This is a genomic window from Galbibacter sp. (assembly GCF_048266365.1).
In the GTDB taxonomy this organism is placed as follows: domain Bacteria; phylum Bacteroidota; class Bacteroidia; order Flavobacteriales; family Flavobacteriaceae; genus Galbibacter.
Window position 1 is genome coordinate 1 of the sequence record NZ_JBLWZP010000005.1, and the last position, 57,671, is coordinate 57,671.

Here is a 57,671-nt window from a genome sequence, read left to right on the forward strand (position 1 = left end):
TCAATTTCATAGTACAAAGTTCATAAAAGTTGCTACATGATTACCAGTCAATAAAAAATAGTTATTAACAAAAAGGGGAGTACTGCTTTGTTCCCATCCATTAAAGATCAATGGGTTTGCGCAGTAAGTTTATGAATTTATTAAAAACAATGTAGTGGGACTTGGAAGCATCTACTAACCTATAACATCTCCATTGTGCATGTCAACAGTACGGAAAACAACAATATCGCATTCATAAGATGGATTGTAAATGAAAATTTTTGTATCATTGCATTACCAGTTAATGGTATTAAAGACTCGAAAGGGACACGCGAGTTCAAGGATGAGTTGCAGTTATATGCTGAATTCCGTAAGGAGAGAAACTATAGCGCTGCTGCATTTGAAGTTTAACCTTAGATGTCCGCAATTATTGCACCCCTAACTTAATACAAATGAATCATAAAATTGACCTAGCCTGTATTATTGATGATGATAAACTCTACGTAAAGATGTTATCCCGATTACTGGATATCAAAAAATTATGTAAAGAGTTTTTAGTCTTTGAAAATGGCAGTGAAGCCTTTACCTATTTCAAAGATATTTTCGAGCAACCTGAAAAAGAGAAAATACCACAAGTCATATTATTAGACCTTAACATGCCTGTAATGGATGGGTGGCAATTTCTAGAAGAGTTTGTGAAGATAAAATCAAAGATGGAGCGTCCCATTACACTTTATGTGGTGAGCTCCTCAATTAACCCAGATGACATTCAACGAGCAAAAGAATTCGAAGAAGTATCGGATTATTGGGTAAAACCCATTTCACTTGGTGAGCTCGAAGAGATGTTCGAAAAAGTGTAAAATGCGTAAATCTGAACTTCGTAAGTTATACAAAAATAAACGAGAAACGCTCACTGAGCAGCAGATAGAGCAATACAGTATCGCAATAGCCAACCAAACTTTAAAGGTTGATGGACTTTGGGATCACCAAAATTATCATATCTTTTTAAGCATCGACCGCCAAAAGGAGGTGAACACCGAATTTCTTTTAAGTGTATTACAGGGGAAAGACAAAAATGTATTACTTTCAAAAAGTAATTTCAAGCAGGGAACCCTCACACATTACTTACTTACCGATAGTACTATAATCAAGATTAACAAGTACGGCATACCAGAACCAGAACAAGGAATTCAAATGCCGGCCGACCAAGTAGAAGTTGTTTTTATCCCACTTCTCGCCTATGACCGCAAGGGAAATCGCATTGGGTACGGCAAAGGATTTTACGACAGATTTTTAGCAGAGTGCAGGTTAGACATCCTAAAGATCGGACTATCCTTTTATCCCGCAGAAGACGAAATCATCTCAGATATCAACACCGATGATATCCCTTTAGATTATTGTATTACTCCAGAAAACGTTTTTAAGTTTTAAGACTTATCATCCTGAGGGAAGGCCTTCTTGTTAAATACAAGCAACACCCCTACTCCTACGCTTATAGCAGTATCCGCAATATTGAAAACAGGTTCAAAGAATCGAAGTGACTTTCCACCCAACCAAGGCATCCATTCTGGCCAAACCGTATCGATAAGTGGAAAATACAGCATATCTACAACCTTACCGTGAAATAGACTACTGTATGGGGTTTCAGCGAACAATGTCGCCACCTGTGCATAGCTCTCGTCAAATATAAGTCCGTAGAACACAGAATCGATGATATTTCCTAGTGCACCGGCAAAAATTAAGGCTTGAGCCAAAATCAAGATTTTTGTACCTCGCGTTTGAATAGAGTTGTAAAGCCAATAACCGATTCCACAAATGGCTAGCAATCGAAATACGGTAAGCGCAAGCTTACCGGCTTCATCTGAAACAAATGGGATGATGTCACTGATTTTAGTTCCCCAAGCAGCACCTTCATTTTCTATAAATAAAATTTTAAACCAGCTAAAAACCTCTACATATTCACCCAATACGAAATTGGTTTTTATATAGATCTTAGAAATCTGGTCTATTAACAAAACCAGTATAATTATAAATGATGCTTTTTTTAATGACATGCTTATGGAAACTTAATTTAAAAGGCCATAAAAATAAGGATATTATTCTATTTTTCGACCCTAAATATTTATGACTCTTTTATTCGGCTAAAAAATTAATTATTCAGGGAAGCATCATAATCAACTGCCCTAAAATAAGAAAAACGCTTCTCGTCAAAGCGTTTTCCTTATTTACTGTTGTATATCTGATTTGTTACTTCCACCTATTGCATGTTCTTAGCTTCAATACTCAAGGTTGCGTGTGGCACCAATTTAAGACGTTCTTTATTGATCAACTTCCCTGTTACTCTACAAATACCATAGGTCTTATTTTCAATACGAACCAGGGCATTCTTAAGATCCCTAATAAATTTCTCTTGTCTTAATGCCAATTGAGTGTTCGCTTCTCTACTCATAGTTTCTGAACCTTCTTCGAAGGCTTTAAAGGTAGGGGAAGTATCGTCTGTACCGTTATTTCCGTCATTTTTATAAGCACTTTTCAGAAGCTCTAAATCCTGATAAGCTTTTTCTATCTTAGTTTCGATAAGTGCTCTAAATTCTGCTAAATCTTTATCAGAGTATCTTTCTTTTACATCTGTTTCCATCATACTAGTGTTTTTGAATAATTAACTTGGTGTTCACCTGATCAAAGGCAATTTCTGTACCCTCTTCTAGATGATCTTCAAAATACAGTTGTGCTGTCAGTGTTTCTGTTTTAATGTACGTCATATTGTCCGCTACAGCCTTTTCCACGAAACCGTCCTTTTGGAGCTTCACATCTATCTTATCTGTCACTTCAAACCCCGAGTCCTTACGTAAATTTTGAATTCTATTGACTAACTCTCTAGCAATACCTTCTTTACGTAGCTCTTCAGTAATAGTAACATCTAATGCTACAGTAATCGCACCAGAACTGGCTACTAACCAACCCTCAATGTCTTGCGATGAAATTTCAACCTCATCGATTCCTAAAGTTACATCTTTTCCGTTAATAACCATACTTATTTGGCCTAGGCGTTCGATTTCCTGGATGTCTGGCTGTTCTAATTTAGCTATTTCACTGGAAATCAACCTCATATCCTTTCCGAATCGGGGGCCTAACACCTTAAAATTAGGCTTGATTTGCTTGATTAAGATGCCCGAAGCATCATCGATCAAACTAATCTCTTTGACGTTAACTTCTGATTTAATGAGATCCTCAACTCCCTTAATTTCATCACGTTGCTGCTCGTCAAGTACCGGAATCATTACCTTTTGCAGCGGTTGACGTACTTTTATCATTTCCTTTTTACGCAAGGATAATACCAGCGATGATATCACTTGAGCCTTTTCCATTTTGCTTTCCAACGATTTATCAACAAAGTTGTCGACAAAAACCGGGAAATCAGCCAAGTGAACACTTTCAGCAGATTCCTTGCCTGTTACCGCAACTAAATCCTTGTACAATTGATCCATATAGAATGGCGCAATCGGTGCCGAAAGCTTAGCAACAGTCACCAAACAGTTGTATAACGTCTGATAAGCACTTATCTTGTCCTGTCCGTATTCACCCTTCCAAAAACGCCTTCTACTCAAGCGAACATACCAGTTGCTCAAGTTCTCTTGAACGAAATCAGAAATAGCTCTTGTGGCCCGTGTAGGTTCATAATCCTCTAAGGCCTGATCTACTTTTTGAATTAAAGAGTTCAATTCTGAAAGTATCCAACGATCAATTTCAGGTCGTTGTTCTAATGGGATATCCGCCTCTTGATAGCTGAATTTATCAATGTTAGCATACAAGCTAAAGAAGGAATAGGTGTTGTATAAGGTTCCAAAGAATTTACGTCGGACCTCAGCCACCCCTTCTGCATTAAACTTCAAGTTATCCCAAGGGTTAGCGTTAGAGATCATATACCAACGTGTTGCATCCGGACCAAACTCTTCTATGGTTTTAAAAGGATCCACGGCATTACCTAGACGCTTGGACATTTTCAGGCCATTCTTATCCAAGACTAGTCCATTGGACACTACATTCTTATAAGCTACAGAATCAAAAACCATGGTTCCTATGGCGTGAAGGGTATAAAACCATCCCCGTGTTTGATCCACTCCTTCTGCTATATAGTCAGCCGGAAAGGCTTCACCACTGTCGATCTTTTCCTTATTTTCGAAAGGGTAGTGCCATTGTGCATAAGGCATGGATCCTGAATCAAACCAAACGTCAATCAAATCAGCCTCTCTATACATTGGCTGACCGTTAGAAGAAACCAAAACGATTTTATCCACTATATTTTTGTGTAGATCCACCTTTTCATAGTTGTCCTCACTCATATCCCCTACAACGAACTCCTCAAAAATATCTCTATCCATCACACCGGCGTTAACAGCCTTAGCTATGGCGTCTTTTAATTCCTCAAGAGATCCGATGATCACCTCTTCCTTACCATCCTCAGTACGCCAGATTGGAAGTGGAATACCCCAGAATCTGGAACGTGATAAGTTCCAGTCATTGGCATTTTGCAACCAATTTCCGAATCTTCCCTCTCCTGTGGCTTTTGGCTTCCAATTGATTTCTTTATTTAATTCATACATGCGATCCTTCACTTGGGTCACTTTGATAAACCAAGAATCCAATGGGTAATACAGAACTGGTTTATCGGTACGCCAACAATGTGGATAACTGTGTACATATTTTTCGACCTTAAAGGCCTTGTTCTCTTCTTTTAATTTAATAGCGATTTCAACATCAACAGATCGCTCAGGTGCTTCAGCCTGGTCATAGTACTCGTTTTTCACGTACTTTCCTCCGATCTCCGGAAGATCAGCTCTAAACCTTCCTTGTAAATCAACAAGCGGTACTGCATTTCCGTTTTCGTCTAACACCAATAAAGGTGGCACCTCGGGTTTAGCCTCCTTGGCTACCTTAGCATCATCCGCACCAAAGGTAGGAGCGGTATGAACAATACCTGTACCATCTTCAGTAGTAACAAAATCTCCAGCGATCACTCTAAAGGCATGCTGAGGATTTTGGTATGGAAGCGCATAATTCAACAATTGCTCATAAGTTGCACCAACCATATCAGCACCCTTTCCTTCAGCTACTACTAAGTAAGGAATCTTTTTATCGCTTTCTTTATATTGCTCTAAAGTCTCCTGGTCATCAACTTGGGTGAATTTGCCGCTAAATTGCTTAGCCATTAAGGATTTAGCCAAGACCACACTAATAGGCTCAAAGGTGTACTGATTGTAGGTTTTCACAAGTACATAATCAATCTTTGCTCCAACGGTAAGTGCCGTGTTAGACGGCAAAGTCCAAGGTGTCGTTGTCCATGCTAAAAAATGAACGGGCCCATGTCCTTTTAAAAACTCAGGAAGACTATCTTCTTTTGCCTTAAACTGAGCGACTATTGTAGTATCGGTCACATCCTGATAGGTTCCAGGTTGGTTAAGCTCGTGCGAACTCAACCCTGTTCCAGCTTTTGGTGAATAAGGTTGGATGGTGTACCCCTTATACATTAGTCCTTTGTCGTAGATCTGTTTCAACAACCACCACACACTTTCCATATACTTGGATTTGTAGGTGATATATGGCTCTTCCATATCTACCCAGTACCCAATTTTTCGGGTCATGTCATTCCAGATATCTGTATAGCGCATAACAGCCGTTTTACAGGCTTTGTTATAGTCCTCTACAGAAATCTTTGTTCCAATATCTTCTTTGGTTATCCCGAGTTCCTTTTCTACTCCTAATTCTACGGGTAGACCATGGGTGTCCCAACCTGCCTTACGTTTTACCTGATAACCCTTTTGAGTTTTGTACCGACAGAAAATATCTTTAATCCCACGAGCCATAACGTGATGAATTCCAGGCAGACCATTAGCTGAAGGTGGACCTTCATAAAAAACAAACGGTTTGTTTTCATCTTTGCTACTGATGCTTTTCTCAAAAATATTTTCTTCTTCCCAGAACTTTAAAATTTCTTCTGCAGTTTTGGGTAAATTCAGTCCATTGTATTCTGTAAACTTCATTATAAAAGGGTTAGCTTGTCAATAACACCATGCGGATTATCGGCATAACATTAATATCTATTCTCAAACGCAAATCAATAAAAAAAGAATTGAATTTACGGTATTAAAGTTGGCAAAATTACTAAATTCCAACCAATTGAGGGCGATTTGAAAGTTCAAGTTTTAATTATATTTCCCACCTTATCCCTATTCGATTGATAAGCGATTGGTTCGATTAGAATTAAAACTTAAATTTCAGTTGAACAGAAAGGGATTTTTCGGGTACTGTAAGGGTTTGTGGGGCATCTGCATTTAGGTTTCCCAATGAAATTCCGAGCAATCGCACCGAGTTTTGAAGCTTTTCCTGATAGAGCAACTCTTTGGCAGTATCTAAGATCAAACTCTTGTCTGAAATGTAGAAATCCAACGTCTTACTTCTGGTCTGAAGGCTAAAATCACTGTACTTTATTTTTAGGGTAACCGTTTTTCCAGCCACTTTATTTTTTCGAAGTCTCTGTTCTAATTCTTTACTTAGGGGTTCAAGCCGCTCTAGCATGAACACCTCACTGCTGAGATTTTCACTAAAGGTACGTTCGGCACCTACTGTTTTCGGAACCCTATTAGGTTTCACAGGACTGTTGTGAATCCCACGCACCACATTATAATACAAAGTGCCACTTTTCCCAAAATGCTCTGTCAAAAATTCAATAGATTTTTTCTTGAGGTCTAAACCAGTAAAAACCCCTAACTGATACATTTTTTGGGCAGTTACTTTTCCAACTCCATAAAATTTACGAATATCTAAGTCTTCTAGAAATGGAATCACCTCATCGGGTTCCACTGTTTTTTGGCCGTTTGGTTTATGAAAATCACTTGCGATTTTAGCTACAAACTTATTGATCGATATTCCAGCAGAACACCGAAGACCTGTCTGCTTAAAAATACGTTCTCTAATTTCTGAAGCAATAAGCGTGGCAGAAGGGTTCCCTTTTTTATTTTCGGTAACATCCAAATAGGCCTCATCCAAAGATAGCGGCTCAACCAAATCAGTATAGTCATAAAACACTTCACGAATTTTCAAAGAAACTTCACGATACCGATCAAATCTTGGGGGAACAAAAATAAGTTCTCGACACAGCCGCTTTGCCATGGCGCCACTCATTGCAGAATGAACCCCAAATGCACGAGCCTCATAGCTGGCAGCAGATACAACTCCCCGTACCTCATTACCACCCACGGCCAGCGCTTTCCCTCTGAGCTCAGGAAAATCCAATTGCTCTACAGAAGCATAAAATGCATCCATATCCACATGAATAATCTTTCTGATCGGCAACTGGTTTTCCATGCTCAAATTTAAGACATATTCACTCTAGAAAAAAGAGTCCAATGTTAATCCTCTAAAGGCATATTTGTGCTCACGGCAATTCTATTCCAAGCGTTAATGGTCACTATGGCCATGACAAGCTGAGCAATTTCACTTTCACTAAAGAATTGCAGTGCTTTTTGATAGGTTTCACTTCGCAGTCCATGTTGGTGAATCAAAGTAACTTCCTCTGTCACTTCGATAGCTGTTTTTTCCTGATCTGTAAAGAGATCTGGAGCCTCTCTCCAAGCGCTTAATAGGAAAATACGTTGTTGGGTCTCTCCATGAGCAAGGGCGTCCTTTGTATGCATGTTGATACAATAAGCACAGCTGTTTATTTGTGAACTTCTGATTTTGATAAGTTCTTTTATGGTTTTGGAAATGTCTGTTTTTGCCAGATATGCTTCCAATCCAAGCATTGCTTTATAGGCTTGAGGTTCGAGGTTGTGAATGTTAATTCGTTTTTCCATGACTTTTAGATGTATTTGTTGATACAAAGATCAAAACCTATAACGACAAAAAACTTAAACCAGTTTAAGAACGGTGCTTACTTCGTATTTCACTTAGATATTCCGGCGTAAAACCTAAAAAAGAAGCCAACAAATACTGCGGAACACGTTGAACGAATTCCGGGTAATGCTGTTCAAAATGGAAGTACAACTCTTCCCGGCTAAACTCATACAGAAACCGAATTCTTCTTTCGGACGCCGCACAAGCCCTCTGATACACCATTCTAAAATAACGCTCCATGATGGGGTGGTCGAATAACAAGGCCTGTCTTTGATCATAACTAATTTGTAATACCGTTGAAGGTTCTACAGCTTGGACGTAAAATGAAGTTTTAACTTTATTTTCGAAGGCAAAGTTATCGGTCATCCACCACTGTTCCAAAGCAAATTCTGTAGTTTGCTCTACTCCATTATCCTTGAGAAAAAATTTGCGAATACAGCCCTGTTCTACAAAATAATGATAGGTGCAAAAGTCTCCCTCCTCCAAAAGGTTTTGCTTCTTTTTAAAAGTCACCCGGTCAAAATATCGCAGTACCTCCCCAATGGTTTTGTCATCTATAGTGATAAATTTCTCTAGGCTATTTTTAAAGATTAAAGACACTTTGCTGCTGGATTTAAGCACCTACTAAGGTACTTAAAATCTATTAAAAAAGTGAAAGTCATCTTGCGACTCTCCCTTTTTTAATAAAACTAATATGCAATCCATGTATTTATTTTGATAACGCATCATTAAGCACTGAACCAGCTTGTAACAAAGCAACTTTTGTTGCTGGCTCATCAGCTAGTGGGTTCAACAATCCAAAGTCATGAATCATTCCACTATAAGTGGTAATTGTGGTAGGCACACCTGCTTGGTCTAATTTTCTGCCGTAAGCTAAGCCTTCATCAAATAGGATGTCATTTTCTGCCAGTTGAATAAGTGCTGGCGGCAAACCTTGTAACTCTCCTAAACTCGCTTGTAATGGAGAGACATAAATATCCTTACGAGCACTTTCATCTGGCAAGTACAAATCCCACATCCATTTCATAAGTGAGGCTGTCAAGAATCGTCCTTCAGCATATAGGGTGTAAGAAGGTCTACTTAAGTCCGCATCAGTAACAGGCCATAACAATACTTGTTGTCGAATTTCTGGGCCTTTGTTGCTTTTGGCCAATAATGAGACTACGGTAGCCATGTTTCCACCAACACTGTTTCCTACCACGGCTAGTCTTTTACCATCAACTCCAACTTCACTTCCGTGTTTAGCAACCCAGGATGTGGCAGCGTAAGCTTGATGAATGGCTACTGGGAATTGCTCATCGGGTGTTGGTGTATAGTCGGGGAATACAGCGGCTGCTCCACTAGCGAGAACTAAATCTCTAACCAACCTTCTATGCGTAGGGTAGTCTCCTAAAACCCATCCTCCACCGTGGAAGAACATAAAAACTGGTATGTTTTCTTGTGCATCTATTGGTTTAACAATATGTATGGTCATGGTTTTACCCTGATGGGTAATGACCTTTTCTGATTCTTCAACTCCAGAATAATCAAACTTTACGGATGCTTGGGCACTTACCAATACGGCTCTGGCATCTTCTGGAGTCAAAGTTTCTAATGGCGTACCACCACTAGTGTTTAACACGCTTAAGAATTCTTGAACCCCTTTACTTACTTGGGGATCCTCTTGTCCTTTAAAAGGACGTGGCTCTACTTGTTGTGACATAACTGTTGTGTTTGTGGTTAATACGAATAATGTGATTAAAATATTTACGGTATTGTAGCGATTTCATATCTTTTTTTATTCCATTGGTTTATATTTGATTTTTCAGCTGGGCATGAAGGACAATGTCAAAACTGAATGCCTCGCTTACAGGACAAGTTTTTTCTGCTCCTTTAGCGATTCTTTGAAAAGTGATATCGTCTATTCCAGGAACAACGGCTTCAAGGTTTAATTCTGACAAAGTGATTTTACCTTCTTTTAAGGTAATGGCAGAACTGGTTTTAAGCTCGGTAACTTCATAACCTGCCTGGGTAAGATCTAAACTTAATTTCATCGTGAAACAACCGGCGTGCGCTGCAGCTAACAATTCTTCTGGATTGGTTCCTAAACCATCCTCGAATCGGCTGTTAAATGAATACTGTGTTTGACTAAGGACGGTACTGCCTGTAGTTAAATGTCCTTTGCCTTCTTTAATACTTCCATTCCAAACGGCATGTGCTTTTCGTTTCATATCTTTTGTTTTAAATAAATTAAACTATCATTTGATTTGGATATCACAAAGATATGTCAGCTATAGGTATCCAAAAATGGATATAACTCTATACTAATTGTACATTTTTACCTTCGTGGTACTTTTTACGGAAAACATTTGGCGCATATCCTACTTTCCTACTCATCAGGCAGTTGAAATAAGCTGGATCTTCATAACCTAAGACGTAGGCAGCCTCTTTGGCACTTAAACTCGTATAAACTAACAAGCGTTTTGCTTCTAGTAAAATATGTTCCTTGATCACCTCATTAAGTGATGGCAATTCAAACTTCTTAAACTTATGCGTCAATGTTTTTGGTGCATCACCTAGTAGTTCCACATAATCACCCACCAGATGATTCGATCGATAAAGAATTTCTACAAGATGACTAAACTTCCTAAAGATACAACTTCGTGATGGGACTCACGCTCTAGACCTCCAAGTTGTTGCTTTTTCCAAAGGCATGTAGCCCGTATAATGATTTGTTTAAGATAGATACGCAGCATCTCTTCTAGGATGGAAGCTGCAATTTCAAATTCTTCTAGCATATGCTCCAGCACAGACCTAATTATAAGATCCTCCCTTTCACCTAAGACTGTTTTTGGAATTTGATAAATGTTGTTGGACAACAATCCATCACATGCGGCTTCCCGATCGTGAATTTGTGTACAGTAAAAATCGCGATTGTAATAGATAAATTAGCCTTGATCAAACTCAAGATTATTCAACATTCGAGGAAATCAGACTGAAATGGTATACAGCCAAATGGCCGGTAATTGGATTAAAAAAGTCTTGTTGCCATACAGCAAAGATAAATAGTTAATCAACCCGAGGGGAATTATCCAACAAAAACGACGATAAACTTCAATGTGGCTGACTTGGGGGAAGTGCAGGCTTTTTTCACCGCTATATAAAGGCACAATTATATATAATAAGTATCTTTAAGGTTTAGAAAAACTGCGAGAGAATTATGAATAAAACAGCTATTATACTCGGGGCTACTGGTCTTACCGGGAATAGTTTACTCCTTCAACTTTTGGAAGATGACCGCTATTCGCGCATTGTTTTATTTTCAAGAAAAAGTACTGGTATACAGCATCCTAAAATCCATGAGTACTTCATAGATCTCTTTCAGCTAAGCAACTACAAATCTGTATTTAAAGCGGATGATGTGTTTTGCTGTATAGGCACAACCAAGGCAAAAACACCTAATAAGGACACCTACAAAGCCATAGACTATGGCATTCCGGTTAGTGCGGCTGAGTTGTGTAAAAAAAACAATATCCCAACTTTTATAGTGATTTCCTCCATGGGTTCCAATGAAAAAAGTAAGCTATTTTACAACAGAACGAAGGGGCTTATGGAACAAAAGGTGCTGAAGTTCGACATTAAAAAAACTCATATTTTACAGCCCTCACTCATTGAAGGTAATCGCAAGGAAAAAAGATTTGGAGAATGGATTTTTAAGCAACTCTCTAAAGCAATGCCTTTACTAAAAGTTGGCCCTTTAAAGAAATATCAACCTGTTTCAGAAAACAAAATAGCCAAAGCAATGGTTTACCTTGCCAACGCTGAGCATAAAGAGATACGAATAGATAATCTTACCATACACGAAATTGCAAATTCTTATGATTGAAATTGAACGCAAATTTTTAGTAACCTCCGATGCTTACAAAAAAGAGGCCATCAATAAAACCAAAATTGCTCAGGGCTACCTCAGCAAACACCCTGAGCGTAGCGTACGCATTCGTATTCGGGCAGAAAAGGCATATCTCACCATCAAAGGTGCCTCTAATGCCTCCGGAACCAGTAGATTTGAATGGGAAAAGGAAATTGAAATTGAAGAGGCTAAAAACCTATTATCACTTTGTGAAAGGCCGATTATTGATAAGTACCGCTATGAGGTGAGGTCCGGAAATCACCTGTTTGAGGTCGATGAATTCTTGGAAGAAAATGAGGGACTAGTCATTGCAGAAGTAGAGCTGAATTCCGAAGACGAAACCTATCTAAAACCCGAATGGCTTGGAGAAGAAGTAACAGGAGATCCTAAATATTACAATTCTCAACTCGCCAATGTGCCCTATTCAAAATGGCTTTAGAATAATTCCCTGTAAATAAAGAGCATGAACAACATTAGTAAAACAATCACTGCTTGCTGTCTCCTTGTCCTACTTTGCAGATGTCAAACTAAACAAGATTAAATTGAACATATATTGTTAGATGCCATCAACGAAACCCCTTCAACGGCAACAATAAAAGAAACATTAACCGATAATGGATTTAAAATCATCGATTATATTGATGACTAATCGGGAGATACCATTCTGATGCAGCAGTACTATATGCATTTTTAAAGTCGTCGGATATCAAGACCCTATCTCATAATGAATTGGATAGTTTGCAACAATTGCATCTTGCCTATTTATGTGAAATGTATCAAAAGGGCTATGCCAATATTTCAGGACCCTTTGAAGTTGATAGCGATATTCATGGAGTCACAATTTACAATGTCCCAACTATGGAGATGGCCGATAGCTTAGCTCGTGCAGACCCATGGTCAAAGCAGGCCAACTCAAAGTTGAAATCCATCCGTGGTGGGCCGCTTAAGGATTTCCACTTCGGTAGGACTACATAACATTTAAAGGATATCAGTTACTCCTCTTAAGAGGAGTAACTGATAATAGTGAATATTCAAATTAAAAATTATCAACTTCTTGATAAGCTTTAATCAGTGCCAGCTCTCCTTCTTTTCCCGGTTTAAAATTTCCGTGCTCCATTCCTAAAACACCCTCAAATCCTTTATCGTGGATGTACTTGAATATATTTTTATAATTGATTTCTCCTGTGGTGGGTTCTTTTCTTCCAGGATTATCCCCCATCTGAAAATAGGCGATTTCATCCCAACTCGCTTCAATGTTTGGAATGAGATTCCCTTCAGTAATTTGTTGATGATAGACATCGTAAAGAATTTTACAGGATGGTGAACCTACGGCTTTACAAATTTCGAAGGCTTGTGCTGATTTTTTTAGGAACAAACCAGGATGGTCTCTATAGTTTAGCGGTTCTAGAACCATGGTAATACCATGAGGCTCTATAATCGCAGCAGCTTGTTTTAGAGACTCCACTACATGAGCCGTCTGATAGCCATGATCTTGTCTTAGATCTACAAAACCTGGCACTACAGTCATCCACTTAGCATTTACCCTTTTGGCCACCTTTACTGAAGCTTCAATTTCTTTTAAAAACTCAGCACGCTTTTCTAAATTACCACTAGTGAGATTAGGCTCTGACCAGTATATTGTATGTGCTACGAACACACCCATGGTCATCTCTCTTTTCTCCATCACTTTAGCCATCGCATTTTGTTGTTCAACAGAGCGGTGTGGCATTCCATTATCTTCAAAGGCAGTAAACCCCTGATCCGCCATGAAATTTAATTGGTCAAGGACATCGTCCCCAGCCAAATTTTTGAACATCCCAATATGAGGCGCATATTTGAGCTTATAAGGATATTTCTCCGTCTTTTTTTCAGAAGTCTTAGAATAAGCAAAGGCTCCGACAGGTAATATCGAAGCCCCTAAACTGGTAGATAACGTATTTTTTATAAAGTTTCTTCTCTCCATTGTTTAAAGGATTTTTGGTAGAATAAAGGTGAAATATACAAAAAATCCTAATGTGGAAAAGAATTAAGAATTCCTGGAAATCTCTAAAATTTCAAATTTAAGAGTTCCATTGGGTACACTAATTTCTGCGATGTCCCCTACAGATTTCCCTAACAATCCTTTGCCTATTGGTGAACTCACCGATATTTTACCGGATTTTAAATCAGCTTCACTTTCTGCCACTAATTTATAGGTCATCTCCATCCCGTTGGTTTGATTTTTAATCTTAACCGTAGACAACACCAAAGCTTTGGAGGTATCCAATTGTGATTCATCTATAATACGGGCACTGGCCATAATTTCTTCTAACTTAGAAATTTTCATTTCTAAAAGTCCTTGAGCTTCCTTCGCGGCATCATATTCTGCATTTTCAGACAAATCCCCCTTATCCCTAGCCTCTGCAATTGCTTGAGAAGCCTTTGCTCGCTCGACACTTTTCAATTGATCTAATTCAGCTCTAAGCTTTTTGATCCCCTCTTCGGTGTAATAAGATACTTTACTCATAACTTCATCGTTTATAAATACAAAAAATCCTCCTTGTCCAAAGAGGATTTAAACAAATATACAAAATTTTAATCAAGAGTAAATTAATTGTAAATTGTTAACCTGAAATATTTACATGAAAAAATTCATATTCTTAACAGTCATTATATCCACATTACTCAGTTGTAGTAGTGATGAGTCTTTTGACAACAACCCTTATCTGGCAAGACCTAGCTTTAAGTATCAGATAAATTTAGAATTACCTAAATATGCCAACATTGGAAATCCTGGTTCTGCAATTTACGTCAACGAACCCTATGTTGGAATTTCAGGGGTATTCGTATACAATTTTGGAGGCGGAACATTTACAGCCTGGGAAGCTGCATGTCCAAATCACATCCCAAATGGTGATTGCCTCGCCATGAGCTTGAGTAGTCCAATTGTTACCTGTGGTTGTGATGACTATAAATACGATCTCTTAACAGGAAGCATCTTGACCAATCCGGATACAAAAGATGATAAAAAGTACTATACGCTACAACCCTACAATGTCTATTACAGCTCGGCAAGTAACAGCATTACTATTTCAAATTAAAGGCTCAAGAATTCCTTAAAACTCTTGAACCTATGTGTGTTATAATATAGCTTAAAACCGAATAGTTGCACCCACTAAAAAGTTTATTCCAGCCTGAGGATAATAGCCCGTACCATCTTTAGTGGTCACAGAGCCATCTTCATTATTAAGGTCATAGGTGTAATAAAATCCGTTAGAACTATAGGTAGCGTCAAAGATATTGTTGACCAAAGCATTTAGTGTGATCGATTCAATCAGCGCATCAGGTATAATGATGTACTGCAGGTTAAGATCATTGACAAAATAACTGTCCAATTTTGAATTTTCCGCGTCTGAGTTTCCTAAATATTGTGAGGACACATACTTGGATAGCAAGGATAACTGAATGTTATCTTTTGGCTTATAGGTAAAAGCATTACCGGCAACGACCTCCGGGGAATACGAAATATCTGTATTTCCAAGTTCTTGTACTTCTCCGTCCTCATGCGTATAAAAATCTAAATTTTTATTGGTACTCAATGCTACATTGGGCCTTATAATAAATTGATCCCCAAGATAGAACAAAGCATCCACCTCAAGACCTAACCTATAACTGTCTCCAACATTTTCACGCAAAGGCGCCCCTACATCATTGAGTTCTCCAGTGAGCACTAATTGATCTTTATAACGCATATAATAGGTGTTGGCATTGATACGTATCTTGGATGTGCTATAACGCCATCCCAACTCAAAATCATTGAGTGTTTCCGGCTTAGGATCTCCAGATTCGTAATCGTTCCTATTAGGTTCTCTATGCGCTCTGGCATAGGAGAAATAAAGATTTTGATTGGCGTTCAAGTCATAGGTAATCCCTGCCTTAGGGTTAAAAAAGTTAAAGTCATCATCAACTAAACCTGTTTCATCCCCATTGGCCTGATAACTCACATGACGATATTGAACATCTCCAAAGAGGCTCAGCTTATCAGTGGCCGAATAGGTAACTTTAGCATAGGTATTAAAGTCTGTTTTTTTAGAATTATCATCGTAATACCGATCTCCTTTTTCACTTTGGGAAGCGTATCTAGCCCATATAATATCTCCAAAATGGTCACCTTCATAATTATTCCAACCACCTCCTCCGATGAATTCAAGCTTCTGGCTATTATAGTTTACAGAAAAAGTAGTTCCATAAAAATGATTACTCAACCACCGTCGCCGAATCAAATCAGTTGTATTAATAGTAGTACCGGAATTTTCGATGGGCTCCAAATTATAATCCTCAAAAGCTTGGTCTTGTTTGTACTGTTCAAAAAAGCCTCTACCACGGGTATAGTGGAGAGCTAGGTTTGTGCTCCAAGCAGAACTCCATTGCTGATTCCAGTGAAACTGGAAATGATCTTGTTTATAATCATCGACCTCATTGTCGTAGTAATCTACTACAGCTCCATCTGGATTGTATATCGCTCCGGCACTGTTAAAGGTTCGCCCATATTGCTCCATTTGCCATTTCTCGATTCCATTCCAGGATTGGTAGGTAACCTGTTGACCTCCAAATAACAAGGCTTTTATCAGCGTATGCTCATTTTTAAATGCCGCTTGCAAGAAATAAGACTCCAGATCAGAAGATGCGCGATCAATATAACCATCAGATTTGATCTGAGAGAGTCGGCCTGAGATTTCAAAGTGATCGTTTAAAAGTCCACTGCTAAATTTTAGGTTTTCCTTATGGGTATTAAAACTACCCACCGATCCAGAAATCTCTGCATAAGCTTCCTTGGATATCCCGTCAGTTAGAATGTTTAAACTTGCCCCAAAAGCGGCTGCACCATTAGTTGATGTTCCAACACCACGCTGTAATTGCAAATTCTGAGTTGAGGAGGCAAAATCAGGCATATTCACCCAAAAAGTCCCCTGTGACTCCCCGTCATTATAGGGGATTCCATTAATGGTAATATTCACACGAGTCGCATCACTACCACGAACTCGAATCCCTGTATATCCTACACCTGCTCCTGCATCCGTAGTGGTAACCACCGAAGGAAGATAGTTCAAAAGCACAGGGATGTCCTGGCCCAGATTTCTGGATTCAATATCCTTGGCTGATAGATTGGAAAAAGTAACTGGAGTATTTGCGTTGGCCCGTACAGCCGATACCAATACCGCATCCAACAACACATCCCGCCGTGAAATTTGAACATTCAAAAGGGTGTCACTTTGTAGCATGATATGCTTTACGATGGGGTGTTCTCCAGAAAAATTAAATGAAAGCTGTTGCTCCCCTTCTGGGAGTTCTATTTGATAATAACCATTGCTACCAGTCAGTACACCCGCTCCACTTTCGAGGTGCACTACTGTTGCTGCTTCAACCCCATCTCCTTGGGGGTCGGTTAATCTACCGTGAACATTGTACTGCTGTCCTTGGGCTTGTAGCGCAAGGCACACCAAAATTAAAAAATTGAATAAAAACTTCATTCGTAATAATTTTACGAATAAAAGGGGTCATTATTCATCGTTCCTAAATAAATTGATTTCCTCCGAACTGAAAAGATTTACTTGAATTAGAATACTTACTTTCGTAATCCTAATACAAAATGGTAAAACTTTGTTTTCGGTTGTCCCTAAACAGCATTATCTGTTCTAGGTTCTATGGGTGTAATCTCAGCCTTTTATGTTGTCTTAAAAATTTGTTTGTATGCATACCAAACAAAATCTAGGACGTTACATAATAAAGCACCCCTTTGAGATGCGGCAAATGTACAAAATCACCCATATCTTTTACACTGAATTGATGAAAACTTTTTTGCCGACCTTTTGAACGCTTTGATTAACTTTAAACAATGGAAAAAAGTAAAAACAGACTTCCTCTGAAAGTCCTTCTCAGTTATCTTGCACTTGCTGCACTTGTAGTAATCGTAGGAATGATTGTTAGCAAGGAAATCAGTTCATTTACCAAAGCACAAAAAGACGACACTCAGGAAAAAAATAAGATTCTAAGAATCGGAAAACTCTTGACCCTTATGTACGAGAGTGAAAGTTTCGCTCGGGCGGCCATTCAATCCAATAACCAGACACCATATATTAATTTTTTATCTAAAAACGACTCTATCGCCATACAGATTGATTCCCTCAAACTCCTGATTAACGAGCCATATCAATCAAAACTATTAGACAGTGTAAATCTGCTGCTGAATCAAAAAATAAAAAACATCAACGAACTACGGGAGTTGCGTATCAATGATAAATCTGAAAAATCCTTGGACACTGCCATTGAGCGCTTGGCCAGTATTGAAGAAAAGTTAGGCCGTTTGACCTTAAAGGATTATGTAGAAGAGCCGGATAGTTTAGACCCAAAAACACGAGAGATCCTCCTCGAGATCAACAGTATATACAATAGGTATATCCCTAGGGATTCGAGCAATACCGTGGATCAGCACACCTTGGACTCTATTGTTTCCGCCTCAAGAGAGATGCTCCAAAATGTCAAAGAAAGTGCGGCTTCGCAAAAGACATCTTTAGATGCCAAGGAAAGGCAATTACTGAGAAACGATCTGAACACCTCTCAACAGTTACGTCAAATCCTAACGGCCTTCGAAAATGATTTTGTCGACAACACCCAATTGATAAATGCTGAGAGGGAAAAGGTATTACAACGCAGCATTAGAGTAATTACCATCGCGGCGGTTATCGGTGCTATTCTAGTTATTGTTTTTTCTATAATCATACTGAGAGATTCCTGGAGGAGTCAACGGTACAAGAAGCAAATCGAAGCGTCAAATGAACACAATAAATCCCTATTAAAAAGCAGGGAGCAACTGATCTCTATGGTCAGTCATGATTTAAGGACCCCTTTGAGCACTATTGTCGGTTATACCCAACTTCTCAAAGACTCCTTCCTGAGTGAAAAAGAATCTCATTATACGGATCGCATAAAGAATGCCTCCAAATACGTTTCCCAATTGGTAGAAGATCTCCTTGATTTTTCCAAACTAGAAGCAGGCAGAATTAAAATAGAAAAGATCATCTTCAACCTTCATACCCTGGTTAAGGAAACCGCTGAAAACATACAGTCTCTCTACCCAGATAAACCTATTGAATTGATCATTGATATTGATCCAAATATTGATCAACCCATAGTCGGAGATGCCTTTAGAATAAAGCAAATACTTTCAAATTTGGTTAGTAATGCTTATAAGTTTACCCAGCAGGGCAGCATTACCATCAGGGCGAGGATTCGACAAAATTCACAGAAAGAAAACATCTTAACCCTTTCAGTAATCGATACAGGGATTGGTATTGAGAAAAAAAAGCAAAGCATCATATTTGAAGAATTCACCCAAGCGGATAACGATACCGAGAAAAAATATGGCGGTAGTGGACTTGGGCTGACAATCTCAAAAAAATTAGCCAACCTCCTTGGCGCCAATCTGTTTTTAGAAAGCAAACCTGGGAAAGGGAGCACGTTCTCTTTGAGCTTCCCCGCCATTTATAGCAATCAAAAACTTCAGGATCCCGCAAAAGAAAATCAGCACAACAACATAGCCCATAATGCAATTGTCATCGATGATGATCTAGCATTACTACATTTGAACAAAGAAATTCTAGAACGGAATAACATCAAGGTTCACCCCTTTAGCAGTGGCAAGGAAGCCTTGGAAAATATCAATGCTATTTCTTATGATTTTATAATCACTGACATTCAACTACCGTCATTCAACGGATTCTTCTTTGCGGAAACCCTAAGATCTGAAAAAAAATACGAATATCAGGGTCAACCCATCATTGCCGTAACCGGAAGAAAGGATCTTGATAAGAGGAGTTATATAGAAGCTGGGTTTGCAGGCTTTTTATTCAAACCCTACCATCCCGATCAATTGCTACAAACTATTGATCAGGTATTGGATCAGAAGTCATCTTTAGAAACAGAAGAAGAGACCCCGAAACAAAGCCCTGAAAATAAAGAACATCAATTATTTAACCTAAGTGCTTTAACCTCCTTTTTGGAAGACGAATCCGCCGTAAAAAAAGTCTTGGAAGTGTTTACAGAAAACACCCATAAAGACATGAGGGCTCTCAAAAAGGCTATAGATAAAAAGGATTATAAAACTGTACGTGATTTAGGCCACAAAATGCAAACTATGTTTAAACAAATAGATGCCCAAACGGTGGTTCCATTGTTGCATTTTATGGAGCATTTTAAGGATGATCAGTCCCCTTTGGTTTTGGAAAATTACCAAGTACTCAAAAGAAATATAAAAATCACCTTTCAAGCTTTGGATGCCCATCTAAAAAACTAGGCATCGATTTCGTATTCCTTAATTTTATTGTATAAAGTCTTACGAGTGATATTCAACAATTTGGCTGCTCTGGATTTGTTATTATCCACCTCGTGTAGGGCATTGATGATGAGCTCTCGTTCGTTTTCTTTTCTTGAAAAGGACTTCTTCTCTGAAGTATGCGTCCCTGTAGGAGATTTGATTTCTGCTGGAAGTACATCCTTTTGAATAAGATCTCCTTGACTCAACAGAGCTGATCGCTTGATCACATTCAACATCTCTCTAAGGTTCCCAGGCCATTTGTACTGCTGAAATACACCAATCACCTCATCTGAGAATCCCAGTACATTTTTATTGAGTTGTTTGTTGGCGATATCTAAAAAGTGTTCTGCAAAAATCATCAAATCCTCCTTGCGTTCATCAAGGCTCGGAACTTGGATAGTAAATTCATTTAACCTGTGATAGAGGTCTTCCCTAAACTGTCCTTTTTCCACAGCTTTTAATAAATCCTCATTGGTCGCGGTAATCAACCGAATATCTACTTCAATTTCTTGATTACTACCAATAGGTTTTATTTTGCGCTCCTGAAGTGCTCTTAGGAGTTGTATTTGATTTTCATAAGATAGGTTTCCAACCTCATCTAGGAAGATTGTCCCGCCATTGGCAGCTTCAAAATGACCTGTTTTATTGGTTACGGCTCCCGTAAAAGATCCTTTGATGTGACCAAAGAATTCACTGGCAGCAATTTCCTTTGGAATAGCCCCGCAATCCACGGCAATAAAGCTAAAGTCCTTTCGTAAACTATCGTTGTGAATTTTTCTAGCCACCACCTCTTTACCGGTTCCGCTTTCTCCGATAATCAACACCGACATATCGGTTGGAGCTACCAATTTAATGTATTCATTAAGTTTATTAGAAGCGCTACTTATCCCAGCTACTCTTGTCTTTACAGGTCTTATAGAGCCTTTATCATCACTGTTCTTTACCTTGATCTCTGATGCCGTACTATCTTCCTTTTTCAGTGCGTTTCGAATCACGACTAAAACTTCATCTTGGTTAAAAGGCTTGGATATATAATCAAAGGCGCCCTTTTTCATGGCCTTTACCGCAGTAGACACCTCAGCATAGCCTGTCATTAAGATCACCGGCGTATCCGGATGCTGATTCTTCACCTTAGTAAGCACACTAATTCCGTCATCATCAGGCAATCTCAGATCCGTAAATACTAAATCGTAACTACTTCCTTTCAACTTTTTTTGAGCCTCTTCTGATGAATAGCTAGCCTCCACCTCAAAACCATTCTTCCTCAAGAATCGCTCCAACATGGCTGAAAAAGTAACATCATCTTCAATTAATAAGATCTTCGGCATTTGAATTCAAATTTTTACAAAAATAGGAAGTATTTGTCTTTAGGATTAGTGAAGATATCATAAAAAAGATGCCTCTACACTTATTTTGGCGTCTAACAGCATTTAATTGAACTTTAAAAAATCCTAAAGTTCAGACGCAAAAATATAAGAGACATCTCTTTTTAATTAAAATGATCACACTAGAACTTATCTAGTTTTCATCAGTCATATCATCAATTTCATCTTCAACTTCTTCAACACCCTGTTCGATTTTATCTCCTGCTTCATCAGCAGCTTCTTTCACCTGCTCTACGGGTGTTTTCTTCTCTTCTTTACAACTCATGGTAAAGGCAGTTACAGAAAATAGAACAGCCAGAATTAAAACGATTTTTTTCATGATTTAGTATTTAATTGGTTAGTAATTACCTCCTTGTTATTCTCCCAATCAATGAGATCACGAAAAGCACAAGAAAGACGAAAAATAAGATTTTTGCAATACCTGCCGCGGTCCCAGCAATTCCGCCGAATCCTAAAATACCCGCAACAATCGCTACAATAAGTAATATAATTGTCCAACGTAACATAATAAAAAGTGTTTTGGTTATATATTAATATACGAATTTCGTTAAGTTTTCTGACTTTTTTTAATAAATATTTAACTTTTTTCTAAAAATAGTACGTAGTTATCATGTTGCAGTAAAACCTAAAGGTTCTAACATAAATAAGGAGTTTGAACCAATTCCAGAAGTTTTAAAAATGAAACAAAAAAATAAAAAAGGCTTTCGAACAGTGTCCAGAAAGCCTTTTTTATATTTTTTTTAAACAAGGACTGTTATGCCGATGCCACTTCTGCATCAGGATGGATCTTTCTAACCAAGCCTTGTAGCACCTTTCCGGGACCTACTTCTGTAAAACTTTCCCCGCCGTCAGCTACCATTTCCTGAACACTTTGTGTCCATTTCACCGGGGCCGTAAGTTGTGCAATTAGATTTTTCTTAATCTCCTCTGGATCACTTACCGCGGTTGTGCTTACATTTTGATATACTGGGCAAATCGGTTGCGCAAAAGTAGTTTGCTCTATTGCAGCAGCCAATTCCTCTCTCGCTGGTTCCATTAAAGGTGAGTGAAACGCACCTCCGACAGGTAATACCAAAGCTCTACGCGCACCTTTTTCTTTCAATAATTCACAAGCTTGGTTTATAGCTTCCACTTCTCCGGAAATTACCAACTGACCTGGGCAGTTGTAATTTGCAGCTACCACTACACCATCAACCTCACTACAAGCTTGTTCAACAACAGCATCCTCTAACCCTAGAATAGCAGCCATTGTTCCCGGAGTAATCTCACAGGCAGCTTGCATAGCTAGTGCACGACGAGAAACCAATTTCAATCCGTCTTCAAAGCTCAATGTTTTATTGGCAACCAAAGCGGAAAGCTCTCCTAATGAATGTCCGGCAACCATATCTGGTTTAAAATTCTGCAGTGTTTTACTTAAAATTACAGAATGTAAAAATATAGCAGGCTGCGTAACTTTTGTTTGTTTAAGACCTTCTGCCGTACCGTTAAACATAATATCAGTAATGGAGAATCCTAATATTTCATTGGCCTGTTCAAATAAATCCTTCGCTAAGGCAGAACCTTCGTAAAGATCTTTTCCCATACCCACAAATTGCGCTCCCTGTCCAGGAAAAATAAATGCTTTCATCTGCGTTGTTTTTTAATTTAGTTTTAAGTATTTGGCACCCAACATTTACTGCTGATACTTTGTACTCCTAGGTTTTGAATCTCCAAAAGTAATAATAATATTTAGCCAAGGCCGAAGAATTCTTCAAACAATTTTTGAAAACCCTGACATAAACTACTCCATTTCTAAAGCCTTAATTAGACACCTAAAAGGACAAATGACAATGATTTACACTACCATTTGAATCTGAGAAATAAGTAGCGTCATTTGAAGTGAATTGTGGTTTAATCGCCATGGTTTTCATCACTTTCTTTGAACCAAGAGGCGTATTTCAGATAATTATTCGCAATGCGCTCAACCTCCTGCTTGCTAAGATTTTCATCAATGTCCTTTATTTTCTTTGCGGGAACCCCGGCATAGACACTCCCAGGTTCAATTTGAGTGTTTTGTGTCACCACTGCACCCGCAGCAATGATGGAGTTTTGTCCCACGACGCATCCATCCATAACAATGCTCCCCATTCCTATAAGTACATTATCCTCTATCGTACAACCATGGACTATAGCATTATGTCCAATAGATACATTATTTCCTATTTGGGTAGCAAAGCGCTGATAGGTGCAATGAATCACAGCTCCGTCTTGAACATTCACCTTATCACCTAATCTGATGGCGTTTACATCGCCACGAATTACGGCATTAAACCATACACTGCAATGATCCCCAATGATAACATCTCCAACAATTGTAGCGTTTTCGGCTATATAAATGTCCTTTCCAAATTCAGGATTCTTCCCGTTGATTGTTTTAATAATCATAAGCTTTGTTTTTAGCAAAGATACAGGGCTAAGACTAAAAAAGAATCAAAAAACGACCAACAACGAACAGCTTAACAATATTTCCTTCATAAGAATCAAATGGTTTTGTAATTTTGTACCTAAATCAATTGAAATGGAAAAGATTACAATCAAGATACAGCCTACCAACAGGCCTACTATTATAAAATTTGAAGCCGATGTCTTTTTAACTCGCAAACAAAATTACGAGTTTAAAAATGTGGATGAAGCAAAGAATTCTCCATTGGCTAAACAGTTATTTTATTTGCCATTCACCAAAACAGTATATATTTCCGGAAATTTTGTTGCCATAGAACGCTATGACATTGTAGAATGGCCAGAGGTACAAAACGAGGTAGCAGAACAAATTGAAAATTACTTAAATTCAGGAGAACCTGTAATCATAGAAGATGAAAACACACCTTCTAAAGTACCAGTTACAGTATACGCAGAAAGTACGCCTAATCCTGCAGCTTTGAAATTTGTCGCCAATAAAAAATTGGTGCTTCAAGCCAATGAATTTAAAAATATAGAAGAAGCTAAAAATTCGCCATTGGCTACCGGTTTATTTCATTTCCCTTTTGTCAAAGAAGTTTTTATCACTGATAACTACATTTCTATTCTAAAATACGACATTGCTGAATGGGAAGATGTAGCAGTTGAATTGCGCGAATACATCCGTAGTTTCATTGAAGAAGGAAAGGAAATAGTTACTAAAACCACAGCTCCTAAAGCAGTAGCAACTATGGCGACAACTGCTGCTACAGCAACAGCTGCAGCGGAAGATGGTGTAGATTTAGACGACATTTCTCAACAAATCGTAGACATTTTGGAAGAATATGTTAAGCCGGCCGTAGCCAGTGATGGTGGAAACATTCTTTTCCAATCCTATGACGAGGAAACTAAAACGGTAAATGTTATCCTTCAAGGTGCTTGTAGTGGCTGCCCTTCTTCTACCTTCACGTTGAAAAATGGTATTGAAAACATGTTGAAATCCATGATGGACAACAAGGTAAACCAAGTGGTCGCCGTCAATGGTTAGTTTATAGGAAATTAGACATACTCCAAAACAATAAAACAGTTTGGTTATAGACAGGTTCTCAGCTTCTATTTATCTTTGGATCATTCCAGATAAAGTCTATAACCAAACTTCTTTTTTACCCTTCTTTACATTCGTTGTATATTCTTATAGTCCTGATAGAACTCCTTAAACAAGGTCAACAAATTAATGGTGGCATCGATTAAATCTTTGGTTTCCAAAAGAAGACTGAAATATAATTTGGTGTTTTTTGGACTTGTCTCAGTACTTCGAATCCGTTCGACCTGTTTTTGAATCAGTCCAGAAACATCATCCAACAATACTTTTTTATCTACAATGATTTGATCTAAGTCTTTAAAGTCATTCGACTCAATATCTACTACAATACGCGTATACAAATCTTGCAATCGACCCTCAATGCGTTTCATATCACGAATTTGGTTGAATTTTAATTTTCGATGATTGTTATTCACATGAGCATAACTACTTTTTCTAATGTAACCTATGGATTGCACCATATCTTGTAAATAATCCAATATCAGAATGTAAAATTTACTAGCACTTACAGAGTTCTCATCCAATGATTTTACAAAATAGAAGATTTCACCCTTAAGTTCATCAACTTCAGATTCTAGCTTAGTAAACTGTTTTTTTGTCTTTCTGAGCTTGTTCAAATCCTGAAGCCCTAAATTATCAACCACAGTACTGTAAAGGGAACATATTTGCTTAATGACTCTGGAGATATTATCTGAGCTCTCGGCCATAATCTCATTAATAGTGATCAATGAGGTACGCTCCATCTTAAAATTCTCATGTTTAATTTTCTCCTTCTTCTTATAAGAGATATAACTTCGTGTGAGCAATATTGCAGTTGCTAATAATAAAATAACCACAGCAGTCAAACGGCCGTAATAAATTAATACAGCCAGTACCCCACTTGCTACAAAAGCTAGAAGCGCCGTGACAAACCACCCTCCTATGACGTTGAGAACTCCTGCAACTCTATACACAGCACTCTCCCGACCCCAAGCTCTATCAGCCAATGAAGACCCCATGGCAACCATAAAAGTTACGTAGGTTGTCGAGAGCGGTAGTTTTATGGTAGTGGCCCATGAAATTAAAATACTTGCTACCATTAAATTCACTGAGGCCCTAACCATATCGAAAGCACGCTCATTTCTAGAATTAGCTGTTATTACTTCTGGGATATCCAGTTTATTTTGAAATCGCTTATACAAACCCTTAGGTATCATAGCCCTCAGACCGTACCCAATATTTAAACTAGTCCTAACAATAATTCTAGAAAGAAAATTTGAATCAAATTTTTCAGTAACTGCACCACTTCGAGAAAGGTCAATTTCCGTTTGCATTACGGAACGTGCCTTTTTGGACCACCAGAGCGCAACTACCATAATGAATCCCGAGAGACCTAACAAATATGAAGGTGTGTTCACCCTGGTTGCAAGGGCTTCCATGGTGTAATCATTAGGGAGTGTACCATCCAGAAGATACGATGCCTCCCATAACTCATAGGATTGTAAAGCAGCTATTGGAACGCCTATAAAATTGACCAGATCATTACCTGCAAAAGCTAATGCTAAGGCGAATGTTCCCGCCAAGACAATAACTCTAAGGATGTTGATCTTAGTAAAGATCGCAAGCAAAAAGGAGACTATGGTGAAGAGCAGGAGCAAACTCAGAATAAGTAGCACTCCGTTCTGATCTGCGTATTCCATATACGATGCTGGAAAAATTGCTACACCTTTTAGTCCTTTAATCAAAATGAAGTAACTGATGGAGGTCAAAGCCACACCTCCAAAGATTGGTTCTACTAGCTTAAATTGCTTTTGAAATCCGGATGAGAACAGTAGTCTTGAAAACCACTGTACGATAGCACCTATGAAAAAGGCAAGCAAAACAGAGAGCAAAATACCTAGAACGATCTCAACGACTTTATCCCAATTAATGGATGATGACAAGGAAGTTAAGGTGTCATGGGCATTTAATATTTTGATGGCAGATATGGCCATAGAAGCTCCTAAAAGTTCAAAGACTATTGAGACTGTGGTAGAGGTAGGAAGTGCGAAAGAATTAAAAAGATCCAGCAACAATACATCAGTAATCATCACGGCTAAAAAGAGGATCATTATTTCATCGAAAGTAAACTGCCAGGGATTAAAAATCCCCTTACGAGCTACCTCCATCAAGCCAGAGGAGAAAACAGCTCCTACCGCGACACCCAAACTCGCAACTATCAAAATAGTCCTAAAGGATGCGGCCTTTGAACCCACCGCAGAATTAAGGAAATTAACGGCATCATTACTCACGCCTACCACAAGATCCACAATGGCTAAAAGAAATAAAGCCGCCAACATGAAAACATAGAATTGTTCCATAAATACAAAATAGCTAATTTGACAAAATTGCTACAAGAATTTATAATCACCGTTAAAATAAAGTTGTTAAACCATTATCAAGAAATTAAACCTTTTTGGAAATTAGACAAGGAATACCAAAACAAAGTCTTTTTTAGGGCCAATTCGGTAGGATAATTCAACGCAATACAGCCTTGAATTCTTAACAAGAATAGGCTACATCCTTAGATTTAAAAGCTAAAAATTGAGTAATATACTTAGGATTAAGCCTTTGATGTCATAATATTCAAAATTTTTATAGTATATTTAAGAGAATAATGAAATTAATCCTAAAACAAAACATCATGGCAGTATTAAAAGTAATAGAAGTATTGGCAAATTCTAGTAAAAGTTGGGAAGATGCTACCCGCAATGCCGTTAAAAAAGCATCATCCTCTGTAAAAAATATCAAATCCGTATATCTAAACGAGCAAAGCGTTACGATAAAGGATGGGGATGTCGATCAATATAGAGTAAATGTGAAAATCACTTTCGAGATTGACTAATCAAGTAAAGATTTATAATTTATACATTTTAAAATACAGCCGAATGTTAACATTCGGCTGTATTTTTATTAATCTTTTTTCTTTTCAATATTTTGAATTTACCTTTGAATGAATAACTCAAAATATAGTTTATGGACATAGAAAAATGGATAGAGTATTCCTATGATGTTGCCAAGGAATTTGCACCGAAAATTGTAGTGGCTTTAGTATTATGGATTATTGGAAACCTGATTTTTACAAGGCTTCTCAAAATCGCCAAACGTATAATGGAAAAAAGAAAATACGAGGTAAGCCTTCGTGGTTTTCTTTCCTCACTACTCTATTGGGCGTTTAAAATTATTCTAATTCTTGTGGTGCTCGGCACCTTGGGTGTTGAGACAACTTCTTTTGCAGCCATACTTGCTTCTGCCGGTTTAGCCGTTGGTTTGGCATTACAAGGTTCTTTAGCAAACTTTGCCGGAGGTGTACTTATCTTAATATTTAAACCCTTTAAGGTCGGAGACTTTATAGAAGCCCAAGGACTCTCAGGTACGGTCAAGGAAATTGGAATTATCAATACGACTTTAAACACTTTCGGAAATCAATTGGCTATTATTCCCAACGGAAAACTCTCTAATGAAAATATTGTTAACTACAGTGCAGAAGACATTCGTAGAGAAAATATAATTACAGGAATTGGTTACGATTCTGATATCAAAAAAGCGAAAGAAGTTCTACTTGATATCGCCAATTCTTTTGACAAGGTTATGAAGGATCCCGCTCCTGCGGTTATGGTTGTGGAGCTTGCTGACAGCTCCGTGAACCTCTCTTTGCGTTATTGGGCGACTAATGATAATTTCTGGGATTGCCGTTGGCACGTTCTAGAAACCATCAAGCATAGATTCGACCAGGAAGGGATCGAAATTCCATATCCTCATCAAGTTGAAATTCAAAAAGAGTCTTAAGGCTTAGCCTTAACACCAACAAAATCTTTTAGATAAAATGGTTCAAAGTAGGCGAGATTTTCAAAATCGCCTACTTTGTATTTTTCTGCAGCTATCACAGCCATTTCATTGGCTGATGGATAATGCACTTTTTCTTGAAAAATGGCATTCTGATGTTCAATCACCCCCTTACATTTGGCGGCACCATCACCTATAAAGTAAACTTTTGCATGATCCAAATACGCTGCAAAGGAGTTGGAGTCGATAATTTCTGCTTCAGTCGCCCTTAATTGATTATAACGGCTGTTATACACCGCCGAATACACCTCCATTCGCCTGGCATCAATCAGTGGTACGATATAGGACGTATCTTCATTTTCTAGTTGATATTGTCTTGCCAGTACCTCTAGTGTATCCACAGCAATGAGTGGCTTATCTAAAGCAAAACAAATTCCCTTTACCGTTGAAACACCAATGCGTAAACCTGTATAAGAACCCGGGCCCTTGCTCACTGAAATTGCATCCAGATCTGAAGTTTTCAATCCAGCAGTTTTAAGTGCCTCTATAATAAACAAATGTAAATTCTCGGCATGACTATAGCCTGCATCGTTTTGCTCCACCAGAGCAACCACCTTAGACTTATTACTTATGCTAACGGAACAGTTCGTGGTGGAAGTTTCAATATGTAATAGTATCGCCATACTGCAAAAGTAGCTGACTTTCTACCATTGTTCCAAAGGAATTCCATAATAAAACTGTAGGAGCTTTAAACGGAATATATAATTGTACTTGGCTTGAATCAAGCTAGCCTCAGCGTCATCTAATCTTGCTTGGGCTTGAGAGTAATCAAAACTGTTCATCAAACCAACATTATAACGTTCTTGTGCATATTGGTATGCAGTACGTCTTGCCTCTACGGTTTTGTCCGCAGCCTGATAACTTTTAAAGGATCCTTGTACATCAACATAAGCCTGACTTACATCAGTCTCCAATTGTAACTGATCTTGCTGCAGTTGTAACTTAGCACGCTCCACTAAAATTTTATTTCTTTTGATATTATTGCTGACATTGAATCCATTTAATATCGGGATATTGATCTGTACTCCATAGGATATTCCATCTTGAATCCATAACTGATCTACAAAGCCAATTTTTTCTCCAGGAATATATTGTCCAGTATTAGGATCCTGGAAACCAGGATAAGTCGCATTATCAGAATACCTGGTGTTGTATTGGAAAAATGCAGATAAGGTAGGATATCGTGCTCCTATTGAAATGTCGAGATCTTTTTCAGCCAAGTCTACCTTAGATTGCGAAACTTTAATACTATTCATCACCGTAGTGGCTTTATCATAAATCTCACTCAAAGGAACCTCCAAGATGGCATCATCTGGTATCATATACCCTTGATCGACTACATCAAAATTCTGGTAGTCTGTTATTTGCAACAATTGAGCAAGGCTAATTCTAGAAATCAAAACACTGTTGTCCGCCGCTACTATTTGTTGCTCTTGATTCGCAGCTGTAGCTTGAATCTCAAGTAAATCACCTTTTGGGAGCACTCCATTTTCCACAAGTTCATTGGTACGCTCTAGATCTTGTTGGGTAGACTTGTATTGTGCCTGGAAAACCTTCAGTGTCTCTCTGTTAGATAAAATCTGAAGATAAGCATTAGCCACTGCCAAGCGAATATCGTCTCTAATATCATCAGATTGATACTGAACCGATAAAGCATAGAGTTTTGCCCGATTCAATTGGTGAAAATTACGCAAACCATCAAATAAGGTCAAAGAAGATGAAATAGAAGGGGTAACATTAAAAAACTTTTGATTCACGAAACCATTGGTTGTTGGATCAATAGAATAACCAGTACTTGAAGAAGCAGACGCCTGAGCATTTATGCTGGGAATAAAGTTACCTATAGCATCCGATTTATCAATGATCGCATTCTCCATGTCAAGTTCTGCCTGCTGAATGGTAAGGTTGTGTTCTTCAGCATACCGAACACATTCCTCTAAGGTCCATAATTTTTTATCCTGTGCATGGCTAAAGGCCATGGCCAAAGTGGCTACTAATACTATTCTAAATTTCATAAATATTATCTTAGTTGTGTTTCACTTAAGAGTTATTTGTTTCTTTAGTGCTCTCCATAGGTTCTGTTTTATTCCAAACCTTGATCTTGTCAGATTCGGTTATTCCAGATAAGATCTCCACATTAATACCATCAGAAACTCCTAATTCCAAATCTCTTCGCTCATACTCGTTTTCGCCTACTTCTACTTCAACATAAGGTTTTTCAGTTTCCTTATCGAATTGTAACCAAGCTTCTTTGATGGCCAAAACATTCTCTTTCTTTTCAAGTATAATGGATGCGTTGGCACTATACCCGGCACGGATAAACACACTGTCAGGTATTTCAATATTTGCTTCTATGTTAAACTGTACAGCTCCTTGGTCCTCAACACCTTTTGGAGCGATAAATTTGAGTTTCGCATCGAATTCTTCAGATTGCATTGCACCTAATTTAATACTGATAGGCATTCCGATTTCCAACTTCTCTACTTCTGCCTCATCGACTTGTCCTTCAAAAATCATTTTAGACATGTCTGCAATAGTGGCAATGGAAGTTCCATCGTTAAAATTATTAGCCTCGATAACCTGATCCCCTTCCTTAACCGGAATTTCCAAAACAGTACCATTAACTGTGGCTCTAATATTTGTGTTCGCTGTCGTGGAACCACCTGCTGAACCTACTCGAATAATTTGATAATCATTCCTAGCGTTTTCCAACTCTTGTTTAGCTTGTTTGTATTGTAATTCGATGGCTAAAAAGTCCTGACTAGCAACCACACCCTTATCAAATAATGTTTTGTTTCTATCGTATTCTATCTGAGCATTACCAAGGGAAATCTCAGCATTTCTTACACGTCCTCTGGCACTTACAAGAGATTGTTCATTTGGAACTACTTTAATAGTCGCAATAAGATCTCCGGACTTCAATTGATCTCCTTCTTCTACTAGGATCTCTTCAATAATCCCAGAAATCTGTGGTTTAATAAGTACCTCGTCCTCAGGTATTACTTTTCCGGTAGCCAATACGCGATTGGTAATGGTTTCCTCTTTTGCAGCGGCCGTGTCAAAGGTGACTGCAGGCTTACTATTAGTTTTTAACACTCTGGCAACCGCATATAAAACTAAAAGAACTCCTATTGCGATTAAAACGTATTTAAAAATTTTCTTCATGGTTGTAGTTATTTATTCCTCTCTTAATGCTTCTATTGGTTTTATTTTGACGGCTCTATTTGCCGGTATTAATCCTATTAACATGCTCAGGCCGATCATTAGTACAAATGAAATCACGATCTGCCCGATACCCACGGTGGGATTGGTAAATGGAAATTCCGTAGAAGATCCAAACTTGTAATCCAGCAAGTGCAATAAAGCTACTGAAATCACAAATCCTATGAGCCCCGCAAAACTGGTTAAAACAATGGATTCTAGGATGATTTGTCTTTTAATTACCTTTGGTGTAGCTCCTAATGCACGGCGTACTCCTATTTCATTGGTTCGTTCCTTTACTGTTATCAGAAGGATATTACTCACAGCAATAACTCCAGCGAGTAAGGTAAAAATACCAACAAAGAAGGCGAAGCCCTGCAAGACCATCGTAAAGGCGTTAATTCCCTTAAAAATCTCTGATAAATCAAAGGATCCAAAGGCACGGATATCATCAGGATGTACTTTATATTTTTGTTTCAATAGTGTCTTAATTTTGGTCTCAGCAACAGATACTTGTTTATCTGCATCAACCAAAATTGCCATCCATCCAATTTTATCTCCAGTATTGAAGGCACGTTGAAAGGTTGAAAAAGGTACAAACACAGCATTTTCACCTTCAAAATTAATATTGTCATTCTTCTTGAAAATACCAATTACCGAGAAGTAGATTCCATTAATTTGTATGGTTTTTCCAATTGCTTTTTCTCCTTTTTTAAAAAGTAACTTATAAGTATCCACTCCAATGACACAGACCTTTTTAGCCTGATCCATATCATTTTGATTCAAAAATCGACCTTCGACTATTCGTTTTTTAGACACCTGGTCAATAGTTGGATAATCTCCATAGACGGAAGAACCGCTCGTTTGACCATTGCGCATTACAATAGACGATCCGCCAAAATCACCCAACTGAATTCTAGGAGATATCAGTTCCACTTCATCCACCTGTCGCTTGATCATCTCAACATCTTCCAAGGTGAAATCAATATGTCTGCCCCTCTCAAATCCACCATAAGCCATGGAAGTCGATTGACTCCACATAAACATACTATTGGCAGCAGTTCCTGCAAATATTTTATTAAACCCATTAGACATTCCAGTTGTAGCCCCAAGTAAAAGGATCAAAATGATGATCGCAAAAATCACACCTAGGGTAGTCAGAATGGTTCTGAGCATATTTTTGGTTAGTGTACTCAACACTTCACTCCAAAGATCTTTATCAAATAGTCCCATAATTAATCTGCTCTAAGTGCTACAATAGGTTTTACTCTCGCTGCCTTTACCGCTGGAATCAAGCCCGCCAGTAAGCCGGCCACAATCAGCACAATGGTTGAGGTAATCACTGTCACATTATCCACCGAAGGGTTCGAAAAGGCGGGTGCATCAACCAAAGGAGATATTAATGAAACCACTCCCATAGCGAAGAGCATTCCACCGAGCCCGGATATAGAGGTGATAATGACAGATTCCATCAGAACCAGTTTAATGACATCAAACGGCTTAGCTCCTAATGCTTTTCTTACTCCAATTTCCTTGGTGCGTTCCTTGATTATAAAAACCAAGATATTTCCTATACCTACGATTCCAGCGATCAGAATTAGCATTCCAATAGCGATACTAATCATGGACAACATCGTGGTAAAGTTTGCCACATCAGCAAAACCTTCTGCATAATTATTGATATAGATCGCGCCCTGATCTTCAGGGTCTATAATCAGTCGCCTCTTTAATGACTTTTCAAGAATATCCGAAAAGTTAATGGCTTCAGCATAATTGAACTCGGGATTGTAGGTCAATGAAATTCGATCTACATTAGTGGTATTACTATACAGCCGTTGAAAGGTCGTAATGGGTGCATACATATTTCTCTCTGAGCGTTCATTCCCATCATCAGAGAATACGCCAACAACTCTATACGATAAGCCATTTAAAACTAAATTCTTTCCGATAGGATCCTCTTCTTTGAATAATTCTTCAGCACACACAGTTCCAATAACTACCACTTTGGATGTGTTTACCATATCATTACCATTGATAAAACGACCTTTATCTATGGAGACTTTTTCAATAAATATATGCTCAGGATTGACCGCATTTACGGAATAGTTACCTCTTTCAGAAAGATATCGTGCGTCTACACTCTTGGAAAGACGTGGAGATATGTACTGGTAATAGCCAGGAAAACTACCTTTAATAAAATCTACATCTTCATTTTCCAATTGAATCCTTCGTCCTTTTTCAAAGCCGCCAAATGGTTTTGTAGTGGTACTCGGGAAGATAATTATGGAATTGGTGGCGTCATCCCCAAATTGCTTCATAAAGCCATTTTTCAGACCATCAACTGAAGCCAGGAGCAGCACCAAAATAAAAATACCCCAGGCTACCGAAAAGCCGGTAAGGAATGTCCGAAGCTTATTACTGCGAATACTGTGAAGTATTTCTGACCAAAGATCTCTACTAAACATGCTCGGAAGCTCTTACTTGGTTTACTAAAGTATCTTCAACGATAAGCCCATCTTTTAGATGTACGATACGTTTACACATATGAGCGATATCTTCTTCGTGAGTCACCACGAGAATGGTTTTTCCTTGATCGTTGATCTTTTGAATCAAATCCATAACCTCGTAGGAAGTTTTACTATCCAAAGCACCTGTTGGCTCATCTGCTAACATCACTTTGGGTTCAGCAGCAAGGGCTCTAGCAATTGCCACCCGTTGTTTTTGTCCCCCCGATAATTCACTGGGCAGATGATCTATCCAAGGTTCAAGTCCTACAGAAGCCAAGTGCTTTACTGCACGTCCCTTCCTCTCTTTCCTGTTAACTCCTTGATAGTATAAAGGCAAGGCGACATTTTCCCAGGCAGACTTATAATTAATAAGATTAAATGATTGAAAGATAAATCCCAGGAATTTATTGCGATAGTTTGCGGCCTTAGTTTCATTAAGGTCTTTAATAGGAACACCATCTAGTATATATTCTCCTTCATCCAAACTATCTAACATTCCTAAGATATTTAGTAAGGTAGATTTACCAGAACCAGATGAACCCATAATAGCTACAAGCTCTCCTTCCTTGACATTAAAATTTATCCCCTTTAGAACATGTAAGGAATTACTCCCCATGTGGTAAGACTTATGAAGGTCTTTTATTTCGATCATGATGGTTAGGTTTTCTATAGTTTTGGTTGAGATGTCTTCAATAAAAAAGACTTCTCGTGTTATAGATACACCTATAAGACCACCAAGTCCTTCTTTTGTTACATCAAAAATGTAAAATATTTGTTAAAAGGCAAGGGGATGCTTTAATTCTTCTTCAAAATGCAATAAAGCTAGTTGAAATTCAACGCGATAAGCTCCTGAATTACTTCATCCGCTTAAAGATAAAGAACCCAATTACAGCTAATAGAACATAGGGGACGGCCATCAAATACATAATACCATTATTCACTCCTCTAGCCAATTCCTCACCACCACCACTCTCCAAGGCTGCTCTACACATAGCACATTGGGCTGACATAAACTCGGGAACCAACAAAAGCAATAAAATAACATACAGCGTTCTAAACCTATTCATAATTTTTTTATTTTAAAACTAATTGACGTAATACGGTGAAATCATTAGATACACAACGACTCCACTAACAGCCACATACAACCATAATGGAAAGGTATACCTGGCGATCTTCGCATGTCTTTTATAATCCCCAAATAGTCCCCTAACAAAGGTAATCAGAACCAAAGGAATGATTACGATAGATAATAAAATATGTGAAATCAAAATAAAGAAATACACACTCCTAACCCATCCAGTTCCACCAAAGGGTGTAGAGTCTGAGGTCATGTGGTAGGCCACATACATCGCCAAAAAGGCAACGGATAATCCAATACAAGTTTTCATCAAGAGTTGATGTATCTTCATATTGCCAGACTTAATAGAAAAAAAAGCAGCAACTAATAATACGGCTGTACAACCATTAATAGTCGCGTAAATAGGAGGCAAAAAAGTCAAAGGCTCAGCATTTGGAATTTTCACCCCAAACAAAATAGCCACCAGCAATGGAATGGCAACTGAAAAAGCCACAATCCACTTCTTATATCGCTTCTCCGCACTTATCATCTCACTCATTACTCTTGGTTTAAAAGCAGTCTAACATCCTGTTCCAACATCTTAATTCCACTATCCGAAGTACCATCATAGTAAACAATTGGATTTCCGAAATTGTCTATGCGAGACCGTATATATCCTTTTTTATCGACCAAGGCAAAGAATCCGGAATGTTCAAATCCACCTTCGGCATTAGGATTAACACCCGCGTATAAATTAAAACCTGTATTGGCGAGCTTATAAATCGTTTTCAAATCCCCAGTCATCATGTTCCAATTCGGATTTCTAACCCCATACTTGTCAGCATAGGCTTTTAAAACCTCGGGTGTATCGTGACTAGGGTCTATGGTGAATGAAGCGATACCGAAATCTTTGGATTTCCTAAAGGCATTCTGAAGCTTGACCAAGTTGGAGTTCATCACTGGACAAATAGAAGGGCAACTGGTAAAGAAAAACTCCACCAAATACACCTTATCCTTATAGTTGTCATTTGATATGGTATCATTATTCTGGTTCACAAATTCAAAATGAGGAACCTTACCAATTTCCACCAAACTTTCACTTGAAGCAGTCTCCTTTCCTATGGCATGCCTGTCGAGATCCACCACAGTTCCATTCTGAATACGACTCACAATTTTAGGAACAAAATAGATCCCAAACACAAGGATCACAAAGCCAACTATTATGTAAGATTTATTTTTCACAATACACTAATTTCGTTTATTTAGAGTCTTTTTTGTTTGGCATTTTGAGATATGACTCTCTACTACTACCATTCCCATTCTTTCTTAGAGCAAGTCTATATTCTGCAAGCATCACCTTAACATCATCAACCATTTTGTGATGTAGGACAGCCACAGAGGTGGCATCATAACCATAAAGTGGTTCTTCAGTGTCTTTATCCTTCTTACGGCCTCTTAAGGCAGCAGCCTTATCTATAATAAATGCATAAGGGGTATATAAGGTTTCATCTAAGGTATAAGGAGAGTTTAAGCTATTAAACACCTCTTTGATAGTATCCTCCGACCCATAGACGAAATGCCAATTTGCAATATCAGTAAAACTTCCGAGCTCGTTACGTATGGTATCTACTTGCTTTCTTGCAGTCTCAGGGAGCAATACAATCATGTGAAAGTCCTTGAACCCATTAAATCGCTTATAAATCTTTTGATTTAAATTAAAAGCATTTAATTTATGGGAACCGATTTCACTTCCCAAAAAAGTGAGCACGGTGATTTGATCCTTAAACTGAACTTGGTTACCATTGTGATCCTCCAAATTCACCAATTCTGCTACCTGAGGGCTTAAAACTGGTAACCTTCCAAAGTTATTTACCCCTGAGGAGAAAAACAGATACACTGCTATGGGAAGAATTAACAATACACTAATAACAATATATTTCTTCATTTGGCGTCACTTCAATATCAATTCTACAAAAATAAAAAAGACGGTCTTAAACCGCCTTTAAAGTATTGTTAAAGTATTAGAAATCCCAGGCCTGAAAGCCATGCTTGAGGACCTCGTGGTTATAGTCACCCTCAACCAAAATGATAAAGATCAAATAGGGAATTAATATAATCAGCGGTAAGACCACACTCCACCTCATAGAAGCTGTCTCACCTTCCATGTGCATAAATGCCCAAGTAATATAATAGGCCTTAACGATGGTAAGTATGATAAATATCCAGTTAAGGATTTTCATCCCAAGAATATGTGACTCTAATGCATCAGGTCTTATAATCCCGAATGCTACCTCAACTATTGTGATGATAGAAAGTATGAAAAATACATACCAGATTCTTTTCGTATTTGATTCGTGTGCGTGTGTCATTTTAATAAATAATATTAATTATACAAGATAGAAGAAGGTAAATACAAAGACCCATACAAGGTCTACAAAGTGCCAGTAAAGACCAACCTTTTCTACCATTTCATAACTGTTTCTTCGCTCGTAAGTTCCTAAGATCACGTTGAAGAAAATCAAGATATTGATACAAATCCCGGTAAATACATGGAATCCGTGGAATCCAGTGATAAAAAAGAAATAATTCGCGAATAGTGGGTGACCGTACTCATTATGTACAAGGTTCGCTCCTTCAACGACAGCCACAGCCTTTTTCAAAGTTTCTGCAGTCTGCTGACGATCTAAGGTAACTTTACCAATACCCTCTTCGATACTTTTTTCTGTTCTTACTACAATATTAGGATTAGCTTCGAAACCTGCAATAACCTCTTCAAGAGATACTGATGTCAGTGTAGTTTCTGATTCATACCAGACTCCTTTATTAGCAGTGTGGGTTGCGCGCTCTCCATGTAATGGAACTGCAAAATCTCCAAGCGCAACACGCTCTCCGGTACTAGCATCGACAAATTGGAAAATTCGTCCAGAATTCGTTTCAACTGCTCCGTATTGCCCTTTAATGAAATTTTTCCACTCCCAAGCCTGCGAGCCAAGAAATATCAAACCACCAATAATGGTTAGTAGCATATAAAAGGTAACTTTCTTTTGTTTCATTTGGTGCCCAGCATCCACGGCAAGTACCATAGTTACTGAAGAGAAAATCAATATAAAAGTCATTAGAGCCACGTAATACATAGGTGCGTCTACACCATGTAAAAACGGAAAGTGATTAAACACTTCATCGGCAATTGGCCAGCTATCAATAAATTTGAAACGAGAAAAACCATAAGCGGATAAAAATCCTGAAAAAGTAAGTGCATCAGATAAGATAAAGAACCAGATCATCATCTTTCCGTAGCTGGCTCCCATCGGTTGATTTCCACCACTCCATACTTTTTCTTCAGAACCTGTTGTAACAGTAGCTTCCATAAATGTTAGAGTATTCTTAATATTTAAAAATTTGTCAAATTTACGTTTTTTCTTTATCTAAAGAAATAGAAAAATAGAATCAAATAAACCCATAAAAAGTCAAGAAAGTGCCAAAACATCGCACCTAACTCTAAACCAAGGGTTTGACCTGGTTTATATTTTTCTTTAAAATGATTATAAATTACTACCAATAACACGACTAAGCCTCCAAATAAATGCACTAAATGCGAGAAAATGATCGCATATAAGAAGGAGGTTGTGATTGTACTCTCACTTCCGGTAAAGTAAAAACCGGCTTCAATGAATTTAGAAAATCCTTGAAATTGCAAAATAACAAACACCAAGCCTAGCACAAATGTAGCTAATAAAAAAGAAGTAGCCTTACCTCGCTCACCCTTTTGAATAGCTTTTTTTGCTACAAAAAAAGCAATACTACTCAGTACGATTGCAATTGTACTATATAAAAATGCGATTGGAATGTCTATTTGAGAGACCCAATCCGGTCTGGATTTACTTACCACGTACGCACTTGTAAGCCCAGCAAACATCATCGCTACACTAATCATTCCGAACCAAAGCATCATCTTCTTTGCTCTAGCCGTCTTCATCTCAATACTCCCCTGGGTTAAATCCATCAACTTATAAATTTATCTATGACATATATAATTTGCATTAATGAAATATAGCTAACGCTAGCCAACATTAATGCTCTTGCCGATTTATCATCTCGTTTTCGATAAAGACGAAAGGCATATAACAGCATTATCACTCCTAATATAAATATAATCACTGCTGCAGGTATGGATAAGTGAAGCGAGCCCGTTAGTCCTGTTACAGGAAAAACAGAGGCCAATATCATCCATAAGGTGTACATGATAATTTGCAATGCCGTTGCCTTATCCCTTTTCCCTGTGGGAAGCATCTTGAATCCTGCCTTAGTGTATTGGTCATGCAGCTTCCATCCAATTGCCCAAAAGTGTGGGAATTGCCAAAAGAACTGTATCATAAACAATGTACCTGGCTCGATCCCAAAATTATTTGTAGCAGCAACCCAACCTAACATAAAGGGGATTGCTCCAGGAAAAGCACCAGCAAACACTGCTAATGGTGTAATTGTTTTTAAAGGTGTATAAACACAAGTGTAGAGAAATATAGAAATCGCTCCAAACATTGCGGTCTTAGGATTCAAGTAATAAAGGGTTGCAATTCCAAAAATCGCACAAGTCGACGCAATGGCTAAGGCCATATTTACAGGCATTCTACCAGAGGCAATAGGGCGGTTGGCCGTCCTTTGCATCTGCTTATCAAGATCTCGCTCTATGATTTGATTAAAAATATTTGAAGCACCAACGGTAAAGTAACCACCGATACCTAAAACAAGAAGCTCCTTTATACTGACAATATCAGCACCCAGAAGATAGCCCATAACTGATGAAAACACAACACTTAAAGTTAAACCAACTTTAGTGATCTGCTTAAAATCATCAACTATAAGCGCAAGTGAAAATGTTCTATTGGTTACTGTACTCAATGCCATTACAAATAAGTTCTACACATTTTAACAAACGTGAAACACCTTTATATGATTAATTCGGCTGCAAAGATAACGTACAAAAGAATTTTTTCCAATGATTTACTGCCCTAAGTGTGGAAATAAAAAAAGTCTGAATAGAAATCCAGACTTTTTTATATATAATATGATATTTAATAGCTTAGTTCAATTTGAAAACGATTGGATAAGCAAAGGTTACAGGAGTTGGTCTACCCCTTTGTTTTCCTGGGATCAACTTAGGCAATGTATTAATAATTCTACGTGCCTCCTTATCCAAACTCTTATCCGGAGCTCTAGTATTAAGAACAGTTACCGTACCATCCTTATTAATACGGAAGCTTACATAAACTCTTCCTTGAATTCCCATTTCTTGAGCAATTTCAGGATATTCAAATGTTTTCCTTACGTGTTTATCAAGATTCTCTTTGAAACAAGCAAATTGTTCAGCCTTCGGTACATTTTTACACTGTTCGAACATTGGTTTATCTTCAATAACAGCAAAAGGTACATCCACATCAACTGGAACTTCAACCTCTACAATCTCTTCAACCTCTACAATCTCTTCGTTCTGATCGGTTTCTGTTGATTCGATCACAGTTTCTTCTACTTCTTCCTCATCTTCAACAACCTGAATTATTTCAGGAGCTGCTGGTGGCGGTGGTGGCGGTGGTGTCTTTATTTGCTCAGTCATAGGGACGTCTTCTTCAAGCTGATCATCAACTTCCATTACATAATCAAATTTTTCAACCTTGTCATACTGCTTGTATTCAATGGCTGCCCACATAAGAGCGGAAGCCACAGCAAGACCAAGGGCGAAAAGCACCCCGCTGTAACGTCTTATATCGGCTTTTGGATTCTTCTTAAGTTCCATAATCTATATTATTTGTTTGCTAATTTAAATATTTATTTACTTATTTTCCAATTAAATCTATTTTTTTAACGCACTAACGTTAATTATTCATTCTTTTCAGCAATCCAAACCGGATAAGCAAAATAGCTGTTAGAATACCCGTTCCATTTGCAAGAACATCATTCATTTCGGCACTTCTTCCAAATGGCAGCATCAATTGTAATACCTCAATTATTATGCCATACACGAAAGAAAAAAGTGAAACTTTAAGCAATATACCTTTTAATCCGGGCTTATAAAAATATAAGAAACACAATATGGTATTTACGAAATAGAAAAAACCATGTGCTAATTTATCTGAAATTTTAAAAACAGGTTCTACATCCCTTACTATACCCGCAGGAATTAAACATGCCAAGGTTACTAAAAACAACCAAAGCACCGCCATGATAAGGAAATAAGATTTCTTAACCCGCAATAAGCGCTTTATAATCGGCATCACTTAATAGCTGATCTAATTCTGAAGGATCAGAAAATTTCAATTTAATCATCCAACCTTCCCCATAAGGATCTGTATTGACAAGTTCTGGCGCATCCTCTAAAGCCTCATTAAATTCAATAATTTCACCTGTTAATGGCAAAAATAAGTCAGATACTGTTTTTACTGCTTCAACCGTCCCGAAAACCTCTTCACGATCGAGAGTCTCATCAAGAGTATCTACCTCAACATAAACAATATCTCCTAATTCACTCTGGGCAAAGTCAGTAACTCCTATTGTTACAACATCCCCTTCTATTCTGATCCACTCGTGATCTTTGGTGTATTTCAATTCTGAAGGAATATTCATATCATTTTAATTATTAATTAGCTCGACAAATGTAATTCATTATCTTTTTGATTTCAAAGGGAAATACTGTTAATTTCCAAAATTGTACCTCAAAGTGAACCCAGTTCTTATGGTTGTTTGTGGAAATGCTGTAGATACTTTAAATTCAGAAAAGGCATGGTCGTAAAAGAAAAGAGCAGTCAAATTTTTCGAAAGGGCATAATCTGCGGTAAATTTTAGAGACCATATGTTTTGACCTGCGGTGATCTGATTGGTATTGATATCCAAGTTTCTAATCACCGTAATATTGTCTCTAAGAGAAACATCTGCTTTTAGATTCAAATCTCCACTCATAACACTCCTTCTACCACCTATATGGGTGACAAATTTAATATTCGGAATGCGATATCCAAGTCCAACTACATATTCATTACCAGACATCTCAGTAAGCAAATTATTGTCAAAGCTTAAAGAAAGTGCTCTATCTTTTCTCATTTCGGCCAAAATACTGAGTGAATTTGCCATCTCAAAGTCAACACGAATCAGTGGATTGAACTGTTCCACTAAGGTAGCGTTAGTAATGAGAATTGGGTTTTTAAAATTACCCGCTTGATCAAATTGTCCACCTTGACCATAATCCAAATTGGATCTGAAGCTGTTGATAGTGTAACTAGAGCGATAACCATGAGCTAGGGAGAATCTACGGAAATTATCCTTGAACCATCCAATCCTCATAAGTCCGGTATATTTTAAAGTCCAGTTTGGAACTGGTGTATTCCTAAAGATCGCTGTGCTGACTGAAGCCGCACTTTGACCCGTGTATGCTGAAACAAATGCGGGCAATAATACGGATTGATTTGTTGGACCATACCCTTGTGGATACTCCGTTGCATTTGGATTTATTGGAACACCAGCCAATCGCTGTGCGATGACAATTCTATTTTCACTAAACTTACTAAAGGTTTCAGACTGTGTTTCCTCAGACTGGTCAAATGCCGTACGTAGCATAAGACTGGATATGGAGAAATCACCGTATTTATTCTGAATCAAGGCGTTGTAGTCCAAAATGCCATCTGCGTTAAGATCTTCAATGGTATAATTCTCAGCGTAAGACTCTGAATACTGTCTGTCCGCGACCAGATCAATGGTCAGATCCTGAATCGGCTGAATATTCGCAGCGATATTTAATTGATTCGCCTTTCTGGACATATATTGATCGTTAAATTCCGGGAAGCTAGTCAGCCATCCTTTTTGAGCAGCTTCGTAGCGGATATCCGATTGACTTCCAAACACAAATCCCCAAGAAGGTTTAAGGGTTCCTATAAAACCAATTGACGGGGTGTATCCTGGTAGTACTTTACCTCGATTTTCGGAATAACTCACATTAATCCGTTTGACCATAGTAGCCAGGTCGATAAAGGTATTGTACATCCCATACTTTTTCTGCTTTGACTCTGTTGTTGAAGCTGCAGCATTAGGGTTAGCAATTGGGAGCGCTCCTCTGGAGTTGCTCGCTCCACCGCTTTTACGTTTCAATCCTAAACTAGCGTACAATTTATCCATGGTCAATGCCCCATTAAAATTATGAGTATTGGCGTTTTGAATGGTATTGAGTTGCTCTCCAGCAATTTCCGTCAATACATCACTCCCTCTTTGCCAGTCGAAGCTACCCGTATAGGCGTAGGTTGCTGACATAAAATCCAAGAAAGGAAACTTATCAAATGGAAGATCGTAATTCACCTGTAGTTGTTGGGCGTGACGATTCGGATCACCCACATCCCAGAAACCATCCCATATCGCTAGATCTCTATTGACCAGTTGTTCTCCATCTTCTCCCTGAGAAAAATAATTTTTTACAATACTGTTGTTTGAAGCCGTAAAGTTAAACTGCAAAGATTTGGTAAGATTGTAATTAATGGCGTATTGCCAGTCGAACATATAGTTGCGTTGTTGCACCTCTGGAAGCCCTAAAAAGTCCGAATCAATTCCCTCTTCAATAACCTGTCTAAACGATTGTCGATTTAAATTCCTATTGATGTTAGAGTTTAATGAAATACTGGTAGGCAATAAATTAAAGTTGAAGTCTTTTAACCAGCTCCAATACTTATCATTGAGCAAGGAGTCCGCATTTTTCAGAGGTGCTATATCTAAGGGCTTAAAGGAATGACTATAAACTATTCCCGCACGAACATGTTGATCTTCGAGATTTTCAATTTCGTAATCTCGGTGTTCCATTTGATTGTAGGCCAAGTTAAAAGTGAAGTTTTCAATATCATAAACCCTTGGTTTTTGTTCTTCTCCCCTGTTTTTTCTAACCCCGATAAAGTTAATACTTCTTCGCTTGGTGTAATCCTCTGCCTGATTTTGAATCGCGTCCTTTTGAGCAGAAGTTTCTGCCGCATCTATACGATCCTCTAATCTGAGGTCTTGATAAAGTGGATCGAATTCCGGAGTTATTAATTCTTCAGAAACACTGTAGTTCATCGGCAATTGTACGCCCCAGCCTTTGGGTAGCAATTGGCCTAAATTTACATTACTATTCAGGGCATATCCCCGTATATTTTCCAAACTTCGTTCTCCAGGCATTTGGTCAATACTACCAAAACCAGAAGTGCTCATATTTGCAGTGGTAGAAATATTAGCAAAATCCGCAATATTTAAATCCATGGCTGCAACTGCAGCCCAGCCTCCTTGGTTATCCAGTTCTGCAAGGCGTAACTCGTTAAACCACACCTCACCACTAACGTCGGCACCTGCACCGGTATTTGGGTTCTTCAACCCAACCATCAAAGCTCGAATATTTCCAAGGCTAGGATTACCTTTAATAGCCACTTTCATCTGACCAACCTCAAGCTTTTCGAATTCATCTATAGGATTTCCATTCTCATCGTAAAAGCTCGCCTGGTGAAGGGTTCCATCGGCAATTCCTTGCGCTTTAATTTTAGAAAGCAAGGACAACGGAAGGTCTATATTATTGATATTCGGCCAAATCGTAGCAGGGTCTGTAGTTTGCCCCGGAGTGATTTGTAAGGGAATCTCCACTTGATAGTAGTTTTGAGTAAAATCCGTTCCCAGACGTAAAAAGGCTACTAAATCCCCATCAGCAACAGGGATATCCTTATAGCGCTCAGCATGTATAAACATTTTAAGTCGCTTGTATTGACGCACATCGATGTCTACATTCTTAAAAACTCCTCTAGAATCCATAGGTTCCAAACCTTCTACCGCAAATGATAAGGATTGCTCATTTTGACGAATAATGGTATTGTTATTATTCAACTGTTCACGAACTACCCCGGGAGGCAATTTATATGGAATCGGTGTCCGTTGTTCATTCTCCTGTATATTGACTGTCTTTACGTCCACCACAGTATTATCATCGCCTGGGTCATTATCTACATCAGGTTGAAGGCTGTTGGAATAGAGCCTCCAATCTCCCCTAACAAGATCTAAGGTCGCAAAACGTAATACGACTTCTTTATCAAAACCAGAAAGATACATTCGCATAAAACTCATAGATCTCAAGATCGCTTGCTCATCAATATCCTCTCCAGTGTCATCATACTGGGCAATTGGCACTTTGAATTGAATCCAACGCACTCTGTAAGTATCCCTATTAGGAGCCTCGATCTCTACCTCCCGAATGTCGGTTACGAATTTATCGTTACGACTCAAACCAGGTTTTATATCAATTGAATACGATAAATAATTTTCCACCGTATTCATGGTAAGGTCTCTATCGATATCCTCCACATCGGGCAAGGTCGTAGAACCACGGTTATTATCTCCAACCTCTACAGGAGAGTTTCCTTCGGGGTTGTTATAATTTTTATACCGATTCGGTATACTTCCTGTAGCATCTAGATAAAATTGATAATCATCCAACGCTGGATCGGGCCCAGGGTTACTGTAAAAGTTAGCTTCCTCTTCATTAGTCAAGCCATCATATCCTACGTCTTGCCTAGTCCTATCACCTGCGTTTGCATTAAATGCATAGACCAGCGACTGGGTAGAAGGCACTTTTCCAAAATTGGTGGTATTGACAAGTGCGGGGTTTTGCTCTAGTGGCAAACCATTTTCATATTGTTTTCGACCGTCTTTTAAGATATCTTCACTAACCTTTCCGAGATTGAAAACCAGCTCACCTTCATCTCCTTGCAGTACTCCATCCTTATAATAAGGATCGAGCATCCAGAATTGAATATACTCTACGTTAGATTGTTCAAAGTTTGTACTGTTTATCGAGCGCATAATTCCTCCCCATCGCTCATCTGTTGGAAGGTCTTCAAAACTTTGGTTGTCGTTATAAGGCCCTTTTTCTTGTGGATAATATGCAATATCTAAAGTGGGTTGCACCAAAGTCTGACCTTGAGCAATATCCTGTTGTGGAAAAATTTCATCTATAAAAATACGGCGAGTTTCATTGGATGAAATGTCATCACTAGAAACACCTCCAGGGCGCTGAGAACTATAAAAGATAGGATCAATGGTGTACCAAGACAATTTCGCTCTGTTGTGCCTAGATCCAATATCGTCATTATTCAATTGACCCCCGAATTTCTCTGGCACTCTTGGCACACTTGCCAATGACCATGCTAAGGCTGATCGTATATCAATAAACGATTGTGCCCCTTCAAAGTCGTCTAAATAAGAGGTTATTTCTCCATCGAAATTAGCGCTTTTGGGTGCACCTGGTAATAAATAGGCAAACTCACCTCTAAGGGATAGATTAGAGGCAACATCAGTATCAATATTTGGTAATTTGTTCACCATTCTGGTTAAGAACGGGATCTCTGTGGAATAGGTTCCATTGAGTCCGAAAATGGTGTTGTTCACTGGTTCTACTCCGAAATTCGATTTTTGCGTCAAGGGTCTTTCATTCATGTTCAAAAAGGTACCTCCTAAGGAGAATTTCTCATTAAACTGATGTTCGACATGAATTCCAGAAAACCTTCTGGTTTGTTGGCCAAAGACTGCGTTATTCTCTACAGATACCTCAATTGGCGTGTTAGAGGCCCTAAGGCCAGGATCCAAAATCTGAACAGTTCCTGCTTGATAATTTACTGTATAATCAATACCCTCCTGTAACATACGCCCCCCGGCAGTCACACGTACAGAACCTCTCGGAACATTAAAGGCTCCAAGCGGAATACCTCCTGAGCTTTCTGACTTATACCTCCCTTTTAGCATAAATTTATTCTTTTCAGCATTTTCAAGAGAGGCGGACTTGGTAACCTTATACATGTTTCTGTACACGTATTTCTTCTGGTTGTCATTATTTGGGATATAACCCGTTTGATCATCATAATTTCCACCACCTCCAAGAACTTCATACAGATATTTTCCAAAAGGCTCCACCTTGGTAAACTTTATGATACCGTTTTGTGTGTCTACTGTAATCCCTGGTAGGAAATCAAAATAACCATCACCTCCATTTTGAGGATCGTTATAGGTGTTTAGTCGGTCAAAATTAAAGACATTTAGCAGTATTTTTTCTTCTAAACCTGCGGGCCAGGTGGCCTCATCAACTGGAGAAATATAGTTAATAGGAGAAGGGTCAGTATAGAGTATGTTAAGTTTAAATTCTTCTTGGGAAAGTTGAAATGCTGATGTCGAATAAAAGTTTTTCATCATCAAATCCCAAATAGGGTCTCTTACCTCGGTAATATTACTCTTAAGCATTTTTACCACTAGCGCCTGTGGATTAACCTGTGTTACAATCCCGTTGGACTCTTCAAATTCAGTGGCATTTATTCCGTCGTTTGCAAATTCTCCAACCTGATACACCGCACCTTGATAGGTATATTGATAGGCAACCGCCAAGACCTCATCATTACTAAGGCGTTGGTTTAAGGATATATAACCCAACTTTGGATCGAGTGTATATTCCCGATTAGGTTCCAGCTTACGAGCATTCTCCAGAATTGAATAATCGTAACCCTGATTTGGTGAGTAATTGGGTATATTAAACCCTTGTTGCACTGTTGCGATATCGCGAACTGCAGCTGTTAGAACAGAATTACCAGATTCTATTCCAAACGGATTAAAATCATTCGCCTGGTTAGAAGGCAGGGAATTCCCACTATTAAAAAAACCAGCGGGCGCCTGATCACTAATACGTGTGTTCACTGGATCGGGTTCCCCTAAATCCTGTAGGCCAACCAAATTTCTAACATTCTGTGTTCTCTGAGTCCTATTGGTTACCCAAACTTCGATACGTGTAATCTGAACTTGACTTCGTATATAAGGGTAATTCTCTAAAGCAGTATCATATTGGTCTCTAAAAAAGTGTGATAGAAAAAAGTGGCGGTCTTCATCATAATCCAGAGCCATGATTTCAAAGTCGTTAATGGTTCCTCCCCCTTGTGCCACAACATTTCTACTTTGTGAACGTTGTTCTGAATACACTCCAGTAATTGTGGTTCGTCCAAATTGCAGTGCCGTTTTAATTCCGAATAAACTCTGGGCACCACTTATAAGACTACTATTTATTGGCATACTCACATTACCCACCTCTATGCTTTGAATTATATTATCTTCGTCAGGTGTATACTCTAATTTGATCAAATTCTGAAAATCGAAGGTGGCTTCTGTATCGTAATTCGCATTGATGGAAAGTCGTTCTCCAACTTTACCCATCAAACTAAGTGAGATCCGCTGATCAAAATCAAACGAAATATTACTTCGGTTTCTGGGCGACAAGGCAGGATTGTCATTCTTTTGAAATCGCACCCCGAGATCCATTGCTACTGACCCTTGGGGAATAACCTCGATCGTGTTCCCTCCAAAGATGGTTTCAAAGAAATCAGAATTGACATAGAAATTAGGAAGGAGATTTTTCTGAGATTCCTCGTTAGCTCCTCTCCCGGAAATAGCATCAATTTTATCCTGAAAATAATTGTTCATCTGTTCCTTTAAGATGAGTTCTTGGTATTGTTCTGGAGATAAAATTACGGGGTACTTGATATCATACCCACCTACTGTTTGTGTGTAAATATAATTGTCCGTAACAGGATCGTAAGTGTATTTGGACGAAATGCTTTCGGGATCCTTAAGTTCTATACGACCTAAGGCCGCCCCAGTTTGCGTTGAATCCTGAGAAGTCTCAGGCACTTCTTGCGCATAGAGTGTATTGGTGCACAGCAATAGCATGAACACCAAGAGTACCCAATAAGGGTGTCTAATTAGTTTAGGGCCTAATTTAGTTTTCAAGTTGGTTATAGGTTTTTAAGCGCGTCTTTTATAATATCTTCGACACTTAAATCGGTTTTTTCTTTAACAATTTTCTCAACCACCTTCTCTGCTTGTTTACGAGAAAAACCTAATACTTCTAACGCTGTTAACGCTTCATCTTTATTAGTATTACTCGAACTTACAAAAACTTCGTCAATATCGTATATTTTTATGATCTTATCTTTCAAATCCAAAATTACGCGTTGAGCAGTCTTAACGCCAATTCCCTTAACAGATTGAATGGTTGAAACATCCTCAGTTGCAATAGCATCCCTGACTTCCACAGGATTTAAGGAACTTAACATGGTTCTAGCAGTGCTTGCACCTACTCCAGACACAGAAATCAGCAGTCGGAAAATTTCACGCTCTGCTTTATCGACAAAACCGTAAAGTGTATGTGAATCTTCCTTTACCAATAAATGGGTAAATAAGAGTATTTGCTCCTGAGAAGTAATCTTCGAGTAGGTATATAGTGATATATTGACCTGATAACCTACGCCATTACAATCAATCACTACATCGGTTGGATTTTTCTCTACTAATTTGCCTTTGAGCTGTGTAATCATTACTTAAATAAATGTTAATACTCCAAATGTAATTAAATTAAACCACATTTGGAGTATCGAACATATTAAGAACTTAATCTTAAAAACCCTTAGGCTTGTGATGCTTTCTGCTTTTTCTCTTTTTCCTGTGCATCAACTACTGCAACAGCTGTCATATTTACGATCTCTTCCACAGCAGCTCCTAATTGAAGAATATGAACTGGCTTGTTCATTCCCAATAAAATAGGTCCGATTGAATCCGCCTCGTACAATTCTTTCATCATTTTGTAGGTGATGTTTGCTGAATCCAAGTTTGGAAAAATTAAGGTGTTCACCTTGAGTCCTGCCAACTTAGAGAATGGGAATTTACTTTGTAACAATTCTCTATTGAGCGCAAAATCTGACTGCAGCTCCCCATCAACCAAAATTTCCGGATAATGCCGGTGCAAATAGGCAACAGCCTCTCCAACTTTATTGGCCCGAATGTCTTTCGAAGAACCAAAGTTCGCATACGACAACATGGCAATAACAGGCTCAACACCAAACATTCTTGCCGTAGTAGCGGTCATTTGCGCTATTTTAGCAAGTTCTTTCGCGGTAGGATCTATATTGATTGAAGTATCCGATAGAAACATTGGACCTCGCTGGGTAATCATAAGGTTCATTGCAGCGACCTTGCTTACACCAGGAGCTTTGCCGATGAGTTCCAACATAGGGCGAACAACAGTAGGATAAGACCTTGAGTAACCAGATATTAATCCATCTGCATCGCCTTCGTTAACCATCATTGCAGCAAAGTAGTTCCGCTCTCGCAATTTCGTCTGTGCATCATATAACGTTACACCATGGCGTTTTCTAGTAGCCCAATACTTTTCAGCATAGTGATCTTTTTTAGCAATACACTTTTCGTCTTTTGGATCTATAATTTCAATATCAGCCTCAAAGTCAATTTCCTTCATAAGCTCCAAAATCACCTCTCTTCTCCCTAGAAGGATTGGTTTGGCAATACCATCATCATGTACGATTTGAGCTGCTTTTAAAACATCCAAATGATCACCTTCGGCAAAGACAATCCTTTTAGGGTTTGTTTTAGCACGATTGTGCAACAGACGAACAATTTTATTGTCATTACCTAAACGTTGGAGTAGCTCATCTTCGTACTTCGACCAGTCTTCTATTGGTGCTTTAGCAACTCCACTTTCCATGGCAGCCCTAGCCACCGCTGGTGGTACTCTTGCAATTAAGCGAGGATCAAATGGTTTAGGTATAATGTAATCCCTGCCGAAGTTCAGTTTGGTTTCTCCATAAGCAATATTAACCTGCTCTGGAACTGCTTCTTTAGCTAAATCGGCCAAGGCTTTAACCGCGGCCATTTTCATCTCTTCATTGATTTTGGTCGCCCGTACATCTAACGCCCCTCGGAAGATAAAAGGAAATCCAAGCACATTATTCACCATGTTGGGATGATCTGAACGACCCGTAGCCATGATGATATCCTCTCTGGCATCCATAGCCAAATCATAGCTGATTTCAGGATTTGGATTTGCCATGGCAAAAACAATAGGATTTGGAGCCATTGCTTTTAACATCTCTACAGAGACAATATCAGCTATAGACAAACCTACGAATACATCACAATCCACCATCGCTTCTTCTAAGGTGTCAATTTTTCGATCGGTGGCAAACTCTAACTTCTCAGCTGACAATCCATCGCGATCTTTTCGAATCACGCCTTTACTATCCAACATCACAATGTTCTCTGATCTAGCACCGAAGGCTTTGTAAAGTCTTGTACAAGAAACAGCAGCAGCTCCTGCACCACTAATGACAATCTTTACGGATTCTATATTCTTTTCTGCAAGCTCTAAGGCATTCAACAGCGCAGCAGCAGAAATGATAGCTGTTCCATGCTGATCATCATGCATTACTGGAATATCCAGCTCCTCTTTTAATCTTCTCTCAATTTCAAAAGCTTCTGGAGCTTTGATATCCTCTAGGTTAATCCCTCCAAAGGTAGGTGCAATAGTTTTTACAGTTTCAACAAATCTATCGATATCCTTGGTGTCCAATTCAATATCGATACCATCGATATCTGAAAAGATTTTAAACAGCAAGGCCTTTCCTTCCATCACTGGTTTAGAGGCCTCTGGTCCAATATCACCTAAACCTAAAACTGCGGTTCCATTAGTAATTATAGCGACCAAATTCCCTTTGGTAGTATACTTATAAGCATTTTCTTTATCCTTGGCTATCTCAAGACAAGGCTCGGCAACACCAGGGGAATATGCCAAGGCTAAATCGCGTTGTGTTGAATAACGCTTTGTTGGAACAATCTTGATTTTCCCAGGCTGAGGCTTAGCATGATACACTAAAGCTTCTCTTCTACGGATATTTTTACTCATATGAATTTGTTTACTAGTCGAGTTCTAAAACAAACTTCGACCTTTGTTTTTTTCAGTAAGAACGAAGTACAAAGGTATGAGAATCTAACTTTTTATATCACCCCTTGAGCCAAATGTTTTTTTGATCCAAGTAGATTTATCATCAAAGCGCTAGAATCAAGGCTTCTGCTGTCATCAACCCATGTTTTACACATAATTTCAAAACTCATAATGGCCTCTCTTTGTTATGGCTAACACGCCGTTTACGAAGATGATAGATATGGATAATACAAAAAATGAGTCCTGAGATGACCAAAGGACCAGATTTCAATAATACACCATAAATCACATAAAAGAAACTTGAAATTAAATGCCAAAACCGAAATTCTCCCATTTCTTTTTTAGTCGCTGCAAAAAATCCAGCAGCGATGGCAATATACCCTAGTGTTTCAACGTAGATGTTCATTTTTTTTCATGTTCTCTAACACTCTTTGCTTATAATTACACTTATTTAGTTGTTGTTCGATCTTTAACAATTCATCTAGAAAATGGGGACTTCCCGCCATGATCTCCTTTATCACCTCTTCTCCTGGCAACCAATAACGCTCAAAACCTTCTATATGATCAAGTGCCTTTTTTGTCAATTTCAAATAGTATTTTCTTCTGTCCTTTTGATCAAGAGTACTACTGATATACCCCCTTTTTTTCATCTGGTTTACAATCTTTACTACCGCAGGATGTGAAAATTGTAGAGTTTCCGCCATTTCGGTAATCGTCATCCGCTCTCTTTCCTTTAATAGGTGAAAGATCAAGTTCCAGTTTGGTTCAATATCCAACCCTTCTGACTTGTATAAATCTTTTGTACTATACAGTAGCTCATCACTCAATCGCTTTAATCTACTGGTGAAACCCATATATTTAATTTCAGTTAAAAAGTCTTCCATCTGGATGTTATTAGCAAAGTAAAAATACACATAAATACGTAACAGGTTACGTATTTTATTAAATTTTTTTTGATGTGTGGATTACTTCAAAAATTCAATGTTCCGAGTGAGTCCTGAAAATTTCGTTCTTTTAACAGCAGATTTTTGAAAGATTTCTTTAAAGACATCCGCTGTGATTTCTTCCCAATCCTTCTTGGTCATATCCAATAATTTAGGATGAGGATTAAACAGTGGTTCACTATGAGCTTTGGAAAATCGATTCCAAGGACAAACATCTTGGCAGATGTCACATCCAAATATCCAATCATCAAATTTTCCTGAGAACTCAGTTGGAATCTGTTCTTTTAATTCAATGGTGAAATACGAAATACACTTACTTCCATCCACCACATAAGGTTCTGTTATGGCTTCAGTTGGACAAGCATCTATACATGCTGTACAACTACCACAGTGATCTGTGACGGGACTATCATACTCCAATTCCAAATCCACAATGAGTTCAGCAATAAAAAAGAAAGAACCGACTTGTTTAGATAGGATATTGCTATGCTTACCCCTCCAGCCTAAACCGCTTTTGGCAGCCCATGCCTTATCCATTACAGGCGCTGAATCGACGAAGGCGCGTCCACCTACCTCACCTATTTCATCCTGCATTAGTGAAAGTAACTCTTTGAGTTTATCCTTTAGAACAAAATGGTAGTCCACGCCGTAGGCATATTTTGATATCTTGGGTGCATCTTCGTGCTTTTGAAATTCAGAAGGATAATAATTAAGCAGTAAAGAAATAACAGACTTAGAGCCTTCCACTAACTTTCGTGGATCCAAGCGCTTGTCAAAGTGATTCTCCATATATTGCATTTGACCATTTTTACCTTCTGATAGCCACTTTTCCAATCTCGGCGCTTCCTCTTCCAAAAAGTCAGCCTTGGATATTCCACACGACATAAACCCTAGACGCTCCGCTTGTTCTTTAATCCACCGAGTATGTTTTGCTTTTAAATCCATTAGAACAAACCTCCTTGAATTCCACCTTTAATCTTGCCCAAATGTCGGTAAGCAAGTTCGGTAACTTCTCTACCTCTGGGAGTTCTCATAATAAAACCTTGTTGAATCAAAAAAGGCTCGTACACCTCCTCTATAGTTTCTGCACTTTCTGAAACAGCAGTGGCTAAGGTAGTAATTCCAACAGGGCCACCCTTAAATTTGTCTATAATTGTAAGAAGGATTTTGTTATCCATTTCATCCAAACCATAGGCATCGACATTAAGAGCCTTAAGTCCAAATTTAGCAATCTCCATATCGATGGATCCATTGCCTTTTATTTGTGCAAAATCCCGAATTCTTCTCAGTAAAGCATTTGCAATTCGAGGCGTACCTCTACTTCTTCCCGCTATTTCAATGGCAGCCTCCATGGAAATTGGCACTTTCAATATTTGAGCACTGCGTTGAACGATATCCGCAAGCAGTTCTGTGCTGTAGTACTGCAGCCTGGAGTTGATTCCAAAACGGGCTCTCATTGGTGAGGTCAACAGACCCGACCTAGTTGTTGCACCAATTAAGGTAAAGGGATTTAAATTAATTTGAACGGTTCGGGCATTAGGTCCGGTCTCGATCATAATATCAATCTTATAGTCCTCCATGGCAGAATACAAGTATTCTTCAACGATTGGACTTAAGCGGTGTATCTCATCAATAAATAAGACATCGCGCTCTTGAAGATTTGTCAACAATCCAGCAAGATCTCCAGGCTTATCCAAAACAGGTCCTGAAGTCACCTTAATTCCCACACCTAATTCATTGGCCAATATATAGGCCAAGGTTGTTTTTCCCAGTCCTGGAGGACCATGAAACAAGGCATGATCTAAGGCTTCGGACCGTAAATTAGCAGCCTGAACAAAGACCTTCAAATTATCCAACACTTGCTCTTGCCCTGCAAAGTCATCAAAACTTAAGGGACGTAAAGCTCTTTCAAAATCAACCTCCTCCGCTGAAAAGTGTTCTCCTGTAGGATCTAAATGTTCATTCATGTAAACAAAGATAAAACAAAAGCATTAGTGTTCGGCCAACGCCGCTATTGAGTTTTTAAAAAACCGTAAATTCTCTAATTATTCGTACATTCGAGGTATGGAAAAACAGCAGTACACACCGAATCTTTTGAAATACATCCCGTTTCTGTATGTGATATGGTCAGACGACTTATTTTCGCCCTCGGAAATCTCAGTATTTACCAAAGCACTCGAAGGTGACACCTTAACTTCTGTAGAAACTCAGCAAATAAAACTATGGATAAATTCTGAAAATCCACCATCGGATCAAACGATGCTTCAGTGGAAACAAATTATTGATCATTCCAATATTCGTTTAATCGCTGGTGACTCTTATCCTTTAAGTCTTTTTTCCTCACGCTTGGCTAGTAAAGATCAAGCTATAAATAAGGTTAATCCTCATTTAAAATTCATAGAAATCAATCTTGGAATTCAGCCCAATCACTATCATCATCTCTTTGAAGTACAAGTTGACAGTTCTAAAGCCAGCTCTTTTTACAAGGCTTCAGAAATCGATGCTCTCCTTAAATCAAATCATCAACACGCTATTGATCCCTTCCGAAAATTCATAAGCAAACCGTCTTTTAAATGGGAAATACGGCCTACCAAAGAAGAGCAACGAGACTGGGTAAGACAACAACTCAAAGAACTTGCAAAGGCAGGCTATGGTGCTATGGCCTTTGAACCAGAGTTCGGTGGAACCGGAGATATGGCAGCCTACGGTTCTATATTTGACAACCTCATGTTTGTCGACGGTAGTTTAACCATTAAGTTCGGAGTACAATTCGGTCTTTTTGGAGGGAGCATTGCCAATTTGGGAACAAAAACACACCACGATAAATACCTCAAGGCTGCTGGACAAGCTGATCTTCTAGGATGCTTTGCCATGACGGAAGCTCGGCATGGATCTAATGTTAGAGGTGTAAAAACAACAGCTACCTATATTAAAGAAACAGACAGTATTGTTATTCACACTCCAGGTGAAGATGATAATAAAATATTTATTGGAAATGCCCTTGATGCTAGAATGGCAACAGTCTTTGCCCAACTCATAGTAGAAGGAACCAACCAAGGTGTACACGCCGTCTTAGTCCCTATACGCGATCAAAACGGAACGCTTTTGGAAGGTATCCGCGTTGAAGACAATGGCTATAAATTGGGACTCAACGGTGTAGACAATGGAAAAATATGGTTCCACAACGTATCCGTCCCCAGGGAGAACCTATTGAACAAGTTTGGATCCATTGACAATCAAGGGAAATACCATTCGGATATCGAAAACCCAAACAAACGATTCTTTACAATGTTAGGAACCTTGGTCGGAGGTAGAATCTGTGTAGGAAAGGGCGCCTTAAGTGGTGCTAAAAAAGCCCTGACCATTGCTGTAAAGTACGCCTTAGACCGTAGACAGTTCAACAGTGATGAAAAGATACAAGAAGATCTTATCATGGATTACCCAACACATCAATTGCGATTGATTAAGCCTATTGCTAAATCTTATATCTATCATTTTGTCCTTGAAAAATTGATAACTGATTACGCAAATTCTAACACTACCAATCGAAGAGAAATTGAAACCCAAGCAGCAGCTTTAAAATCTACCATTACTTGGTTTGCTAATAACTGTATTCAGGAGTGTAGAGAAGCATGTGGAGGAAATGGCTATATGGCAGAAAACCAATTTGCCAGTATCAAAGGAGATGTCGACATATTCACCACCTTTGAGGGGGATAACACTGTTTTAATTCAATTAGCCGCAAAAGGGATATTAACTAATTTTAAATCAGAATTCAACAGCGATCATTTTAGGGATATCTTAAAATACATAGGAACACAAGTTTCAGATCGCCTAACTACTTTTAATCCAGTATTCACTAATAAAACAGATAAAGATCATCTCTATGATAGTGAATTTCACCTCAACGCCCTAGAATACAGGAGACGAAGGCTAACTTTTTCAGTGGCCAATAGAATGCAAAACTATTCTAAGAAGGGAATTCCTTCTTACCAAGCCTTTTTGAAAGTTCAAACGCATTTGGTAGAACTTGGGAAAGCGTATAGTGAGGAGCTGTCTTATAAGGCTTTTACAGATTTCACTAAGACGATTCAAAGTAGTGAACTGAAGTTTTTATTTGACAAACTAGGCTCTTTATTTGCACTTAATGAGATTCATAATAATGCCGCTTGGTATTTGGAGCAAGGGTATATTAGTGGAACCAAATCTAAGGCCATTAGAAACCGAGTAGAGCGACTTTGT

General features: G+C 38.4%; 55 protein-coding genes (1 of these 55 running past the window's edge). 12 read left to right on the forward strand and 43 right to left on the reverse strand.

Going from position 1 to position 57,671, the window contains the following annotated elements:
• Positions 1-195: 195 nt before the first annotated feature.
• The 3 genes from ACN0TV_RS08990 to ACN0TV_RS09000 are packed head-to-tail and all read left to right on the forward strand — an operon-like array spanning position 196 to position 1,410.
• Positions 196-390 (forward strand): hypothetical protein, encoded by a 195-nt coding sequence (locus tag ACN0TV_RS08990; RefSeq protein WP_417362229.1) that lies wholly within the window; start codon positions 196-198, stop codon positions 388-390.
• 41 nt (positions 391-431) lie between these two features.
• Positions 432-839, forward strand: coding sequence for a response regulator (locus ACN0TV_RS08995; protein ID WP_417362231.1), 408 nt, complete (start codon positions 432-434; stop codon positions 837-839).
• A gap of 1 nt (position 840) precedes the next feature.
• The gene (locus ACN0TV_RS09000) at positions 841-1,410 is read left to right on the forward strand and encodes a 5-formyltetrahydrofolate cyclo-ligase (RefSeq protein WP_417362233.1); all 570 of its coding nucleotides are present in this window, start codon (positions 841-843) and stop codon (positions 1,408-1,410) included.
• Here ACN0TV_RS09000 and ACN0TV_RS09005 read toward each other — a convergent pair.
• From ACN0TV_RS09005 to ACN0TV_RS09050, 10 genes are all read right to left on the reverse strand, one after another.
• Entirely contained in the window at positions 1,407-2,033 is a 627-nt protein-coding gene (locus ACN0TV_RS09005; RefSeq protein WP_417362235.1) for a lipoprotein signal peptidase, read from the reverse strand. The genes ACN0TV_RS09000 and ACN0TV_RS09005 overlap by 4 nt on opposite strands.
• Before the next feature lie 203 nt (positions 2,034-2,236).
• Positions 2,237-2,617 carry a TraR/DksA family transcriptional regulator gene (locus tag ACN0TV_RS09010; RefSeq protein WP_417362686.1) on the reverse strand — a complete coding sequence of 127 codons (381 nt, stop codon included), beginning with the start codon at positions 2,615-2,617 and terminating at the stop codon, positions 2,237-2,239.
• Positions 2,618-2,621: 4 nt separating this feature from the next.
• Entirely contained in the window at positions 2,622-6,020 is a 3,399-nt protein-coding gene (gene ileS / locus ACN0TV_RS09015; RefSeq protein WP_417362237.1) for an isoleucine--tRNA ligase, read from the reverse strand.
• 220 nt (positions 6,021-6,240) lie between these two features.
• Complete coding sequence (gene dinB / locus ACN0TV_RS09020; protein WP_417362239.1) at positions 6,241-7,344, reverse strand: DNA polymerase IV; 1,104 nt, start codon at positions 7,342-7,344, stop codon at positions 6,241-6,243.
• Between the two features lie 44 nt (positions 7,345-7,388).
• Positions 7,389-7,832 carry a carboxymuconolactone decarboxylase family protein gene (locus ACN0TV_RS09025; protein ID WP_417362241.1) on the reverse strand — a complete coding sequence of 148 codons (444 nt, stop codon included), beginning with the start codon at positions 7,830-7,832 and terminating at the stop codon, positions 7,389-7,391.
• A gap of 64 nt (positions 7,833-7,896) precedes the next feature.
• The gene (locus tag ACN0TV_RS09030) at positions 7,897-8,472 is read right to left on the reverse strand and encodes a Crp/Fnr family transcriptional regulator (protein WP_417362243.1); all 576 of its coding nucleotides are present in this window, start codon (positions 8,470-8,472) and stop codon (positions 7,897-7,899) included.
• A gap of 109 nt (positions 8,473-8,581) precedes the next feature.
• Complete coding sequence (locus ACN0TV_RS09035) at positions 8,582-9,574, reverse strand: alpha/beta hydrolase (protein WP_417362245.1); 993 nt, start codon at positions 9,572-9,574, stop codon at positions 8,582-8,584.
• Positions 9,575-9,662: 88 nt separating this feature from the next.
• The gene (locus tag ACN0TV_RS09040) at positions 9,663-10,082 is read right to left on the reverse strand and encodes an OsmC family protein (protein ID WP_417362246.1); all 420 of its coding nucleotides are present in this window, start codon (positions 10,080-10,082) and stop codon (positions 9,663-9,665) included.
• Between the two features lie 88 nt (positions 10,083-10,170).
• A complete protein-coding gene (locus ACN0TV_RS09045; protein WP_417362248.1) occupies positions 10,171-10,452 on the reverse strand; it encodes a helix-turn-helix domain-containing protein in 282 nt (93 codons plus the stop codon).
• Between the two features lie 26 nt (positions 10,453-10,478).
• Positions 10,479-10,730, reverse strand: coding sequence for a hypothetical protein (locus ACN0TV_RS09050; protein WP_417362250.1), 252 nt, complete (start codon positions 10,728-10,730; stop codon positions 10,479-10,481).
• Between the two features lie 341 nt (positions 10,731-11,071).
• On the opposite strand from ACN0TV_RS09050, the gene ACN0TV_RS09055 reads away from it, so the two are divergent.
• The 3 genes from ACN0TV_RS09055 (at position 11,072) to ACN0TV_RS09065 (ending at position 12,736) form a co-directional block, all read left to right on the forward strand.
• Positions 11,072-11,737, forward strand: a complete 666-nt coding sequence (locus ACN0TV_RS09055) for an NAD(P)H-binding protein (RefSeq protein ID WP_417362252.1) — start codon at positions 11,072-11,074, stop codon at positions 11,735-11,737.
• Entirely contained in the window at positions 11,730-12,200 is a 471-nt protein-coding gene (locus ACN0TV_RS09060; RefSeq protein ID WP_417362254.1) for a CYTH domain-containing protein, read from the forward strand. Before ACN0TV_RS09055 ends, ACN0TV_RS09060 begins: the two co-directional genes overlap by 8 nt.
• Before the next feature lie 299 nt (positions 12,201-12,499).
• Positions 12,500-12,736 carry a YciI family protein gene (locus tag ACN0TV_RS09065; RefSeq protein WP_417362256.1) on the forward strand — a complete coding sequence of 79 codons (237 nt, stop codon included), beginning with the start codon at positions 12,500-12,502 and terminating at the stop codon, positions 12,734-12,736.
• A 61-nt stretch (positions 12,737-12,797) separates the two neighbouring features.
• Here the strand turns inward: ACN0TV_RS09065 and ACN0TV_RS09070 are convergent, their stop codons facing one another.
• Together ACN0TV_RS09070 and greA are read right to left on the reverse strand one after the other, a co-directional pair.
• Positions 12,798-13,724, reverse strand: a complete 927-nt coding sequence (locus ACN0TV_RS09070; RefSeq protein WP_417362258.1) for a hydroxypyruvate isomerase family protein — start codon at positions 13,722-13,724, stop codon at positions 12,798-12,800.
• A 63-nt stretch (positions 13,725-13,787) separates the two neighbouring features.
• A complete protein-coding gene (gene greA, locus ACN0TV_RS09075; RefSeq protein WP_417362260.1) occupies positions 13,788-14,267 on the reverse strand; it encodes a transcription elongation factor GreA in 480 nt (159 codons plus the stop codon).
• A 115-nt stretch (positions 14,268-14,382) separates the two neighbouring features.
• Between greA and ACN0TV_RS09080 the strand changes: the two genes are divergently transcribed.
• Positions 14,383-14,841 carry a hypothetical protein gene (locus ACN0TV_RS09080; RefSeq protein ID WP_417362262.1) on the forward strand — a complete coding sequence of 153 codons (459 nt, stop codon included), beginning with the start codon at positions 14,383-14,385 and terminating at the stop codon, positions 14,839-14,841.
• A gap of 51 nt (positions 14,842-14,892) precedes the next feature.
• Here ACN0TV_RS09080 and ACN0TV_RS09085 read toward each other — a convergent pair whose 3' ends face one another.
• Positions 14,893-17,271 carry a TonB-dependent receptor gene (locus tag ACN0TV_RS09085; protein ID WP_417362264.1) on the reverse strand — a complete coding sequence of 793 codons (2,379 nt, stop codon included), beginning with the start codon at positions 17,269-17,271 and terminating at the stop codon, positions 14,893-14,895.
• 365 nt (positions 17,272-17,636) lie between these two features.
• Between ACN0TV_RS09085 and ACN0TV_RS09090 the strand changes: the two genes are divergently transcribed.
• Positions 17,637-20,093 (forward strand): hybrid sensor histidine kinase/response regulator, encoded by a 2,457-nt coding sequence (locus ACN0TV_RS09090; protein ID WP_417362266.1) that lies wholly within the window; start codon positions 17,637-17,639, stop codon positions 20,091-20,093.
• Here the strand turns inward: ACN0TV_RS09090 and ACN0TV_RS09095 are convergent.
• From ACN0TV_RS09095 to ACN0TV_RS09115, 5 genes are all read right to left on the reverse strand, one after another.
• Positions 20,090-21,442 (reverse strand): sigma-54-dependent transcriptional regulator, encoded by a 1,353-nt coding sequence (locus ACN0TV_RS09095; protein ID WP_417362268.1) that lies wholly within the window; start codon positions 21,440-21,442, stop codon positions 20,090-20,092. The two genes, ACN0TV_RS09090 and ACN0TV_RS09095, sit on opposite strands and share 4 nt — an antisense overlap.
• A gap of 190 nt (positions 21,443-21,632) precedes the next feature.
• Positions 21,633-21,818: a hypothetical protein gene (locus tag ACN0TV_RS09100; RefSeq protein ID WP_417362270.1), complete on the reverse strand. Its 186-nt coding sequence runs from the start codon at positions 21,816-21,818 to the stop codon at positions 21,633-21,635.
• 25 nt (positions 21,819-21,843) lie between these two features.
• Complete coding sequence (locus tag ACN0TV_RS09105; RefSeq protein ID WP_417362272.1) at positions 21,844-22,005, reverse strand: DUF1328 domain-containing protein; 162 nt, start codon at positions 22,003-22,005, stop codon at positions 21,844-21,846.
• A 248-nt stretch (positions 22,006-22,253) separates the two neighbouring features.
• The gene (gene fabD / locus ACN0TV_RS09110; protein WP_417362274.1) at positions 22,254-23,126 is read right to left on the reverse strand and encodes an ACP S-malonyltransferase; all 873 of its coding nucleotides are present in this window, start codon (positions 23,124-23,126) and stop codon (positions 22,254-22,256) included.
• A 263-nt stretch (positions 23,127-23,389) separates the two neighbouring features.
• A complete protein-coding gene (locus ACN0TV_RS09115) occupies positions 23,390-23,923 on the reverse strand; it encodes a gamma carbonic anhydrase family protein (protein WP_417362275.1) in 534 nt (177 codons plus the stop codon).
• A 133-nt stretch (positions 23,924-24,056) separates the two neighbouring features.
• Here ACN0TV_RS09115 and ACN0TV_RS09120 point away from each other — a divergent pair, with 133 nt between their 5' ends.
• Positions 24,057-24,983 (forward strand): NifU family protein, encoded by a 927-nt coding sequence (locus ACN0TV_RS09120; RefSeq protein WP_417362277.1) that lies wholly within the window; start codon positions 24,057-24,059, stop codon positions 24,981-24,983.
• A gap of 125 nt (positions 24,984-25,108) precedes the next feature.
• On the opposite strand, the gene ACN0TV_RS09125 is transcribed toward ACN0TV_RS09120, so the two are convergent.
• A complete protein-coding gene (locus ACN0TV_RS09125; protein ID WP_417362279.1) occupies positions 25,109-27,376 on the reverse strand; it encodes an anion permease in 2,268 nt (755 codons plus the stop codon).
• A 323-nt stretch (positions 27,377-27,699) separates the two neighbouring features.
• Between ACN0TV_RS09125 and ACN0TV_RS09130 the strand changes: the two genes are divergently transcribed.
• Entirely contained in the window at positions 27,700-27,900 is a 201-nt protein-coding gene (locus tag ACN0TV_RS09130; RefSeq protein ID WP_417362281.1) for a dodecin family protein, read from the forward strand.
• Between the two features lie 131 nt (positions 27,901-28,031).
• Positions 28,032-28,844, forward strand: a complete 813-nt coding sequence (locus ACN0TV_RS09135; RefSeq protein ID WP_417362283.1) for a mechanosensitive ion channel family protein — start codon at positions 28,032-28,034, stop codon at positions 28,842-28,844.
• Here ACN0TV_RS09135 and tsaB read toward each other — a convergent pair.
• The 24 genes from tsaB to ruvB form a co-directional block, all read right to left on the reverse strand.
• On the reverse strand, positions 28,841-29,524 hold the full coding sequence (tsaB, locus tag ACN0TV_RS09140) for a tRNA (adenosine(37)-N6)-threonylcarbamoyltransferase complex dimerization subunit type 1 TsaB (protein ID WP_417362285.1): 684 nt from the start codon (positions 29,522-29,524) through the stop codon (positions 28,841-28,843). The two genes, ACN0TV_RS09135 and tsaB, sit on opposite strands and share 4 nt — an antisense overlap.
• A gap of 21 nt (positions 29,525-29,545) precedes the next feature.
• Positions 29,546-30,916 (reverse strand): TolC family protein, encoded by a 1,371-nt coding sequence (locus ACN0TV_RS09145; protein ID WP_417362286.1) that lies wholly within the window; start codon positions 30,914-30,916, stop codon positions 29,546-29,548.
• 25 nt (positions 30,917-30,941) lie between these two features.
• On the reverse strand, positions 30,942-32,066 hold the full coding sequence (locus tag ACN0TV_RS09150) for an efflux RND transporter periplasmic adaptor subunit (protein WP_417362288.1): 1,125 nt from the start codon (positions 32,064-32,066) through the stop codon (positions 30,942-30,944).
• A gap of 12 nt (positions 32,067-32,078) precedes the next feature.
• Positions 32,079-33,335 (reverse strand): ABC transporter permease, encoded by a 1,257-nt coding sequence (locus tag ACN0TV_RS09155; protein ID WP_417362290.1) that lies wholly within the window; start codon positions 33,333-33,335, stop codon positions 32,079-32,081.
• A 2-nt stretch (positions 33,336-33,337) separates the two neighbouring features.
• A complete protein-coding gene (locus ACN0TV_RS09160) occupies positions 33,338-34,567 on the reverse strand; it encodes an ABC transporter permease (RefSeq protein ID WP_417362292.1) in 1,230 nt (409 codons plus the stop codon).
• The gene (locus ACN0TV_RS09165) at positions 34,560-35,261 is read right to left on the reverse strand and encodes an ABC transporter ATP-binding protein (protein WP_417362294.1); all 702 of its coding nucleotides are present in this window, start codon (positions 35,259-35,261) and stop codon (positions 34,560-34,562) included. Before ACN0TV_RS09165 ends, ACN0TV_RS09160 begins: the two co-directional genes overlap by 8 nt.
• 202 nt (positions 35,262-35,463) lie before the next feature.
• Positions 35,464-35,676 (reverse strand): hypothetical protein, encoded by a 213-nt coding sequence (locus tag ACN0TV_RS09170; protein ID WP_417362296.1) that lies wholly within the window; start codon positions 35,674-35,676, stop codon positions 35,464-35,466.
• A gap of 18 nt (positions 35,677-35,694) precedes the next feature.
• Positions 35,695-36,228: a DUF420 domain-containing protein gene (locus tag ACN0TV_RS09175; protein WP_417362298.1), complete on the reverse strand. Its 534-nt coding sequence runs from the start codon at positions 36,226-36,228 to the stop codon at positions 35,695-35,697.
• The gene (locus ACN0TV_RS09180; RefSeq protein WP_417362300.1) at positions 36,228-36,911 is read right to left on the reverse strand and encodes an SCO family protein; all 684 of its coding nucleotides are present in this window, start codon (positions 36,909-36,911) and stop codon (positions 36,228-36,230) included. The genes ACN0TV_RS09175 and ACN0TV_RS09180 overlap by 1 nt, the downstream gene beginning before the upstream one ends.
• A 16-nt stretch (positions 36,912-36,927) precedes the next feature.
• A complete protein-coding gene (locus tag ACN0TV_RS09185) occupies positions 36,928-37,614 on the reverse strand; it encodes a hypothetical protein (protein ID WP_417362302.1) in 687 nt (228 codons plus the stop codon).
• 76 nt (positions 37,615-37,690) lie between these two features.
• Positions 37,691-38,038: a cytochrome C oxidase subunit IV family protein gene (locus tag ACN0TV_RS09190; protein ID WP_417362304.1), complete on the reverse strand. Its 348-nt coding sequence runs from the start codon at positions 38,036-38,038 to the stop codon at positions 37,691-37,693.
• 18 nt (positions 38,039-38,056) lie between these two features.
• Positions 38,057-39,037, reverse strand: coding sequence for a cytochrome c oxidase subunit 3 (locus ACN0TV_RS09195; RefSeq protein ID WP_417362306.1), 981 nt, complete (start codon positions 39,035-39,037; stop codon positions 38,057-38,059).
• 53 nt (positions 39,038-39,090) lie between these two features.
• Positions 39,091-39,672 (reverse strand): cytochrome c oxidase subunit 3, encoded by a 582-nt coding sequence (locus ACN0TV_RS09200; RefSeq protein ID WP_417362308.1) that lies wholly within the window; start codon positions 39,670-39,672, stop codon positions 39,091-39,093.
• Positions 39,672-40,574: a heme o synthase gene (cyoE, locus tag ACN0TV_RS09205; protein WP_417362310.1), complete on the reverse strand. Its 903-nt coding sequence runs from the start codon at positions 40,572-40,574 to the stop codon at positions 39,672-39,674. Before cyoE ends, ACN0TV_RS09200 begins: the two co-directional genes overlap by 1 nt.
• Before the next feature lie 175 nt (positions 40,575-40,749).
• Positions 40,750-41,460: an energy transducer TonB gene (locus tag ACN0TV_RS09210; RefSeq protein ID WP_417362312.1), complete on the reverse strand. Its 711-nt coding sequence runs from the start codon at positions 41,458-41,460 to the stop codon at positions 40,750-40,752.
• Positions 41,461-41,539: 79 nt separating this feature from the next.
• A complete protein-coding gene (locus ACN0TV_RS09215; protein ID WP_417362314.1) occupies positions 41,540-41,938 on the reverse strand; it encodes a VanZ family protein in 399 nt (132 codons plus the stop codon).
• Positions 41,907-42,287 carry a glycine cleavage system protein GcvH gene (gcvH, locus tag ACN0TV_RS09220; protein WP_417362316.1) on the reverse strand — a complete coding sequence of 127 codons (381 nt, stop codon included), beginning with the start codon at positions 42,285-42,287 and terminating at the stop codon, positions 41,907-41,909. Before gcvH ends, ACN0TV_RS09215 begins: the two co-directional genes overlap by 32 nt.
• A 69-nt stretch (positions 42,288-42,356) precedes the next feature.
• Positions 42,357-49,418, reverse strand: a complete 7,062-nt coding sequence (sprA, locus tag ACN0TV_RS09225; RefSeq protein WP_417362688.1) for a cell surface protein SprA — start codon at positions 49,416-49,418, stop codon at positions 42,357-42,359.
• Between the two features lie 65 nt (positions 49,419-49,483).
• Positions 49,484-50,065, reverse strand: coding sequence for a Holliday junction branch migration protein RuvA (gene ruvA, locus ACN0TV_RS09230; RefSeq protein WP_417362318.1), 582 nt, complete (start codon positions 50,063-50,065; stop codon positions 49,484-49,486).
• Between the two features lie 89 nt (positions 50,066-50,154).
• Positions 50,155-52,446 (reverse strand): NADP-dependent malic enzyme, encoded by a 2,292-nt coding sequence (locus tag ACN0TV_RS09235; RefSeq protein ID WP_417362319.1) that lies wholly within the window; start codon positions 52,444-52,446, stop codon positions 50,155-50,157.
• Positions 52,447-52,651: 205 nt separating this feature from the next.
• Complete coding sequence (locus ACN0TV_RS09240) at positions 52,652-52,891, reverse strand: YgjV family protein (RefSeq protein ID WP_417362321.1); 240 nt, start codon at positions 52,889-52,891, stop codon at positions 52,652-52,654.
• Positions 52,875-53,369 (reverse strand): MarR family winged helix-turn-helix transcriptional regulator, encoded by a 495-nt coding sequence (locus ACN0TV_RS09245; protein ID WP_417362323.1) that lies wholly within the window; start codon positions 53,367-53,369, stop codon positions 52,875-52,877. Before ACN0TV_RS09245 ends, ACN0TV_RS09240 begins: the two co-directional genes overlap by 17 nt.
• Before the next feature lie 81 nt (positions 53,370-53,450).
• Positions 53,451-54,374 carry a tRNA epoxyqueuosine(34) reductase QueG gene (queG, locus tag ACN0TV_RS09250; RefSeq protein WP_417362325.1) on the reverse strand — a complete coding sequence of 308 codons (924 nt, stop codon included), beginning with the start codon at positions 54,372-54,374 and terminating at the stop codon, positions 53,451-53,453.
• Positions 54,374-55,396 (reverse strand): Holliday junction branch migration DNA helicase RuvB, encoded by a 1,023-nt coding sequence (gene ruvB / locus ACN0TV_RS09255; RefSeq protein WP_417362327.1) that lies wholly within the window; start codon positions 55,394-55,396, stop codon positions 54,374-54,376. The genes queG and ruvB overlap by 1 nt, the downstream gene beginning before the upstream one ends.
• Positions 55,397-55,493: 97 nt before the next feature.
• Here ruvB and ACN0TV_RS09260 point away from each other — a divergent pair, with 97 nt between their 5' ends.
• Positions 55,494-57,671 carry the 5' portion of an acyl-CoA dehydrogenase gene (locus ACN0TV_RS09260; protein WP_417362329.1) on the forward strand. Its footprint extends 87 nt past the window's final position, so 2,178 of the gene's 2,265 nt are visible here — the first part of the coding sequence; it begins with the start codon at positions 55,494-55,496; its stop codon lies beyond the right edge, outside the window.

Coding starts and splice junctions, on each gene's coding strand:
- ACN0TV_RS08995 (WP_417362231.1), top strand. CDS start 432: ATGAATCATAAAATTGACCTAGCCTGTATTATTGATGATGATAAACTC.
- ACN0TV_RS09000 (WP_417362233.1), top strand. CDS start 841: ATGCGTAAATCTGAACTTCGTAAGTTATACAAAAATAAACGAGAAACG.
- ACN0TV_RS09005 (WP_417362235.1), bottom strand. CDS start 2,033: ATGTCATTAAAAAAAGCATCATTTATAATTATACTGGTTTTGTTAATA.
- ACN0TV_RS09010 (WP_417362686.1), bottom strand. CDS start 2,617: ATGGAAACAGATGTAAAAGAAAGATACTCTGATAAAGATTTAGCAGAA.
- ileS (WP_417362237.1), bottom strand. CDS start 6,020: ATGAAGTTTACAGAATACAATGGACTGAATTTACCCAAAACTGCAGAA.
- dinB (WP_417362239.1), bottom strand. CDS start 7,344: ATGGAAAACCAGTTGCCGATCAGAAAGATTATTCATGTGGATATGGAT.
- ACN0TV_RS09025 (WP_417362241.1), bottom strand. CDS start 7,832: ATGGAAAAACGAATTAACATTCACAACCTCGAACCTCAAGCCTATAAA.
- ACN0TV_RS09035 (WP_417362245.1), bottom strand. CDS start 9,574: ATGTCACAACAAGTAGAGCCACGTCCTTTTAAAGGACAAGAGGATCCC.
- ACN0TV_RS09040 (WP_417362246.1), bottom strand. CDS start 10,082: ATGAAACGAAAAGCACATGCCGTTTGGAATGGAAGTATTAAAGAAGGC.
- ACN0TV_RS09055 (WP_417362252.1), top strand. CDS start 11,072: ATGAATAAAACAGCTATTATACTCGGGGCTACTGGTCTTACCGGGAAT.
- ACN0TV_RS09060 (WP_417362254.1), top strand. CDS start 11,730: ATGATTGAAATTGAACGCAAATTTTTAGTAACCTCCGATGCTTACAAA.
- ACN0TV_RS09070 (WP_417362258.1), bottom strand. CDS start 13,724: ATGGAGAGAAGAAACTTTATAAAAAATACGTTATCTACCAGTTTAGGG.
- greA (WP_417362260.1), bottom strand. CDS start 14,267: ATGAGTAAAGTATCTTATTACACCGAAGAGGGGATCAAAAAGCTTAGA.
- ACN0TV_RS09080 (WP_417362262.1), top strand. CDS start 14,383: ATGAAAAAATTCATATTCTTAACAGTCATTATATCCACATTACTCAGT.
- ACN0TV_RS09085 (WP_417362264.1), bottom strand. CDS start 17,271: ATGAAGTTTTTATTCAATTTTTTAATTTTGGTGTGCCTTGCGCTACAA.
- ACN0TV_RS09090 (WP_417362266.1), top strand. CDS start 17,637: ATGGAAAAAAGTAAAAACAGACTTCCTCTGAAAGTCCTTCTCAGTTAT.
- ACN0TV_RS09095 (WP_417362268.1), bottom strand. CDS start 21,442: ATGCCGAAGATCTTATTAATTGAAGATGATGTTACTTTTTCAGCCATG.
- ACN0TV_RS09100 (WP_417362270.1), bottom strand. CDS start 21,818: ATGAAAAAAATCGTTTTAATTCTGGCTGTTCTATTTTCTGTAACTGCC.
- ACN0TV_RS09105 (WP_417362272.1), bottom strand. CDS start 22,005: ATGTTACGTTGGACAATTATATTACTTATTGTAGCGATTGTTGCGGGT.
- fabD (WP_417362274.1), bottom strand. CDS start 23,126: ATGAAAGCATTTATTTTTCCTGGACAGGGAGCGCAATTTGTGGGTATG.
- ACN0TV_RS09115 (WP_417362275.1), bottom strand. CDS start 23,923: ATGATTATTAAAACAATCAACGGGAAGAATCCTGAATTTGGAAAGGAC.
- ACN0TV_RS09120 (WP_417362277.1), top strand. CDS start 24,057: ATGGAAAAGATTACAATCAAGATACAGCCTACCAACAGGCCTACTATT.
- ACN0TV_RS09125 (WP_417362279.1), bottom strand. CDS start 27,376: ATGGAACAATTCTATGTTTTCATGTTGGCGGCTTTATTTCTTTTAGCC.
- ACN0TV_RS09130 (WP_417362281.1), top strand. CDS start 27,700: ATGGCAGTATTAAAAGTAATAGAAGTATTGGCAAATTCTAGTAAAAGT.
- ACN0TV_RS09135 (WP_417362283.1), top strand. CDS start 28,032: ATGGACATAGAAAAATGGATAGAGTATTCCTATGATGTTGCCAAGGAA.
- tsaB (WP_417362285.1), bottom strand. CDS start 29,524: ATGGCGATACTATTACATATTGAAACTTCCACCACGAACTGTTCCGTT.
- ACN0TV_RS09145 (WP_417362286.1), bottom strand. CDS start 30,916: ATGAAATTTAGAATAGTATTAGTAGCCACTTTGGCCATGGCCTTTAGC.
- ACN0TV_RS09150 (WP_417362288.1), bottom strand. CDS start 32,066: ATGAAGAAAATTTTTAAATACGTTTTAATCGCAATAGGAGTTCTTTTA.
- ACN0TV_RS09155 (WP_417362290.1), bottom strand. CDS start 33,335: ATGGGACTATTTGATAAAGATCTTTGGAGTGAAGTGTTGAGTACACTA.
- ACN0TV_RS09160 (WP_417362292.1), bottom strand. CDS start 34,567: ATGTTTAGTAGAGATCTTTGGTCAGAAATACTTCACAGTATTCGCAGT.
- ACN0TV_RS09165 (WP_417362294.1), bottom strand. CDS start 35,261: ATGATCGAAATAAAAGACCTTCATAAGTCTTACCACATGGGGAGTAAT.
- ACN0TV_RS09170 (WP_417362296.1), bottom strand. CDS start 35,676: ATGAATAGGTTTAGAACGCTGTATGTTATTTTATTGCTTTTGTTGGTT.
- ACN0TV_RS09175 (WP_417362298.1), bottom strand. CDS start 36,228: ATGAGTGAGATGATAAGTGCGGAGAAGCGATATAAGAAGTGGATTGTG.
- ACN0TV_RS09185 (WP_417362302.1), bottom strand. CDS start 37,614: ATGAAGAAATATATTGTTATTAGTGTATTGTTAATTCTTCCCATAGCA.
- ACN0TV_RS09190 (WP_417362304.1), bottom strand. CDS start 38,038: ATGACACACGCACACGAATCAAATACGAAAAGAATCTGGTATGTATTT.
- ACN0TV_RS09195 (WP_417362306.1), bottom strand. CDS start 39,037: ATGGAAGCTACTGTTACAACAGGTTCTGAAGAAAAAGTATGGAGTGGT.
- ACN0TV_RS09200 (WP_417362308.1), bottom strand. CDS start 39,672: ATGGATTTAACCCAGGGGAGTATTGAGATGAAGACGGCTAGAGCAAAG.
- cyoE (WP_417362310.1), bottom strand. CDS start 40,574: ATGGCATTGAGTACAGTAACCAATAGAACATTTTCACTTGCGCTTATA.
- ACN0TV_RS09210 (WP_417362312.1), bottom strand. CDS start 41,460: ATGGAACTTAAGAAGAATCCAAAAGCCGATATAAGACGTTACAGCGGG.
- ACN0TV_RS09215 (WP_417362314.1), bottom strand. CDS start 41,938: ATGCCGATTATAAAGCGCTTATTGCGGGTTAAGAAATCTTATTTCCTT.
- gcvH (WP_417362316.1), bottom strand. CDS start 42,287: ATGAATATTCCTTCAGAATTGAAATACACCAAAGATCACGAGTGGATC.
- sprA (WP_417362688.1), bottom strand. CDS start 49,418: ATGCTATTGCTGTGCACCAATACACTCTATGCGCAAGAAGTGCCTGAG.
- ruvA (WP_417362318.1), bottom strand. CDS start 50,065: ATGATTACACAGCTCAAAGGCAAATTAGTAGAGAAAAATCCAACCGAT.
- ACN0TV_RS09235 (WP_417362319.1), bottom strand. CDS start 52,446: ATGAGTAAAAATATCCGTAGAAGAGAAGCTTTAGTGTATCATGCTAAG.
- ACN0TV_RS09240 (WP_417362321.1), bottom strand. CDS start 52,891: ATGAACATCTACGTTGAAACACTAGGGTATATTGCCATCGCTGCTGGA.
- ACN0TV_RS09245 (WP_417362323.1), bottom strand. CDS start 53,369: ATGGAAGACTTTTTAACTGAAATTAAATATATGGGTTTCACCAGTAGA.
- queG (WP_417362325.1), bottom strand. CDS start 54,374: ATGGATTTAAAAGCAAAACATACTCGGTGGATTAAAGAACAAGCGGAG.
- ruvB (WP_417362327.1), bottom strand. CDS start 55,396: ATGAATGAACATTTAGATCCTACAGGAGAACACTTTTCAGCGGAGGAG.